The organism is Marinobacterium jannaschii DSM 6295 (assembly GCF_000620085.1).
Lineage (GTDB): Bacteria > Pseudomonadota > Gammaproteobacteria > Pseudomonadales > Balneatricaceae > Pontibacterium > Pontibacterium jannaschii.
This window is the reverse complement of the sequence record NZ_JHVJ01000033.1, coordinates 1-57671: the sequence shown is the minus strand read 5'-3', so window position 1 is coordinate 57671 and position 57671 is coordinate 1. Positions and strand designations below refer to the sequence as shown.

At 55.7% G+C, this 57671-nt stretch carries 56 protein-coding genes and 1 pseudogene (1 of these 57 running past the window's edge); 16 read left to right on the top strand and 41 right to left on the bottom strand.

Features of this window, described 5'->3' with window-relative positions; genetic code table 11:
• The 16 genes from bamB to Q354_RS0114760 all read right to left on the bottom strand — a co-directional run.
• Positions 1-530, bottom strand: the 5' end (the start) of a protein-coding gene (bamB, locus tag Q354_RS0114835) for an outer membrane protein assembly factor BamB (RefSeq protein WP_051560172.1). Its footprint begins 619 nt before the window's first position; the window shows 530 of its 1149 coding nt (coding positions 1-530); its start codon is at positions 528-530; its stop codon lies off the left edge, out of view.
• Between the two features lie 2 nt (positions 531-532).
• Positions 533-1189, bottom strand: coding sequence for a YfgM family protein (locus Q354_RS0114830; RefSeq protein ID WP_027858294.1), 657 nt, complete (start codon positions 1187-1189; stop codon positions 533-535).
• Positions 1190-1219: 30 nt separating this feature from the next.
• The gene (gene hisS / locus Q354_RS0114825) at positions 1220-2461 is read right to left on the bottom strand and encodes a histidine--tRNA ligase (protein WP_036230044.1); all 1242 of its coding nucleotides are present in this window, start codon (positions 2459-2461) and stop codon (positions 1220-1222) included.
• 64 nt (positions 2462-2525) lie between these two features.
• Positions 2526-3476 (bottom strand): RodZ domain-containing protein, encoded by a 951-nt coding sequence (locus Q354_RS0114820; RefSeq protein WP_027858292.1) that lies wholly within the window; start codon positions 3474-3476, stop codon positions 2526-2528.
• Positions 3473-4237, bottom strand: a complete 765-nt coding sequence (pilW, locus tag Q354_RS0114815) for a type IV pilus biogenesis/stability protein PilW (RefSeq protein WP_245601056.1) — start codon at positions 4235-4237, stop codon at positions 3473-3475. The genes Q354_RS0114820 and pilW overlap by 4 nt, the downstream gene beginning before the upstream one ends.
• A gap of 11 nt (positions 4238-4248) precedes the next feature.
• A complete protein-coding gene (gene rlmN / locus Q354_RS0114810; RefSeq protein WP_036230039.1) occupies positions 4249-5388 on the bottom strand; it encodes a 23S rRNA (adenine(2503)-C(2))-methyltransferase RlmN in 1140 nt (379 codons plus the stop codon).
• Positions 5389-5450: 62 nt separating this feature from the next.
• Positions 5451-5858, bottom strand: a complete 408-nt coding sequence (gene ndk / locus Q354_RS0114805) for a nucleoside-diphosphate kinase (protein WP_027858289.1) — start codon at positions 5856-5858, stop codon at positions 5451-5453.
• 167 nt (positions 5859-6025) lie between these two features.
• A complete protein-coding gene (gene iscX, locus Q354_RS0114800; RefSeq protein WP_027858288.1) occupies positions 6026-6226 on the bottom strand; it encodes a Fe-S cluster assembly protein IscX in 201 nt (66 codons plus the stop codon).
• 15 nt (positions 6227-6241) lie between these two features.
• Positions 6242-6580 (bottom strand): ISC system 2Fe-2S type ferredoxin, encoded by a 339-nt coding sequence (fdx, locus tag Q354_RS0114795; protein ID WP_027858287.1) that lies wholly within the window; start codon positions 6578-6580, stop codon positions 6242-6244.
• Positions 6580-8460, bottom strand: a complete 1881-nt coding sequence (gene hscA, locus Q354_RS0114790) for a Fe-S protein assembly chaperone HscA (RefSeq protein WP_027858286.1) — start codon at positions 8458-8460, stop codon at positions 6580-6582. The genes fdx and hscA overlap by 1 nt, the downstream gene beginning before the upstream one ends.
• 11 nt (positions 8461-8471) lie before the next feature.
• Positions 8472-8999: a Fe-S protein assembly co-chaperone HscB gene (gene hscB / locus Q354_RS0114785; protein WP_027858285.1), complete on the bottom strand. Its 528-nt coding sequence runs from the start codon at positions 8997-8999 to the stop codon at positions 8472-8474.
• Between the two features lie 18 nt (positions 9000-9017).
• Positions 9018-9344, bottom strand: coding sequence for an iron-sulfur cluster assembly protein IscA (gene iscA, locus Q354_RS0114780; RefSeq protein ID WP_027858284.1), 327 nt, complete (start codon positions 9342-9344; stop codon positions 9018-9020).
• 56 nt (positions 9345-9400) lie between these two features.
• Complete coding sequence (iscU, locus tag Q354_RS0114775) at positions 9401-9781, bottom strand: Fe-S cluster assembly scaffold IscU (protein ID WP_027858283.1); 381 nt, start codon at positions 9779-9781, stop codon at positions 9401-9403.
• 27 nt (positions 9782-9808) lie between these two features.
• Positions 9809-11023 (bottom strand): IscS subfamily cysteine desulfurase, encoded by a 1215-nt coding sequence (locus Q354_RS0114770; RefSeq protein WP_027858282.1) that lies wholly within the window; start codon positions 11021-11023, stop codon positions 9809-9811.
• 22 nt (positions 11024-11045) lie between these two features.
• Entirely contained in the window at positions 11046-11543 is a 498-nt protein-coding gene (gene iscR / locus Q354_RS0114765; RefSeq protein WP_027858281.1) for a Fe-S cluster assembly transcriptional regulator IscR, read from the bottom strand.
• 162 nt (positions 11544-11705) lie between these two features.
• Positions 11706-12443, bottom strand: coding sequence for an RNA methyltransferase (locus tag Q354_RS0114760; protein WP_036230035.1), 738 nt, complete (start codon positions 12441-12443; stop codon positions 11706-11708).
• Positions 12444-12575: 132 nt separating this feature from the next.
• On the opposite strand from Q354_RS0114760, the gene Q354_RS0114755 reads away from it, so the two are divergent.
• Entirely contained in the window at positions 12576-13388 is an 813-nt protein-coding gene (locus Q354_RS0114755; RefSeq protein WP_027858279.1) for an inositol monophosphatase family protein, read from the top strand.
• 162 nt (positions 13389-13550) lie between these two features.
• Here the strand turns inward: Q354_RS0114755 and Q354_RS0114750 are convergent, their stop codons facing one another.
• The 12 genes and pseudogenes from Q354_RS0114750 to Q354_RS0114695 form a co-directional block, all read right to left on the bottom strand.
• Complete coding sequence (locus Q354_RS0114750) at positions 13551-14846, bottom strand: adenylosuccinate synthase (protein WP_027858278.1); 1296 nt, start codon at positions 14844-14846, stop codon at positions 13551-13553.
• 39 nt (positions 14847-14885) lie between these two features.
• Entirely contained in the window at positions 14886-16061 is a 1176-nt protein-coding gene (locus tag Q354_RS0114745) for an ATP phosphoribosyltransferase regulatory subunit (RefSeq protein ID WP_027858277.1), read from the bottom strand.
• Positions 16062-16090: 29 nt separating this feature from the next.
• Positions 16091-16288 carry a DUF2065 domain-containing protein gene (locus Q354_RS0114740; RefSeq protein ID WP_027858276.1) on the bottom strand — a complete coding sequence of 66 codons (198 nt, stop codon included), beginning with the start codon at positions 16286-16288 and terminating at the stop codon, positions 16091-16093.
• A 137-nt stretch (positions 16289-16425) separates the two neighbouring features.
• Entirely contained in the window at positions 16426-17298 is an 873-nt protein-coding gene (gene hflC, locus Q354_RS0114735) for a protease modulator HflC (RefSeq protein WP_027858275.1), read from the bottom strand.
• Positions 17298-18503: an FtsH protease activity modulator HflK gene (gene hflK, locus Q354_RS0114730; protein ID WP_027858274.1), complete on the bottom strand. Its 1206-nt coding sequence runs from the start codon at positions 18501-18503 to the stop codon at positions 17298-17300. The genes hflC and hflK overlap by 1 nt, the downstream gene beginning before the upstream one ends.
• A 134-nt stretch (positions 18504-18637) precedes the next feature.
• On the bottom strand, positions 18638-19939 hold the full coding sequence (hflX, locus tag Q354_RS0114725) for a ribosome rescue GTPase HflX (RefSeq protein ID WP_027858273.1): 1302 nt from the start codon (positions 19937-19939) through the stop codon (positions 18638-18640).
• Between the two features lie 8 nt (positions 19940-19947).
• On the bottom strand, positions 19948-20190 hold the full coding sequence (gene hfq, locus Q354_RS0114720) for an RNA chaperone Hfq (RefSeq protein WP_027858272.1): 243 nt from the start codon (positions 20188-20190) through the stop codon (positions 19948-19950).
• A gap of 118 nt (positions 20191-20308) precedes the next feature.
• Positions 20309-21214: a tRNA (adenosine(37)-N6)-dimethylallyltransferase MiaA gene (gene miaA, locus Q354_RS0114715; RefSeq protein WP_051560169.1), complete on the bottom strand. Its 906-nt coding sequence runs from the start codon at positions 21212-21214 to the stop codon at positions 20309-20311.
• A 37-nt stretch (positions 21215-21251) separates the two neighbouring features.
• A pseudogene (mutL, locus tag Q354_RS25950) lies at positions 21252-23146 on the bottom strand (DNA mismatch repair endonuclease MutL).
• Between the two features lie 14 nt (positions 23147-23160).
• Positions 23161-24867 (bottom strand): N-acetylmuramoyl-L-alanine amidase, encoded by a 1707-nt coding sequence (locus Q354_RS25945; protein WP_084332620.1) that lies wholly within the window; start codon positions 24865-24867, stop codon positions 23161-23163.
• Between the two features lie 23 nt (positions 24868-24890).
• On the bottom strand, positions 24891-25352 hold the full coding sequence (gene tsaE / locus Q354_RS0114700) for a tRNA (adenosine(37)-N6)-threonylcarbamoyltransferase complex ATPase subunit type 1 TsaE (protein WP_027858270.1): 462 nt from the start codon (positions 25350-25352) through the stop codon (positions 24891-24893).
• Between the two features lies 1 nt (position 25353).
• Positions 25354-26871, bottom strand: coding sequence for a bifunctional ADP-dependent NAD(P)H-hydrate dehydratase/NAD(P)H-hydrate epimerase (locus tag Q354_RS0114695; protein ID WP_036230023.1), 1518 nt, complete (start codon positions 26869-26871; stop codon positions 25354-25356).
• A 66-nt stretch (positions 26872-26937) separates the two neighbouring features.
• Between Q354_RS0114695 and queG the strand changes: the two genes are divergently transcribed.
• Together queG and Q354_RS25935 are read left to right on the top strand one after the other, a co-directional pair.
• Positions 26938-28068, top strand: coding sequence for a tRNA epoxyqueuosine(34) reductase QueG (queG, locus tag Q354_RS25940; RefSeq protein ID WP_084332619.1), 1131 nt, complete (start codon positions 26938-26940; stop codon positions 28066-28068).
• 180 nt (positions 28069-28248) lie between these two features.
• On the top strand, positions 28249-29841 hold the full coding sequence (locus Q354_RS25935) for a diguanylate cyclase domain-containing protein (RefSeq protein WP_169828894.1): 1593 nt from the start codon (positions 28249-28251) through the stop codon (positions 29839-29841).
• A 34-nt stretch (positions 29842-29875) separates the two neighbouring features.
• Here the strand turns inward: Q354_RS25935 and orn are convergent, their stop codons facing one another.
• Entirely contained in the window at positions 29876-30421 is a 546-nt protein-coding gene (gene orn, locus Q354_RS0114680; RefSeq protein WP_027858268.1) for an oligoribonuclease, read from the bottom strand.
• Positions 30422-30530: 109 nt separating this feature from the next.
• On the opposite strand from orn, the gene rsgA reads away from it, so the two are divergent.
• From rsgA to ygfZ, 5 genes are all read left to right on the top strand, one after another.
• Positions 30531-31553: a small ribosomal subunit biogenesis GTPase RsgA gene (rsgA, locus tag Q354_RS0114675; RefSeq protein ID WP_027858267.1), complete on the top strand. Its 1023-nt coding sequence runs from the start codon at positions 30531-30533 to the stop codon at positions 31551-31553.
• 59 nt (positions 31554-31612) lie between these two features.
• Positions 31613-33241 carry an HDOD domain-containing protein gene (locus Q354_RS0114670; protein ID WP_027858266.1) on the top strand — a complete coding sequence of 543 codons (1629 nt, stop codon included), beginning with the start codon at positions 31613-31615 and terminating at the stop codon, positions 33239-33241.
• Between the two features lie 76 nt (positions 33242-33317).
• On the top strand, positions 33318-34130 hold the full coding sequence (locus Q354_RS0114665) for a sulfurtransferase (protein ID WP_027858265.1): 813 nt from the start codon (positions 33318-33320) through the stop codon (positions 34128-34130).
• A gap of 33 nt (positions 34131-34163) precedes the next feature.
• Entirely contained in the window at positions 34164-35021 is an 858-nt protein-coding gene (gene asd / locus Q354_RS0114660) for an archaetidylserine decarboxylase (RefSeq protein WP_027858264.1), read from the top strand.
• A gap of 105 nt (positions 35022-35126) precedes the next feature.
• A complete protein-coding gene (ygfZ, locus tag Q354_RS0114655) occupies positions 35127-36149 on the top strand; it encodes a CAF17-like 4Fe-4S cluster assembly/insertion protein YgfZ (protein ID WP_051560167.1) in 1023 nt (340 codons plus the stop codon).
• A gap of 58 nt (positions 36150-36207) precedes the next feature.
• Here the strand turns inward: ygfZ and ung are convergent, their stop codons facing one another.
• From ung to Q354_RS0114620, 6 genes are all read right to left on the bottom strand, one after another.
• On the bottom strand, positions 36208-36900 hold the full coding sequence (gene ung, locus Q354_RS0114650; protein ID WP_027858262.1) for a uracil-DNA glycosylase: 693 nt from the start codon (positions 36898-36900) through the stop codon (positions 36208-36210).
• On the bottom strand, positions 36887-37345 hold the full coding sequence (locus Q354_RS0114645) for a hypothetical protein (RefSeq protein ID WP_027858261.1): 459 nt from the start codon (positions 37343-37345) through the stop codon (positions 36887-36889). Before Q354_RS0114645 ends, ung begins: the two co-directional genes overlap by 14 nt.
• Before the next feature lie 77 nt (positions 37346-37422).
• Positions 37423-38895 (bottom strand): lysine--tRNA ligase, encoded by a 1473-nt coding sequence (lysS, locus tag Q354_RS0114640; RefSeq protein WP_027858260.1) that lies wholly within the window; start codon positions 38893-38895, stop codon positions 37423-37425.
• 63 nt (positions 38896-38958) lie between these two features.
• Positions 38959-40053 (bottom strand): peptide chain release factor 2, encoded by a 1095-nt coding sequence (gene prfB, locus Q354_RS0114635; protein WP_036230019.1) that lies wholly within the window; start codon positions 40051-40053, stop codon positions 38959-38961.
• Between the two features lie 110 nt (positions 40054-40163).
• The gene (fldB, locus tag Q354_RS25930; protein ID WP_036230016.1) at positions 40164-40670 is read right to left on the bottom strand and encodes a flavodoxin FldB; all 507 of its coding nucleotides are present in this window, start codon (positions 40668-40670) and stop codon (positions 40164-40166) included.
• Between the two features lie 104 nt (positions 40671-40774).
• On the bottom strand, positions 40775-41107 hold the full coding sequence (locus Q354_RS0114620; RefSeq protein ID WP_027858258.1) for a phasin family protein: 333 nt from the start codon (positions 41105-41107) through the stop codon (positions 40775-40777).
• 271 nt (positions 41108-41378) lie between these two features.
• Here Q354_RS0114620 and gloA point away from each other — a divergent pair, with 271 nt between their 5' ends.
• The 4 genes from gloA to Q354_RS0114600 all read left to right on the top strand — a co-directional run bounded on the left by gloA (position 41379) and on the right by Q354_RS0114600 (position 44821).
• Entirely contained in the window at positions 41379-41774 is a 396-nt protein-coding gene (gene gloA, locus Q354_RS0114615) for a lactoylglutathione lyase (protein WP_027858257.1), read from the top strand.
• Between the two features lie 297 nt (positions 41775-42071).
• Entirely contained in the window at positions 42072-42878 is an 807-nt protein-coding gene (locus Q354_RS0114610) for a tetratricopeptide repeat protein (protein ID WP_027858256.1), read from the top strand.
• Positions 42879-43084: 206 nt separating this feature from the next.
• On the top strand, positions 43085-44293 hold the full coding sequence (locus Q354_RS0114605; RefSeq protein WP_027858255.1) for a YeeE/YedE family protein: 1209 nt from the start codon (positions 43085-43087) through the stop codon (positions 44291-44293).
• A gap of 60 nt (positions 44294-44353) precedes the next feature.
• A complete protein-coding gene (locus Q354_RS0114600; protein ID WP_051560166.1) occupies positions 44354-44821 on the top strand; it encodes an RDD family protein in 468 nt (155 codons plus the stop codon).
• A gap of 45 nt (positions 44822-44866) precedes the next feature.
• Here Q354_RS0114600 and lptG read toward each other — a convergent pair whose 3' ends face one another.
• Together lptG and lptF are read right to left on the bottom strand one after the other, a co-directional pair.
• Positions 44867-45934, bottom strand: coding sequence for an LPS export ABC transporter permease LptG (lptG, locus tag Q354_RS0114595; protein WP_245601055.1), 1068 nt, complete (start codon positions 45932-45934; stop codon positions 44867-44869).
• Positions 45931-47043 carry an LPS export ABC transporter permease LptF gene (gene lptF, locus Q354_RS0114590; RefSeq protein ID WP_027858252.1) on the bottom strand — a complete coding sequence of 371 codons (1113 nt, stop codon included), beginning with the start codon at positions 47041-47043 and terminating at the stop codon, positions 45931-45933. Before lptF ends, lptG begins: the two co-directional genes overlap by 4 nt.
• Before the next feature lie 163 nt (positions 47044-47206).
• On the opposite strand from lptF, the gene Q354_RS0114585 reads away from it, so the two are divergent.
• From Q354_RS0114585 to Q354_RS0114575, 3 genes are all read left to right on the top strand, one after another.
• A complete protein-coding gene (locus tag Q354_RS0114585; protein ID WP_027858251.1) occupies positions 47207-48724 on the top strand; it encodes a leucyl aminopeptidase in 1518 nt (505 codons plus the stop codon).
• Between the two features lie 6 nt (positions 48725-48730).
• Positions 48731-49165 (top strand): DNA polymerase III subunit chi, encoded by a 435-nt coding sequence (locus Q354_RS0114580; RefSeq protein ID WP_027858250.1) that lies wholly within the window; start codon positions 48731-48733, stop codon positions 49163-49165.
• Between the two features lie 186 nt (positions 49166-49351).
• On the top strand, positions 49352-52207 hold the full coding sequence (locus tag Q354_RS0114575) for a valine--tRNA ligase (protein ID WP_027858249.1): 2856 nt from the start codon (positions 49352-49354) through the stop codon (positions 52205-52207).
• A 283-nt stretch (positions 52208-52490) separates the two neighbouring features.
• On the opposite strand, the gene Q354_RS0114570 is transcribed toward Q354_RS0114575, so the two are convergent.
• The 3 genes from Q354_RS0114570 to Q354_RS0114560 form a co-directional block, all read right to left on the bottom strand.
• Positions 52491-53447, bottom strand: coding sequence for a sce7725 family protein (locus Q354_RS0114570; protein WP_027858248.1), 957 nt, complete (start codon positions 53445-53447; stop codon positions 52491-52493).
• Positions 53448-53474: 27 nt separating this feature from the next.
• The gene (locus tag Q354_RS25925) at positions 53475-54344 is read right to left on the bottom strand and encodes a sce7726 family protein (RefSeq protein ID WP_051560165.1); all 870 of its coding nucleotides are present in this window, start codon (positions 54342-54344) and stop codon (positions 53475-53477) included.
• Between the two features lie 136 nt (positions 54345-54480).
• Positions 54481-55017 (bottom strand): DUF2726 domain-containing protein, encoded by a 537-nt coding sequence (locus Q354_RS0114560; RefSeq protein WP_027858247.1) that lies wholly within the window; start codon positions 55015-55017, stop codon positions 54481-54483.
• Positions 55018-56207: 1190 nt separating this feature from the next.
• Here Q354_RS0114560 and Q354_RS0114555 point away from each other — a divergent pair.
• The gene (locus Q354_RS0114555; protein WP_156948366.1) at positions 56208-57044 is read left to right on the top strand and encodes a hypothetical protein; all 837 of its coding nucleotides are present in this window, start codon (positions 56208-56210) and stop codon (positions 57042-57044) included.
• 347 nt (positions 57045-57391) lie between these two features.
• Here Q354_RS0114555 and Q354_RS27940 read toward each other — a convergent pair.
• Positions 57392-57671 (bottom strand): integrase core domain-containing protein (locus Q354_RS27940; RefSeq protein ID WP_156948364.1); only part of this gene is annotated, 280 nt, incomplete at its 5' end.

Genomic DNA, 57671 nt, shown 5'->3' with positions numbered 1-57671 from the left:
GGACTCGTGTAGCTCCACCTGCGCGCTCCACTTTCCAGATCAAAAGCGACAACCTTACCATCGATCTGTTGCACCAGAACCAGCTCGGAATTCGCCTGCGCCGGAGCTACCGCTTCGGAGCTCAGTACCGCACGCCAGAGGTCTTCACCCGTATCTGCGTCCAGCACGATCAGCTCTCCGCGCTCGGCGGTTACAAAAAGCTTACCGTAACCAGCACCGACACCCCCAACCATAGAAGTCTCAAGGTCGCGCTCCCACAACTGATCACCGTTGCTACGATCGATCGCATGCAAGGCCCCGGCCTTATCGGTTGTGAAGATAGCATCACCCGATATAGCCGGCTGAAACTGGTTATAGAACTCTCCCAGTTGATCCCCGACCGACACAGACCAGAGCACCTCGGCTTCCTTTTCCGCCTCAAACTCGACCAGCGGATTCGGACCAACTTCCTCCTCACCACTGAACAGACTACAACCGGAGACCGCAACCGTCAGGATAGCAACGGTAAAACCGCGCAGCAGAGCATTCATGCTTAACCTTCTCCAGCAGCAAGGTTATCCAGCTTCATATCAAGTATCGGCCGTCCCTGCCCCGCCTCCACTGCAGCCCTGGCTTTAGCGTATGCCTCCCGCGCAGCGGCCTTATCGCCCTTCAGCAATAGCAGGTCGCCACGGATTTCAGCAACACTGGCACTAAAGCCGGCAGAAGCGGAAGGCAGTACGGCAAGCGCCTTATCAACCTCTCCCTGAGCCGCGAGGATACGCGCCTTGCGCATCAGAGCGATCTCTTTCTGCGCCGCCTCTGGCTCATGGGCAATCACCCAGTCCAGTTCACTCAGGGCCGTCGCATAGTCACCGGACTCTGCCGCTACGCGCGCCATCATCAGCGCCGCAAAGCGGGCATAAGCAGATGACTCATGATCAGACTTCAACTGACCGGCCAGGTGAACGGCTGTACTGCGCTGATTTTCATCCTGTTCAGGACCAATAGCACCGGCAGCTGCGTCCATCATATTCTGGTAAAGCACCGAAGCTGACTCCGCCTCAGCTGCTTGCTTATCCTGCCAGGCATTCCAGCCAAAACCGGCCGCGGCTGCCAGAGCAACACCAAGCATCAGCGATTTTCCGTTTTCCGACCACCACTCTTTGAGCGCTTTAACCTGTTCTTCTTCGGTACGCAGTTCAGCCACCGTAAACTCCTTAACCTATTGCTCGCCCTGTCAGGGCTTCCAGATCTCACTAATGGCCGTTGCCAGCGCAGATTCTTCGATATCAAATACCGGCTCATCATTATGCCAGATGGTGCCGGAAAGTTGCTGATCCTCATTCGCTTTAATCAGCAATACGATCGGTGCTCCCGTCTGACGCGCCTTGGCACTGATATTTTTAAGGCCTGCGCAATGCACCCGTACGCGAAGCCCAGGCAAGCTGTCTCTTAACCGATCAGCCAGCAGAATGATTCGAGGCTGAATCGCCTTGGTTTCGGCAGCTAGATAGACATCGAATGTCTGGGTAACGGCCTGCGGAATAACAGCCAGCGTTTCCAGCATCAGAATCAGACGCTCAACGCCCATCGCGAAGCCAACTGCCGGAGTAGGTCTGCCGCCCAGCTGCTTAACCAGTCCATCGTAACGACCGCCCGCACAGACTGTACCCTGAGCCCCTAACTTATCGGTAACCCATTCAAATACAGTTTTGCAGTAGTAATCCAGACCTCGCACCAGGCGCGGATTCACCTCATAGCTGATACCGGCCGCATCCAGAGTCTCGCACAGCTGAGTAAAGTGCAGGCGGGATTCCTCATCCAGATAGTCTGTCAGCACCGGCGCTGAATCCAGCAATGCCTGAGTCGCAGCGTCCTTACTATCCAGAATACGCAGCGGATTACTTGTCAGGCGACGTTGGCTGTCTTCATCCAGTTCTGACTTACGCTCTGTCAGGTATGCGACCAGCGCATCCTTGTATTCAGCCCGGGCTTCATTGCTGCCCAGAGAGTTAAGCTGCAGCGTCACCGCATCCAGAATACCCAGTTCTTTCCACAACCGGGCACTCAGCAGAATAACTTCGGCATCGATGTCCGCATTGGCCATGCCAAAGGTTTCCACACCGATCTGATGGAACTGGCGATAACGCCCCTTCTGTGGCTTCTCATAGCGAAACATAGGACCGGTATACCAGAGGCGCTGAGCCTGATTAAACAGCAGACCATGCTCTTCACCCGCCCGCACACAGCTGGCGGTGCCTTCAGGACGCAGCGTCAGGCTTTCGCCGTTGCGATCCTCAAAGGTATACATCTCTTTTTCGACAATATCGGTCACTTCACCAATAGAGCGCTTGAACAGATCAGTCTGTTCAACGATCGGCATACGGATCTCGCTGTAGCCATAGGCCGACAGCACAGATTTCACTTTTGATTCGAGATACTGCCAAACCGGCGTCTGATCAGGCAGGATGTCGTTCATCCCGCGAATGGCTTTGATGTTTGCCAATGTTCCAATCCTAAAACTGTAACTATAAATCGTTTGCTTACGGCAGGGTCAGGCGGGCCATATTCTTGCGTCCGCCATCCAGCTTATCCAGCACCTTGCCGTTCACCTCAACACGTTCGACTGCTGAAACAGCGCCAAACAGAACCTTTAACGGAGCAGCTGCGGTAAGATCGATATCGTTACCGGTACTGCGAATACCGGAAATCAGCACCTTACCTGTCGCGTCGCGGACCTCAACCCAGCAGTCAGCGGTAAAACTGACTTTGAGCCGCGCCTGGCCAGCCGGTACCGGCTCAGTGACCTCAGCAGGGGCTGCCGAAACAGCAGCTTCATTCGCTGCGTCAGACGACTGTGAAAGCTCGGCAGCAAGAGCATCAACCTCAGCCTGGCTCAAACCTTGCGGCTCGGCTTCAGACTCTGTGACCTGTATCGGCAGCTCAGGTTCATCCACCGCAATCTCTGCGGCTGGCTCTGCCTGAGGCGCTGCTTGCTCACCGTCGTTCAGTGCAGGCAGTTTCAGCGTGCCATCTGCGGCCAGCTCAGCGGTTTCCGCAACCACTTCAGCAGCAGGGGCCTCCCCGTTGCCATACTGAGTCTGCCACCACCAGATCGTGATCCCCAGAATACCTACCAGAAAAAGCCAGCCAGACCAGCGCACCCGCGGATCACTTAACTTCACATCCTGAGGAACGGTGGTCACCGGCTTCGGCACAGAGGGGGATGTGAATCCGCCAACATGCTGAACCAGCAGAACCTCATCCAATCCCAGCATACGGGCATAGTTACGTACGTAGCCACGCGCAAAGACCAGGCTGGGCAGAGCGTCAAAATCGCCACTCTCTATTGCTTCTATATAGTGCGGCGACAGGTTCATACGGGCAGCAACCTGATTCACACTGAGGCCACCGGCCTCACGCGCGGCGGTCAGCTTATAGCCCGGAAACCCTGTGCCTTCATCCGATGATAAAGTCTGTTCTTCATTACTCAATGGGTCGACTCCTCGTACTCCCGGTACTCCGTTGACTCCGGATAGAGGTTTTTCAGTATCAGGGCATAAGTCGCGGCCTGTACTGCGTCCCCCTGGGATCGGGATAACTGAATACCCAGCCAGAGGCTCTTAGGAAAATGATTAACCCGCTTTTTCTCTACCAGCGTTGAAAATCGCTCGAAGTGGCGTCCTGCCAGCTCGGCCTCTCCACGTGCTAGCAGCAGTTCGCTGAGCTGGATCAGTGCTAACGGACGGTTCGGATTTAGCTGTAGGGATCTTTGTAATGCATGTTCGGCGGCATCTGAACGCTCCAGGTGCAGATAACAGCGCCCAAGGTTTTCGAACGCCTGTCCTCGCTGGCTGTAAAACGGGTCTTCAGTCGCTCTTGCCAGCTGTCGACAGGCATCACTATAACGTTTTTGACTGAACAAAAATGCGCCATAGTTATTATATATCTGGGCTGACTCTGAATCTGCGGCGATCGCTTTCCTGAAATACTGCTCAGAAAGCGCCATCTCCTGCTCCATCTGAAACACCAGGGCCAGACCATTCAGGGCCTGGGCTTCTTCCTGATTCAGGGACAGGGCTTTCTGGAAGGCATTCTTTGCCCCCTGGAGATCCTGGGTCTGCAGATACTTTATACCCAGGCGGGTATACGCAGCGCTGGCATCAGCCCGCTCCTGCGGTGAACGGACATTGTTGCCAGTACAGCCCGAGATCACCATGATCATCAGCAATAACGCAACTTTCCATCCGTTCACTTGTCCATCTCCTACTGTGGTCGCTGCACCTCTGCAGCCGGCTCTTCTTGTACCACAGGAATGTATTTTTGGCTACGTCTGGTACGGTCCTGCACCTGACCTACAAGCTGGCCACAGGCAGCATCCACATCATCACCCCGGGTACGACGTACAGTCGTGATAATCCCCGCCTTCAGCATAATTTCCTTAAAGGCGAGAATAGCGTCGTCACTCGGACGATCATATCCGGAATTCGGGAAGGGATTAAACGGGATCAGATTCAGCTTGGACGGCAGTTTACGCAGCACCTTGACCAACTGGCGCGCATGTTCAGGCTGATCGTTCACGCCTGCCAGCATGGTATATTCAACGGTAATGACGCGCTTATCATTGAGCTTATCGAGGTAACGATTACAGGCCGCAATCAGCTCCTTGATTGGATAGCGCTTGTTAACCGGCACCAGCACATCACGCAGCTCATCATTCGGAGCGTGCAGGGAGATAGCCAGTGATACATCGGTCACTTCACGCAGTTTATCCAGCGCAGGTACTACACCTGCTGTCGACAACGTAACACGGCGCTTGGAGAGACCATAAGCGTTGTCCTCCATCATCAGCTGCACTGCAGCAACCACGTTATCGAAGTTCATCAACGGCTCGCCCATTCCCATCAGTACGACGTTAGTGACACGTCGCTCACCTGAAGGATCGAAAGGCCCGTAAGAACGAATAGCGATACGCACCTGACTGATAATCTCAGCGGCAGTCAGGTTACGGTTAAATCCTTGTTTACCGGTAGAGCAGAAGCTGCAATCCAGAGAGCAACCAATCTGCGATGATACACAGAGGGTCTTGCGGTCTCCGTCCGGTATCAGTACGGCTTCGACACTGGAGCCACCTTCAGTACGGATAACCCACTTACGGGTGCCATCTTTAGAGAATTTCTCAAAGATTACTTCAGGCTCGCGTAGCTCCGCCACCTCACTGAGTTTCTGACGCAGCGCTTTGCTGATATTCGTCATCTCATCAAAGGTGGTAGCACCAAGTTGATGAATCCATTTCATCACCTGAGTGGCGCGGAAGCGTTTCTCGCCAATTGACTCAAAGAAATCTTCAAGCTGGGCAGGTGAATAGCCAACCAGATTAACTTTAGGGGTGGAGGATTCAGTCATTAGATTCAACTCGATGTCTTTTAAAAGCAGGGATACTCCGGCGGAGCATCCCGGATCAGCAATTACTTGCCGAAGAAGTAAGCGATTTCGCGCTCTGCAGATGCAGCAGAGTCGGAACCGTGTACAGCGTTCGCGTCGATGGACTCTGCGAAGTCACGACGGATAGTGCCTTCAGCCGCTTCCTTAGGGTTAGTAGCACCCATCAGGTCACGGTTTGCAGCGATCGCGTTTTCACCTTCCAGAACCTGAACAACAACAGGACCGGAAGTCATGAAAGCAACCAGATCAGCGAAGAAAGGACGCTCTTTGTGCTCAGCGTAGAAACCTTCAGCGTCTGCTTTAGACAGCTGTTTCATCTGCATTTCAACAAGTTTCAGGCCAGCTTTCTCGAAACGGGTTTCGATTTCGCCGATTACGTTTTTCGCAACAGCATCAGGCTTGATGATAGACAGAGTACGTTCGATTGCCATTTTTTTGGAATCCCAGTTATTTTAAAGGACAGTGCTAAAATTAAACGCGCGATTATACGCGAGAGATGATGGAGTGAACAGCGTTGCAACAAAGGAGCTGTTGCCCTCGGCCACACACCGGATGCCGTTCAGCAGACAAAAAGAAGCCCGGCAAACCGGGCTCCCTGTCAGTCCTGTTCTTCGATCCAGGCCATCTGAATCGCTTCAAGGATCTTTTCTCCACACCGATCCGGATCATCATCAAAGCCGGGCAGATCCATGACCTTCTGATAGAGATCCGGGAAACTGATCGTCATTGGATCAGCATCCGGATAGGTCTCAGTCAGTTCAATGGCAATATCCAGCACATCAACCCACTTCAGACTCATAACAGAGCTCCTCAATCAGTGACGTTCTGACACCTGATTAATCGTATATTTCGGAATCTCGACCACCAGATCAGCCTCCGCCACGACGGCCTGACAGCTCAGACGCGATTCCGGCTCCAGCCCCCAGGCCTTATCCAGCATATCGTCTTCCAGCTCATCGGACTCCTCAAGTGTGTCAAAACCCTCGCGCACCACCACATGACAGGTTGTACAGGCGCAGGATTTTTCACAAGCGTGTTCAATCTCAATACCATGCTTAAGTGCGGCATCACAAATGGTAACGCCGGGCTCGGCATCGATTACCTTGCCTTCCGGACACAACTCATCATGAGGCAAAAAGATAATCTGCGGCATCAGTTTTTCTCCTCGATCTGCTCAATAGTCTGCCCCTGCAGGGCACGCTGAATATTCTGATCCATGCGGCGCGCGGCGAACTCATCACTGGCCTTAGCCAGCTTCGCCACACCCTGCTCTATAGCCCGGGTATCTGATCCCGCCGCGGTCTGTCGCAACAAAGCGATTTCAGACTCAAGCGCAGCGCGCTCATCAGCGCTCAACAGGGCGTCACCATCGGCGGCCAGTGCCTGCGTCAGGGCCAATACCAAGCGCTCAGCCTCGACCTGCTGTTCACGCAACGCCCGGGCATCCAGGTCTTCCTGAGCATGGCTGTATGAAGCCTTCAGCATTTCAGCAATCTGGTCATCAGCCAGGCCGTATGAAGGCTTCACCTGAATACTGCTTTCGACGCCGGTAGACATCTCTTTCGCCGCAACACTCAGCAGGCCATCAGCATCGACCTGGTAGGTAACACGAATCTTGGCTGCGCCTGCCGCCATTGGCGGGATACCCCGCAGCACAAAACGCGCCAGCGAACGGCAATCTTCGACCAACTCCCTTTCGCCCTGCACTACATGGATCGCCATAGCTGTCTGGCCATCCTGATAGGTGGTAAATTCCTGGGCACGGCCTACCGGGATTGAAGTGTTTCTGTGGATAACTTTTTCCGTCAGGCCACCCATGGTTTCCAAGCCCAGTGATAATGGAATCACATCCAGCAACAGCATCTCACTGTCGGGCTTATTTCCTGCCAGCACATCCGCCTGAATCGCTGCGCCAATGGCCACTACACGATCGGGATCAATATCAATATGCGGCTCACGAGCAAACAGGTGCCCCACTTTTTCCCGTACCAGAGGTACCCGGGTAGAGCCACCGACCATGACCACATCCTGCACTTCATCCACCGTGACGCCGGCGTCTTTCAACGTACGCTTACAGGCGCGCAGGGTACGGGACACAAGTCCGCTGATCAGGTCATCAAACTGTTCACGGGTTACGGACAGATCGTGCTGCTGACCATCGACATTAACAGACAGCTGCGCTGCAGCGTCAGAAGACAACTGTTCTTTCACCTTTTTTGCCAGCTCGGTCAGGTATCGCGCACTGCCAGCATCCAGGGCATCACCAAGGCCGCATTCAGCAGCCAGGTGACGCGCCAGCGCCAGATCAAAGTCATCGCCCCCCAGCGCACTGTCGCCACCGGTAGCCAGCACCTCAAACACACCCTTGTTCAGGCGCAGCACTGAGATATCAAAAGTGCCGCCCCCCAGATCGTAGACCGCAATAACGCCATCATTTTTTTGGTCGAGCCCGTAGGCGACGGCCGCGGCTGTAGGTTCATTCAGCAGCCGCAGGACTTTGACATCTGCCAGCTTTGCCGCATCCTTCGTCGCCTGGCGCTGAGCATCATCAAAGTAGGCTGGAACTGTTATCACTGCGCCTTCCAGATCACCACCCAGCGAGACCGCGGCCCGGTCCAGCAAACTCCGCAGAATATCCGCAGAGACCTCGACCGGACTTTTGTTACCGGCGGCCGTGTCGATGAATGGCATACCACCGTCACCCGGCACAAATTTGTACGGAGCTTCACTCCCCAGCGCCTTCACATCATCGACACCGCGCCCCATGAGACGCTTAACCGATACGATGGTGTTATATGGATCTTCTGCGGCCGCATCCCGTGCCACCTGACCAACCTGCTTTTCCAGCGGGCACAGGTAACGCACGACCGAAGGCAGCAGATGCTGACCTTCGCCATCAGGCAGGGTTACAGCTTCACCGCTCTTAACGGAAGCAACCAGAGAGTTTGTTGTACCAAGATCAATACCCACTGCCAGCTTGTGCTGGTGAGGAGCGGCGCTCTGACCTGGTTCTGCGATCTGTAACAGGGCCATAATTTCTAAACTCAGTCTTCAAGCTGATCTTCGAGATTTTCAATCTCGAGGAGCAACTTTTCCAAAAATTGCATTTTACGCACTACCGCTGCCGCTTCTTCCAGAGCTTTCGACAGATAGCACTGATCAAACTGACGACGCAATCCTGCGAGTTCTGACTGCACCTCTTCCCCCAGCGACTCAAGTTCAGCAAAAGGGTCTGCCGCATCGCGAGCATCTTCCAGCCGTTCTCTGAGCTCCATCTGCTGCATCAGGAACATCGGATCGATTTTCACCGAAGATTCACCGGTGGTATCGATACCCTCTATCAGAAGCAGATACTGGGCACGACGCAACGGCGATTTCAGTGTCGCCATTCCTTCATTGAGATGAGCGGTGTACTGAACAGAAAGACGCTGTTCACGATCAGAAAGGTGAGCATGACGATCGGGATGAAGCTGCTTCTGCAGCTCCCGATAACGCTCAGACAGGAGGGTTTGATCTATCTGGAAGGAAACGGGCAGCCCAAAAAACTCAAAAAAGTTCTTACTAATATCCATGGCACTGCCTGTCGGTTATCAGACGTTGAAGCTTTCGCCGCAACCACATTCGCTACTGACATTAGGGTTATTGAAGCGAAACCCTTCATTCAGGCCTTCTTTGACAAAGTCCAGTTCGGTACCGTCCAGATAAAGCATGCTTTTCGGGTCGACAACGATAGTGATGCCCTGCACAGGCTCGAACACCTGGTCATCATCCTGAACCTCGTCGACAAACTCCAGTACGTATGCCATACCGGAACAACCTGAAGTACGAACCCCTAAGCGGATTCCCATGCCTTTACCGCGGTTTTCCATGTAACGGGTTACATGAGCTGCCGCAGCCTCTGTCATTGTGATTGCCATAAACTAACTACCCACCGACTGCCACCAGAGTCTGGTGGCAGCTTATTGTCTGATGATTAATCCTGCTTGCTCTTGTAATCGTCGATGGCCGCTTTAATCGCGTCCTCGGCCAGCACTGAACAATGGATTTTAACCGGCGGCAACGCCAGCTCTTCTGCAATTGCGGTGTTCTTCAGTTCTGCCGCTTCATCCAGGCTCATACCCTTCACCCACTCGGTGATCAGAGAGCTGGACGCAATTGCAGAGCCACAACCGTAAGTTTTGAACTTAGCATCTTCAATGATGCCTTCATCACTTACCTTAATCTGCAAGCGCATTACATCACCACATGCAGGCGCACCGACCATACCGGTACCTACATTTCCATCTTTATCGTCCATCCGCCCAACATTGCGCGGATTTTCGTAATGGTCAATTACCTGATCACTATAAGCCATGACGACCTCCTCAATTCTGAATCTGTATTAGTGATGAACCCATTCGACCTTGCTCAGGTCGACACCATCCCTATACATATCCCACAGCGGGGACAGCTCACGAAGTTTATCTACAGCCTGACGAATCTGTTCTGCGGCGAAGTCCACCTCTTCCTCGGTCGTGAAACGACCAAAGGAGAAACGAATTGAGCTGTGAGCCAGTTCATCATTCAGTCCCAGTGCTCGCAGCACATAGGACGGCTCCAGGCTTGCCGAAGTACAGGCAGAACCGGAGGATACAGCCAGATCTTTAATGGACATCAGCAGTGATTCACCTTCGACAAAGGCAAAGCTGACATTCAGGTTATGGGGTACTCGCTGCTCGAAAGAGCCATTGACATGCACTTCTTCCATGTCATTGACAGCAGCCCAGAAACGGTCACGCAGCGCGATCGCCTGCTGTTTGGCCATTTCCATCTCTTCTTTGGCGATCCGGAAGGCCTCACCCATACCAACAATCTGATGAGTTGGCAGTGTGCCGGAACGCATACCACGCTCGTGACCACCACCATGCATCTGAGCCTCGATACGGATACGCGGCTTACGACGCACATACATCGCACCGATACCTTTCGGGCCATATACCTTATGGGCGGAGAAGGACATCAGGTCGACCTTGGTAGCAGCCAGGTCAATATCAATTTTTCCGGCGCTCTGAGCGGCGTCGACGTGGAAAATAATCCCTTTGGCGCGGGTGATTTCACCAATCGCAGCGATATCGGTAATGGTGCCGATTTCGTTATTCACGTGCATCAGAGAGACAACGATTGTGTCTTCACGGATTGCGTCTGCAACCGACTCCGGCGTGATAATGCCGTCGCTGTTCGGGTCCAGATAAGTAACTTCAAAGCCCTCACGCTCCAGCTGACGCGTGGTATCCAGCACAGCTTTGTGCTCGATTCTGGAGGTAATAATGTGCTTACCCTTCTTCTGATAGAAGTGTGCAGCACCTTTAATCGCAAGGTTGTCAGACTCAGTCGCACCCGAGGTCCAGACAATTTCACGAGGATCGGCATTCACCAGATCAGCCACCTGACGACGAGCGTTCTCCACCGCCTCTTCTGCTTTCCAGCCGAAAAGATGCGAGCGTGACGCCGGGTTACCAAAGTTACCCTCCAGAGTCAGGCATTCCATCATTTTCTCCGCTACACGCGGATCAACCGGGGTAGTGGCGGAATAGTCCAGATAAATCGGTTTCTTCATTCTAGGTCTCCGAACCTCGTACTTATGCAGTCGCTTTTTCCGCAGCAGACTGCACGGATGCGCTCATGATAATGTTATCCAACTGTCGACGATCCTGACGATCGGCCACCTGACGCACATCTTTGCGCGCCACCAGATCTGCCAGGGAGATACCACTCAGGAAGTTATGGATCTGAGCACTCAGATCACACCAGAGGTGATGGGTCAGACAGGTTTCACCGCCCTGACAATCGCCTACGCCACTGCAGCCTGTCGCATCGACCGATTCATTCACTGCATCGATCACCTCAGCCACATTGATCGCTTCCTGGGTGCGATTGAGCTGATAGCCCCCGCCCGGCCCACGGACACTTCTCACCAGCTCATTCCGTCTCAGCTTTGCAAACAGCTGTTCGAGATAGGACAGTGAGATGCCCTGCCGTTCAGAAATATCAGCCAGGCTTATCGGCCCCTTGCCTTCATGCAGTGCCAGATCCAGCATTGCAGTGACGGCATAGCGCCCTTTTGTTGTCAGTCGCATAATCCGAATTCCTCGTCGTTTGGCGAGTGTGGTTGGGATTATGCTTTACCCGACCAAAACAGTCAAGTATATAACCAACCTATTTTGTCGGGATTATTTCACTGATTTGGCGCGCATTCTAGCACGAAAGATAAAGCAGGCGGCACCCGCCCTGCTTACGCGTTAACGACCCGTCTTTTTCTGAACCGCCCGCAATACGCCCCTCAGAACGTTTACTTCCACCTTATCCGGCACTGCACGCATAAGAAGGCGACGCAAACGGGGCATTAACTGTCGGGGATTATCCGGATCAAGGAACTCTATATCAACCAACGTCTCTTCTAAATGAACAAATAGTCGTTCAATTTCATCATGATCGGCCAGATCTATATCCCAGTCGGTACCCCACTGCGGGCGCTGATTCTTCACCTCGTCCCCCGCCAGAGCAGCCATTCGCAATTCGTAACTGATAACCTGCACTGCGGCCGCAATATTCAGCGAACTAAAACTCTCTATAGCCGGAATATGCACGTGTTTATGGCACAACTGCAATTCCTCATTGGTCAAACCGCGATCTTCCCGGCCAAACAGCACAGCCACCGTCACATCATCCGGTAACGGCGCCACCACAGCTGCCATCTCCCGGGGATCAACCAGCGGCCACGGAATATGCCGCTCCCTGGCACTGGTTCCTACGACCAGCTGACAGTCAGCAATAGCCTCAACAACCGAGCCCACCACACTCGCCTGATCAAGGATATCCGCGGCACCGGACGCACGCGATACCGCCTCTTCACTCGGGAACAACTTAGGGGCAACCAGGCAAAGGTCACTTAGCCCCATGTTTTTCATCGCCCGCGCCACACCACCGATATTGCCCGGATGGGTTGTATTTACCAGCACTATCCGTACGTTAGCCAATCTTCGCCACCTGATTACTGTCGCTAAAAGCGCGATATTTTAGCAGATCCTCCGGAAAGTGTTCAGACAATGACAATACTCAGGTATAATCTCCGCCTTTGCTCTGAACAGCTTTTTAGGTCTCCAAACAGCATGCAACCGATGGTGAATATTGCCCTGCGCGCCGCCCGCGCAGCAGGCGAACAAATCGTCCGCGCCGTAGAGCGCCTGGACCTGATCAAATCTGAACAGTCCGATGTCGCACAGTTCCTGCACAAAACCTGCAAACAGGTCGAGCAGACTGTGGTTGTCACCATCCAGAAGGCCTACCCAAGCCACACGGTAATCGGTGAATACACAGGTCGTCACGAAGCCCTGGAAGAGGGTCCGGAATTTATCTGGCACCTGACTCCGGCTGACAGCGTTTCCAACCTGGCAAATGCCCTGCCTCAGTTCGCACTCTGCCTGGCCGGCGAGCAGAATGGTCGCATCGAACATGCAATCATCCTGAATCCGATGTCCAGCGAAGAGTTTACTGCCAGCCGCGGCAAGGGCGCCCAGCTTAACGGCCGCCGGATTCGCGTCAGCAATAACCGCGCACTGAACAAAACCCTGATCGGCACCGGCTTTATTAACCGCCCAAGCGATAAGCCGTTCCTGAACAACCACCTGGAAATGTTCAAGAACATCGCCCTCAGCGACGCTCAGGTTATCAACAGCAGCTCCCCCGCCCTGAACCTGGCGTATACCGCTGCCGGACGCCTGGACGGCTACTTCCAGATCGGCCTGAACCGCTCTGAGATCGAAGCTGGCCTGATGATCCTGCAAGAGGCCGGCGGCCTGGCTGGCGATTTTACCGGCGGCAACAACTACCGCACGTCCGGCAACCTTGTGGCTGGCAACCCGAAAATGTTCAAGGCACTGCTGCAGGCTATCCGCCCGGCAGTCACACCTGACATGCACTGATTAAGCAGCCCGGCACTCACTGAGTTGCCAGACTGATTCAGAAAACCCGGCCTGCGCCGGGTTTTTTATTGCCCGAAAACAGCCAGGCCCACATCCTGATGCCAAATTACGGATACAAAAAAGCCCGGCGAGCCGGGCTTTTCAGATCAGTACTGCAGAAACTTAAGCGTCGTAAGGGTTACGCACTACAATAGTTTCAACACGATCAGGACCAGTGGAGATGATGTCCACAGGTGCCTCAACCAGTTCTTCCAGGCGCTTAATGTAGTTCAGAGCCGCCTGCGGCAGCTCCTCGACAGTCTTAGCGCCAACAGTCGACTCAGCCCAGCCCGGTACAGTCTCGTAGACAGGCTCAACCGCCTCGTAGTCTTCGCTGCCACTCAGGGAAGAGATCACATTGCCTTCTGCATCTTTGTAACCAACACAGATATTAATCTCTTCCAGACCGTCCAGCACATCCAGTTTAGTCAGACAGATACCGGAGATGGAGTTCACCAGGATAGCGTGTTTCAGTGCCACTGCATCGAACCAGCCACAACGGCGAGCACGCCCTGTCGTTGAACCAAACTCATGGCCTCGCTCAGCCAGACGCTGACCTACTTCGCAACCCAGCTCTGTCGGGAATGGACCACCACCTACACGCGTTGTGTAAGCCTTGGTAATCCCCAGGATGTAATCCAGATACAGAGGACCAAAACCACTACCGGTAGAAGCACCACCCGCAGTCGTATTGGAAGAAGTCACGTACGGATAGGTACCGTGATCGATATCCAGCAGGGAACCCTGGGCACCCTCGAACATGATGCTCTGACCCTGCTTACGCAGGTCGTGCAGCATACCGGTTACATCGGCAACCAGAGGACGCAGCTGCTCAGCCATCTCCAGAGAGTCGGCCAGCACCTTATCAAAATCAACAGCTTCCGCTTTATAGTAGTGCTGCAGCGCGAAGTTATGATATTCCATAACCTCTTTCAGCTTGGTTGCAAAGCGCTCTTTGTCCATCATATCTGCCAGGCGCAGACCACGACGGGCAACCTTATCTTCGTAAGCAGGACCGATACCGCGACCGGTAGTGCCAATTTTAGCCTCACCACGCGCAGACTCGCGCGCCTGATCCAGTGCTACGTGATAAGGAAGGATCAACGGACAGGCCGGGCTCAGACGCAGACGCTCACGAACAGGAACACCCGCTTCTTCCAGACCCTTCATCTCTTTCAGCAATGCTTCGGGAGATAGCACAACTCCGTTACCAATCAGGCACATCACGCTTTCGCGCAAGATACCGGATGGAATCAGGTGCAAGACGGTTTTCTTACCGTCGATTACCAGTGTGTGACCCGCATTGTGACCGCCCTGGAAGCGCGCTACCGCGGCTGCCTGATCAGTCAGCAGATCAACAATCTTACCTTTACCTTCGTCACCCCACTGGGTTCCCAAAACGACTACGTTTCTACCCATTGCTGCCTTCTTGAGCTAGTTCGTTAAATCACTTCAGACTTAAAGGTCGACTACGACCCAAGCCCCATCACGTTGCACCAGTTCTGCGGTGCACCCCGCTGCCGCCTGACTTCCTGGCAGCTTCTGGACCACCCGCAGACCTTGTGCGCGCAGCTCCTCAATCTGTTGCAGCAAAGACTGATCATCCCCCGCAGGGGCCTCAATCAGCTTACCGCTTTCCAATTCTTCATCAGACAAGTCAATCAGTGTTTTCAGATCCGCACTGAAGCCTGTCGCCGGACGTGCCCGGCCAAAATCTTCACCAATTGCATCGTAGCGACCGCCTTTGGCGATCGCCTGGCCACGACCCGGGGTAAACGCCGCAAATACCACGCCGGTATGATAGGCATAACCACGCAGCTCACTCAGGTCGAAGTACAGATCCACTTCCGGGAAACGACGCGCTACGCTATCCGCCAGTAGTGCCAGGTAGTCAATCGCCTCAAGCACCTCTGCCGACGCATCTGAGAAAAGCTCACGCGCCTTATCCAATACAGTACGATCGCCATTCAGGCGCGGCAGGCGGGACAGAATCTCCAGCTGACGCGCATCAGCGTTCAGGGCTACGAGAAACTTATCCAGCTCCGGCAATGCTTTACGTGCCAGAATATCCATGTATTCGGCCTCAGCTTCGGCACCGATTCCGGCCTGCTGCATCAGGCCGCGAAAGATATCCACATGCCCCAGATCCAGTGTCAGCTCACGGGCAACACCGGCACTGCGCAGCGTAGTCAGCATCAGCACGATAACTTCAAGATCGCTTTCCAAGCCTGCATGACCATAAAGCTCTGCACCCAGCTGCAGCGGATTGCGGGAAGCCAGCGGCTCAGCCGTACGCGCATGCAGGACAGAGGCACAGTAACAAAGGCGACTAGGCCCTTCGCTGCGCAAAACATGAGCGTCGATGCGGGCAACCTGCGGTGTAATATCTGCCCGCACACCCAGCATATGACCACTCAGCTGATCGGTGACCTTGAAGGTATTCATCTCCAGATCCCGCCCGACACCTGTCAGCAGGGAGTCCAGATGCTCCATCAGAGGCGGCATGACCTGCTCATAGCCCCAGCTTTCATACAGGTCAATAATGCGGCGACGCAGCGATTCTACCCGACGCGCCTGCGGTGGAAGTAACTCTTTAACCCCTTCCGGCAACAGCCAGCGATCTGCCAATGCCATGCAGTACTCCGTACGATTTTGATGCAATCTCAATTAATCCAGTAGAGCAACGCCGTACCACTCAGCATGCTGATCAGGCCGAACAGCCGTAGCGTACGGTCATCGACCTGCGCCAGTTGCTGCACCAGACTGCGCCAGCGCTGAGGATAAAGAAATGGGATCACCCCTTCCAGCACCAGCATCAGACAGAATCCGATCAATAGCTCATGCAAAAAAGTGGAAGACATGTATCCAGCACAACCTCAAGAGTAGCGTTGCCACACAAAAAAACCGGGTCTTGGCCCGGTTTTGACAATCCTAACAGAAACCAGGGCGCGATGCGCGCCCTGATTGGAGGTTTTTTATACCAATACAGTCAATTGGCTTAGCGAACCTCAGGCTTGGACAGGTACTTGAAGAAGTCACTGTCAGGCTTCAGCACCAGCACATCGTTGCTGCTACCGAAGGACTCACGATAAGCCTTCAGACTGCGGTGGAACGAGTAGAACTCCGCATTACGCGAGAACGCCTCAGAGTAGATCGCAGACGCCTGGGCATCACCATCACCTCGCAACAACTCGGACTCACGATAGGCTTCGGCTACGATAACTGTCTTCTGACGATCTGCATCGGCACGGATACCTTCCGCCAGCTCCTGACCACGGGAACGCAACTCACGCGCTTCTCGCTCACGCTCAGAACGCATACGCTGATAAACCGACTCGGAGACCTGTGGTGGCAGATCAATTTTCTTGATCCGGATATCCACAACCTCGATCCCCCACTCATCCTTCGCAATAGTGCTCAGACTTGTGGTCAGCTCTTTCATCAGCTCTTCACGTTCACCGGACACCACTTCGGTCACGGTACGCTCACCAAACTGGTTACGCAGTCCGGTATCCACACGGTCAGCCAGAATCTGAGCTGCCTTGAACTCATCACCTGACGTTGCGGTGTAGTACTTTTCAACGTTCTCAACACGCCACTTCACGAACGAATCCACCACCAGACGCTTCTTCTCCAGCGTCAGGTAAGACTGTGGACGCGCATCCAGCGTCAGTACACGGGCATCAAACCGGCGCACGGCATTGACGAACGGAACCTTAAAGTGAAAACCAGGCTTAACATCCGCATTTACCACCTCACCAAACTTAAGCAATACCGCACGCTCGGTTTCGTTGATGATATAGACGGATTTGGAACCTACCAGTAGCACCAGCAGGGCTACAATAATTCCAACCAGAGATGAGGATTTCATTAACGCCCCTCCCGACGGCTGCTCGCCTGACGCTGACGCAGCTGATCAATGACCTGATCGGTTACCTGACGCAGGCTCTGATTATCCAGTGAAACCGAAGTATCAGCTGACTGACGAGTCGATACCCCCTGACTCAGCTTATCCAGCGGCAGATACATCATGTTATTACCACCTTCAACATCAACAAGCACTTTAGGGCTGTCAGTCATCACCTGTTCCATCGTATCCAGATAGAGACGTTCGCGAGTGACTTCCGGCGCTTTTTCATACTCTGTCAGCAGAGCCGTGAAACGCTGAGATTCACCCTGAGCCTTAGCGATAACCTCTTCGCGATAAGCGCTGGCTTCTTCCAGCATACGCTGGGCCTGACCACGCGCCTCCGGAACAACACCATTGGAGTATGCTTCAGCTTCGTTCTTCACGCGCTGCTCATCCTCACGGGCCTTGATCACATCATCGAAAGCATCCTGAACCTGTGAAGGTGCTTTGGCTTCCTTGATGTTGACCTGAGAGATCTGCAATCCGGTACGGTAATCGCGCATGTAGCCCTGCAACCGCTCCATCACCTGCACACCGAGGGTTTCACGCCCCTGCGTCAGAATAGAATGCATTTCGGTTGCGCCTACCACATGACGCAAGGCCGATTCGGCCGCATGGGAAAGCGACTCTTCCGGATTACGCACGTTGAGCAGGAAATCCTTGGGATCGGTAATCACGTACTGAACGGTCATTTCGACTTCGACGATATTTTCGTCTTTGGTCAGCATCAGTGAGCGGTGATCACGGGTACGTACCCGGGTTACCACAACTTTAGATACCTGATCGATCAGCGGCGGATTCCAGCGCAGACCCGGGCCTTTGGTTTCAATGAACTCACCGAGGCGCAGCACCACTGCACGCTCCTGCTGGTCGACGGTGTATGCACCCATCCCAGCCCAGAGCAGAACTGCCAGCACAATGATTACAATAAAGAAACCGGAGCCCGACGAGGAACCAGAGCCCCCACCGTCTCCGCCAAAGCCGCTATTGGGCTTTTTGCCGGAGCCTCCGAATATATTGTTGAGTTTATCCTGCAATTTACGCAGAGCTTCATCCAGATCTGGCGGTCCCTGATCTCCACCGCGGTTATTCCCACCGCGATTGTCGCCACCACCACCCCAGGGATCCTGGTTCTTGCCGTTACCACCGGGCTCATTCCAAGCCATAAGTGTCTCCGTTCCAAAAGCTTGATTCGCTGAGGAAAATTGTAGGTAGCCCCCCGGCACTGTGCAACCCCTATCGACAACCCTGTTAAAAGCGATCACTCAGGAACTACATAGCAATACAGAGGACAACCCCGTTAATAGTGGACTTCAGCCGGACAGTATCGTTCCGCCGGGATTCCTGCACGACTAAGAATCTGTAGCAGATCCTTCTTCTGCAAGCGAACCTCAAGCAGCATACAACCCTGTTCGTCTACATCCTCTTTAATCACCGCTCCCTGGGCATAAAGCTGCGCCCGGAAGCCGCCTTCCTGTGGTTTCAGGCTAAGCGTTTCATGAAACACATCTTCAGCCAGTAACTCACTGGCTGCCTGAAACAGCAGATCGATCCCTTCACCGGATACCGCTGAGAGCCAGACCCTGACAGGCTTACCCTCTTCATCCCGGTCGATCCTGGCTTCCTGACCAGGTAACAGATCGATCTTGTTGTAGACCTGCAGCTCAGGCACATCGGCAGCACCGATCTCCTTCAGTACAGACTCTACTTCCCGAATATGTCCGTGGCGCTCGTCATCATGACAGTCGATCACATGCAACAACAGAGTCGCTTCGGTGGTTTCCTGCAGCGTAGCACGGAATGCCTCAACCAGCTTATGTGGCAGATGGCGAATAAAGCCTACCGTATCGGCCAGGATAGCCGGGCCGACATCCGCGATCTCCACTTTACGCAGGGTTGGATCCAGGGTTGCAAACAGCTGATCGGCTGCATACACCTCGGACGCGGTAATACGGTTAAACAGCGTCGACTTACCGGCGTTGGTATATCCCACCAACGACAGCGTTGGCACCTCGGCCCGCTTACGCGAACGCCGCCCCTGGTCCCGTTGTTTTCGTACGCGCTCCAGACGCTTATGGATCGATTTGATGCGCGCACGCAACAGGCGACGGTCAGTCTCTAGCTGGGTTTCCCCCGGACCACGCAGACCGATACCACCTTTCTGACGCTCAAGGTGAGTCCAGCCCCGTATCAGACGGGTAGACATATGCTCAAGCTGAGCCAGCTCAACCTGAAGTTTACCTTCGTGGGTTCGGGCACGCTGCGCAAAGATATCAAGGATCAGACCGGTACGGTCCAGCACACGGCATTTGATCTCTCGCTCTATATTGCGTTCCTGACCGGGAGAGAGGGAATGATTGAAGATGACCAGCTCCACCTGATGCAGTTGCACCAGCTGTTGCAGTTCATCGAGTTTACCGGATCCGATAAAGAATTTCGGGCTGGGCTGGGCGCGAGACCCCATCAGCCAATCGACAGGATCCGCACCCGCGGAGATGGCAAGTTCTTCGAGTTCTTGCGGACTTTCCTGGTCCACCTCATCTGCCATCTCTATATGGACGAGTATGGCGCGTTCGCCAGACTCCGGACGTTCAAAGAACAATGATTACCTCAGCTGCTGGCTTTAGGTTCGTCTGCTGGTGGCAGTTTAACCGGACGCGCAGGTACAACGGTTGAGATCGCGTGCTTGTAAACCATCTGACTGACAGTGTTTTTCAGCAGAATTACGAACTGGTCGAAAGACTCAATCTGTCCCTGCAGCTTGATACCGTTTACCAAAAAGATGGAAACCGGCACCCGTTCCTTGCGCAGCGCGTTGAGATAAGGGTCTTGTAGAGACTGCCCTTTTGACATTTGCAAACTCCTTCCTGAATAAGAGTAATTATTTAATTATTTATAGTTTTCAGCCTGCCCGATTTTCTGCCTACAGCTTAAACATAGCAGCAGGTGCACAAAACAGGCCAGCAGGACATTATATAATGACTGGCTCTATCAATTTCAAGGCTTTAGCAACAATATTCGGGTCATGTGTATCCAACCAGTTCAGATCCTGCCAGCTGCGCAGCCAGGTTAGCTGTCGCTTGGCCAGCTGACGGGTAGCTACCACGCCCTTAAAGCGCATAGTGCCATAGTCCCAGTCACCCTGAAAATACTCCCACATCTGACGATAACCGACGCAGCGCACGGACGGCATCTGCAGATTCAGGTCTCCCCGCTGCCACAGCGCCCGAACCTCTTCCTCAAAGCCCTGCCCCAGCATGATATCGAAGCGCTGCTCAATTCGCTGGTGCAGCTCGCTGCGCTCGGCAGGCATCACCGCCATCGGCACCACCGGATAGGGTAGTTTCTGCTTTTCCTGCTCGGCCCAGAGCTCACTCATCGGCCGGCCGGTGACCTCGTAAACCTCGAGCGCACGCTGCAGGCGCTGCGAATCATTAGGATTCAGGCGCTGCGCTGATGCCGGGTCCACCTCGGCAAGGCGGGCGTGAAGCGCCGCCCAGCCCTCAGCTGAGGCCTGATCCAGCAGGCGCTGCCGAATCAGAGGATTAGCTTCCGGCAACCGGGCCAGGCCATTCTGCAGCGCATGAAAATACATCATGGTGCCGCCGGTCAGGATCGGAATCCGCCCCCCGGCATGGATCTCTGCGATCTCCCGCAAGGCATCCTGACGAAAGTCAGCGGCTGAGTAAGCCTCTGCCGGGTCACGCAGGTCAATCAGACGGTGCGGGTACTGCGCCAGCATCTCGGCATCGGGTTTGGCGGTACCGATATTCATATCACGGTAGATCATCGCCGAATCCACACTGACGATCTCACAGGGCAGCCGATCATAGAGTTTCATCGCCAGGTCAGTCTTGCCTGAGGCGGTTGGCCCCATCAGGAATACCACCGGTAACTGCGTATTAGTCACTTATTTACTGCCCCCGCATAAACAGCTTATCGAGATCATTCATTGTCATCTGGGTCCAGGTGGGACGCCCATGGTTACATTGGCCGCTGCGCTCGGTTTGCTCCATATCCCGCAACAGTGCATTCATCTCCTGCAGACTCAGCTGGCGATTGGCTCGTACAGCACCGTGACAGGCCATGGTGCCCAACAGTTCATTAATATGCTGCCTCACCCGCGAGCTGCTGCCATAGGCCATCATATCGGTCAGCATGCCACGGATCAGCTTTTCCGCATCCGCCTTCGCCAGCGCCACCGGCACCTGGCGGATCACCAGCGTCTCTTCACCCAGGCGGTTAATCTCTATCCCCAGCTGGCTGAAGGTGTCGCGCTGCTCCTCCGCACAGTCCGCCTCACCGCTGCTCACCGCCATACTGACCGGCACCAGTAAGGGCTGACTGCGAATCGCATCATTTTCCCAGGCCGCCTTCATCCGCTCATACACGATACGTTCATGGGCGGCATGCATATCCACCACCACCAGCCCCTTATCATTCTGTGACAGGATGTAGACGCCGTGCAGCTGCGCCACAGCAAAGCCCAGCGGCGGGCACTCCTCAGCGCTGATCTCAGGCATCGGCGGCGCAGCCAGCTGAGGGCGAAAGCCACTCAGACCGCCAGCACCACCTGCAGCCATGCCAGTGGCAGCCTCGGCAGTATGTAAGTTGCCATAGGCACTGATCTGTTCGCGCACTTCACCGGCAGAGTGCTGACTGGTCGCAGGACGCTGCGGATGCAGTGCCATGCGCCCCTGCTCAAAACTATTCTCGCTGGCCAGCTGACCGGGGGCTGAGTTCAGTTGCATCTCGGAATGCCCGGGAGAGACGGTTTCCGGAGTTTCCAGCTGATCTTGTGGTCGCGCATCGGCAATCACCCGATGCAGGGTACGGAACAGGAAATCATGCACCAGCCGGCTCTCGCGAAAACGCACTTCATGCTTGGTCGGGTGTACATTGACATCCACCAGCGCCGGATCCAGCTCCAGATAGAGCACATAGGCCGGGTGACGGCCGTGATAGAGCACGTCCTCATAGGCCTGGCGGATAGCGTGATTAACCACCTTATCGCGGATAATGCGGTTATTGACGAAGAAGTACTGCATATCGGCCTGGCCACGGGAGAAGGTCGGCATCCCCATCCAGCCAGACAGACGCAGGCCCGACGCCTCCGCCGCGACATTCACCCGCAGGGCATTATCAATAAAGGCGGAACCACAGAGCGCTGCGATACGGCGTTCCATCTCCAGCTCACTGCTGGCAACCCTCAGCTGATGGATCATCTTGGCGTTGTGACGCAGACTGAAGGCGACATCAAAGCGGCTCAGCGCCAGTCGCTTAACCACCTCTTCCAGATGCTTGAACTCGGTGCGCTCAGTCTTCATGAACTTGCGTCGTGCCGGGGTGTTGAAGAACAGATCCCGCACTTCGACACTGGTCCCCTGCGGCTGCGACGACGGCGACACTGAAGCCTCCATATCTCGCCCTTCGGTGACCACCTGCCAGCCACTTTCAGCGCCGACCGACCTGGAACTCAGCGTCAGTCGGGAGACAGAACTGATCGACGCCAGCGCCTCCCCCCTGAATCCCAGGCTGCCCACCGCCTCCAGGTCTTCCAGTTCACGGATTTTGAGGTGGCGTGACGGCTCAGGGCCAGTGGCAGGTCATCCTTATCGATACCCGAACCATCATCGCGGATCCGCATCAGCTTCATGCCACCCTGCTCGACTTCGACATCAACCCGTCGCGCGCCGGCATCGATACTGTTTTCCAGCATCTCCTTGATAACGGAGGCGGGCCGCTCTACAACCTCGCCTGCCGCGATCTGGTTAGCCAGTCGCGGCGATAGTAATTGGATTCGGGACATTTAAGATTCCAGATTCAGCTGGCAGGTATACGCAATACCTGCCCGACTCGGATGACATCGTTTCGCAAACGATTCTCTTTGCGTATCGCTTTAACACTAACACCGTTTCGCGCGGCAATCACACCCAGGGTATCGCCGCGGGAGACTTTGTAGCGCACCGGTTTTTTGCGCACCTCAGCCGGGCTCACCTTTGCCAGCTGCACAGGCCCCGGCCGCACTTTAAGCGTCTGGCCGACGCGGATAACATCGCTGCGCAGACCGTTAAGCTTGCGCAGGGACGCAACACTGATGCCGTGCCGGGCAGCAATCCCGCCCAGTGAGTCACCGGACACAACCTTGTAATGCGACAGCTGAACAACCGGAGACGCAACCGGCTTAACTGCGGCGGTTTCAGCTACGTTCAGCACCTGGCCGATGCGGATAACATCCGTCTTCAGGTTATTCAGCTTTCGTAAGGCGGCAATACTCATACCATGCCGGGCCGCAATCCCTCCCAGCGAGTCCCCCCGCACCACTTTGTAACGCGATTTGGTTTCGCCCGCAGACGGGCCGGTATTCGCAATAACAGTCGCCTGTGGCGGTCGGGTTTTAAAATGCGCCTTGATACCGGCGAAGATCGCCTTAGCCATCTTGCGCTGATAACTGCGGCTCTTCAGCTTCCGCGCTTCATCCGGGTTGGAGATAAAGCCGGTTTCAACCAGAATCGAGGGGATATCCGGAGATTTCAGCACTACGAATCCGGCCTGTTCCACAAAGGGCTTATGCATTTTGGCAAAGCGGCTGATATTTTTGTGGATATGCTTGGCAACCACGCGACTGTCTGCACGGCTTGCCGTCATCGACATATCCAGCAGAACACCGGCCAGCACATCATCCTTATCCTCAAGGCTCACGCTACCGACCCCACCAATCAGATCGGTACTGTTTTCCTTGCGCGCCAGCCAGCGACCGACTTCACTGGTCGCACCCCGGGGTGACAACACCCAGACCGAGGCTCCCTTGGCCCGCTTATCCTTGAAGGCATCCGCGTGAATGGACACGAACAGATCGGCATTCGACTGACGGGCCGCCTTAGTGCGCCCCCGCAAGCTGATATAGTAATCGCCGCTGCGGGTCAGCCGGCCTTTATAGCCGGGCTCGGCATCCAGTAGCCGTTTCAGCTCTTTGGCGATAGCCAGTACCACAACTTTTTCCTTGACCCGCCCCGGCCCTAAGGCTCCCGGGTCTTCGCCACCGTGCCCTGCATCGATGGCGATGACAATATCGCGTCGGCCGTTGGCGGCTTTAGGCGTGATCGCTTTTTTCACCGCAGCGCTGCCGGAGCCGCCATTAAACAGATCCAGCACCAGGCGGTGGCCATACTGATCGTTCGGTTTCAGATCGAAGCTCTTGGGCCTTACCCGGCGCTTCATATCCAGCACGATACGCAGGTCTTTACCCTTGGCAGCACTGCGCAAACCACGGATGGCACTTTTCCCGAGGTTTACCTTAGACAGTGAAGTATTGAGACGGCTGGACTTCAGGTCCAGCACGATCCGGTCAGGATTGGAAAGAGTAAAGATCTTGTGTTTCACCGGTCCGCTGAGATCAAACACCAGGCGGGTGTTGTCCGGCGCCAGCCACATGCGGACATTGCGAACCTCCGCGGCCTGCACCAACGCACTCATCAGCCAGAAGGCCAGTGCAATCCATAGGGAACTTCGTCTTAAAGAACCTGACATCCGGAAAGTTTTTCTCTGTCTCTTCAGCGATTAAGTTCTTCAGCCAGCTGCACACCGTATTCGGTATGCGCCAGCCAGCGAATACTGCGGCCCTGCCCTTCTATATCCAAATAGATTTCCAGATCGGGCTGGGGCAGTACTCCCGCCCCCCGGTCAGGCCATTCAATCAGGCATAATGCCCGTTCATCAAAGTAATCGCGAATACCAAGATATTCCAGCTCTTCCGGATCGGAGAGACGGTAAAGGTCAAAGTGATAGACCTGATGCTCAGCCAGCTCATAGGGTTCCACCAGCGTATAGGTCGGGCTCTTAACCGCACCTTTATGGCCAAAGCCCTGCAGCACGCCACGACAAAGGGTGGTCTTGCCCATCCCCAGATCACCTTGCAGAAACACCACACCACGCCCCAGAGTCACTGCGGCAAGGCGCTTACCAAACGCGATCATTGCAGCCTCATCCGCTGCACTGTACTGAAATTCCGTCACTTCAAACCTTTCTGTTACTTACCCTGGATACCCGATTTATCAGGTCAGTTGCCGTTATGCCCCGTTCGCCCAGCTCATGGGCTGCCAGATCGGCGGCAGAGGCATGAAGATAGCAACCAATACGCGCCGCATCCAGAGCACTCAGTCCCTGGGCAGCCAAAGCACCGATAATACCAGAGAGCACGTCCCCCATGCCGCCGCTCGCCATCCCCGGGTTTCCCCGATCACAGAGGTAGGTCGCATCGCCATCAGAAATCAGCGTGCCGGCCCCCTTGAGCAATACCACTGCGCCCAGTCGCTGCTGCAATGCCAGCACACTGTTGAAGCGATCGCGCTGAATCTGCGTCACGGATTGCTCTGCCAGCCGGGCGGCCTCACCCGGATGAGGCGTCACCACCGAGTACGCTGCAGCCGCGCCCAGATCCCATTCATGTAAGGCGATCAGGTTTAGCGCATCGGCATCCAGCACCATCGACTTGCCGGATGCCAGCACCGCTTTCAGCAGCTGTTCGCCCCAGGCATCAGTCCCCAGCCCGGGTCCGATAACCACCATGCTGGCTTTCTGCAGTAAGGGTTCCAGATCCTGAGCGCCCCGCACTGCCTTGACCATCACCTCCGGACAGCGGATCAGCGAGGCTGCCACATGAGACTCCCGGGTAGCCAGCGACACTAAACCGGCGCCGCTACGTAACGCCGCCTCCGCCGCCATCACCGCCGCGCCTCCCATACCGATATCGCCGCCAACCACCAGCAGGTGGCCAAAATCACCTTTATGCGCCGTGCGGCGGCGCGGCGGCAGGATCTCAGCCAGGTCTTCAGCAGAAAGACGAAAAGCACTGACGGCCACCTGCTCAAAAACCTCATCCGGCACCAGCAGGCCATCGAAAAACAGCTGGCCGGTATAATCCACCGCCTGATAGGTCATCAGCCCCTGCTTAAGCCCGATAAAACTGAGCGTAGCATCCGCCTCAACCGCCTCACCCAGCACGGCACCGCTATCACTGCAGATTCCAGAGGGCGTATCCAGTGCCAGCACCGGTTTTGCCGTGCGGTTAATCTGCCGGATCGCAGCCCTGGCCACACCTCTGACCTCGCCCCCCAGGCCGGTTCCCAGAATCGCATCAACGATAAGTTCGCCCCCGATCTCCGTCTCATCCGAGAACAGCTCTCCGTCGACACCCTGTTCCAGCATCCGTTGCCAGGCCTGCAGCGCCTCGCCCCTGAGCCGGTCGGAAAAATCCTCGCCACCCACCAGTATCAGCTGCACCTCGTAGCCATGCTGGCGCGCCAGCGCCGCAACCACAAAGCCATCGCCACCGTTATTACCGGTGCCACAGAGAATACTGAGACTGCGACATTGCGGGTAATACTGCTGTATTAACTGAAAGGCGGCGCGCCCCGCCCGCTGCATCAGGCGAAAGCCCGGAATACCGGCCAGTTCAATGGCAGTGCGATCCAGCGCACGGGTCTGTTCAGCGGTGTATAATGCCGCGGGAAGTAGAGTTCTATCGACAGACATCAGCTTATCTCCTGAGAATAGCCCCATTATAGAGGAAGCCTGCCGCCATCAGGCAAGCGGAGCCGTATGCCCGAATTGACACCATCTCAACTGCAGCAACTTGCCTGCGATATCAAACAGTGGGCCCGGGAAGCCGGCTTTCAGCAATGCGGCATTACCGAACCGGACCTTTCGGACCAGGAGGCACGACTGCGTGACTGGCTGGCGCGGGGTTATCAGGGAGAGATGGCTTATCTCGGCAACCACTTTGAGAAGCGCATCCACCCGGATCAGTTGCAGCCCGGTACCCAGCGCATTATCTGTGTCCGCATGGATTACATGCCACCGGATATCAGCACCCTCAAAGTACTCAGCTCACCGGACAAGGCCTATATCGCCCGCTATACCCTCGGCCGCGACTACCACAAACTGGTACGCAAGCGTCTGACTCAGCTCGGCAAACGGATACAGCAGCACCTGGACCAGGCGCTGGAGTTTCGCGCCTTTGTCGACAGCGCCCCGATACTGGAAAGGCCGCTGGCGCAAAAGGCAGGCCTGGGCTGGACTGGCAAACACAGCCTGATCCTTAACCGCCAGGCAGGATCCTGGTTCTTTCTCGCCGAACTCTTTATCGACCTGCCACTACCGGTCGATCCACCCGAACAGGAAAACCACTGCGGCCGCTGCAGTGCCTGTATCGATGTCTGTCCGACCAATGCCTTTCCACAACCCGGCGTGCTGGATGCCCGCCGCTGCATCTCCTACCTGACTATCGAGCTGAAAGGCAGCATCCCGGAAGAGCTGCGCCCCCTGATGGGCAACCGGATCTTTGGCTGCGACGACTGCCAGCTGATCTGTCCCTGGAATCGCTTCTCCAACGACACCGCTGAAGCGGACTTCCATCCCCGCCACCGGCTGGACAACCGCCAGCTCACTGAGCTTTTCGCCTGGGATGAGGAAACCTTCCTGAAAAACACCGAAGGTTCGGCGATCCGCCGTACCGGCCACGAAGGCTGGCTGCGCAATATCGCCGTAGCCCTTGGCAACAGTGACGGCGGCGAGGCGGTAACAGAGGCCTTACGCTCCCGCCTGGAGCACCCTTCAGAGATCGTACGCGAACACATTCTCTGGGCACTTGAGCGCCTGGACGCCTCTACTGGCAATACCCCGCCACCGATCCTGAGCCATCAGCGATCTAAAAAAATCAAACAGAAATAGACCCGAAAAACATAGAACCCACTCAAGAGCAAACAACAAATAAATTTAAAATCAACAAGTTAAAACACACATTAAAAACCACAGGAGCAGACACACACAAAAATAAAACAAATCCTGCTTTAACGCGGACTGATTTTGGGTATGCTGGAAGCTGACATCTCACCAGCACCTATGCCGCCTATGAATCTATCTCTACGCCAACTGCTGTTCGCAACTATGACTCTGCTGGTTCTGATTCCAATCGCCATATTTGCCGTATGGACAACGGACACCGCGCTGGATAAAGAGTTTGCCGCAGTCGAAGAGAAGCATCTGCTCATCGCTAAAAACCTTACGGGCGCACTCAACCGCTATGCCATCGATGTGACAGCCGTCTTTGCAGCCGTAACCGACCGGGACAGCGGCACAGCGGAGACCGCTCTCCAGCAGCTACTGCTGCAGTTCAACGTCCACGCCATGAGCGAATACGACCCTCAGGGGCGCCACCTGCGCACACACTTCGGCGATTCCGGGTATTTTCCCGACGACCTGCGCCACTCCCAGATATTCGACTCCGCCTCGGCACAAACCCGCATCAGCAACGTCAGAAGTGAGTCACTGCCGGAACCCACCCTCTATCTGGTACGCCAGAGCCGGAACCGGCATTACTGGATAGCCGCCATGAACACCGGCTATCTGCAGCTGATCCAGCAGGCGGTCACCTTTGGCAAGCTGGGCCATGCCGCCATTGTCGATCGTGCCGGCAATATACTGGCCCACCCGGACAAACGCTGGCAGGAAAGCGCCCGCAATATCGCAGCCATTCCGGCCGTGCAGAGGATGATGCAGGGAGAGACCGGTGTAGCGCGCTTCTATTCACCGGCTGTGGATGCCCATATGATCGCTGGCTTTTCCAGCGTCGAACGCACCGGCTGGGGCGTGATGGTGCCCCAGCCGGTCAGCGAGCTGTACAGCCACGCCCTTAAGGTACGCTACGTCACCCTTATCGTTGCCCTGATCGCGCTGGCTGTATCGCTTGCCACCAGCTGGTGGCTGGCAGGCAGAATTTCACGCCCGGTCAGTCAGCTGGTGACAAAGGCCGCAGCCATTGCCCAGCAGCAGCGGCATCAAGCGATCGCACCCCAGCCCGGGTTCCAGGCATCCGAGATCAACCAGTTACTGACAGCGTTCAACCAGATGTCTCAGCAGGTAGAGCTGGGACGCGATCAGCTGGAACAACGGGTTGAGGCGCGGACCGCCGAGCTGCGAAAGGCCGAACAGCTCAGCCGTCACCTTGCCCGCCATGACGTGGTCACGGGACTGCCAAACCGTCTCGCCATCCGCCAGACCCTCAGCAACCTGCTGCAGCGCCAGAGAGCATTCTCAGTCCTGTTTATCGACCTGGACGGCTTTAAGTCAGTCAACGACCAGTATGGTCATGCGGTCGGTGACCAGCTGCTGCAGGCTGTCGCCCAGCGGATTGCGTCAGGCCTGAAAAGCACCGACGAAGTGGCGCGCTATGGCGGGGATGAGTTTGTAGTGGTGATGCATGATACTACCGAGAGCAACGTCACCGAGCGCGCAGCAGAGGAGACCCTGCAACGGATCTGCTCCCCTTTTATGCTGCAAGAGCATGAGATCCATATTGGCGCCTGTATCGGTATCGCCTGCTCCGAACAACCGGTGACCGATATCGATCAGCTGATCCACCTGGCAGACACCGCAATGTACAGGGTCAAGCACAACGGCAAGAATGGCATCAGCCTGGCGCAGCAACCAGCCGGAACAAGCTGAAGGCAACCACGGCGGATTCAGCCCTGCGCCGGGATTAGTCCAGCTTCAGGAAAGTTTTGCGGTAGTGCTTGAGCTCTTCAACGGATTCGCGGATATCGTCCAGCGCCAGATGCGCCCCTTTCTTGGAAAAGCCATCCATTGCCGAAGGCTTCCAGCGGCTCGCCAGCTCTTTCAGGGTGCTGACATCGATAGTGCGATAGTGGAAAAACGCTTCCAGCTCCGGCATATGACGGTAGAGAAAACGCCGATCCTGACCGACGCTGTTACCGCAGATCGGTGATGCGCCCTTGGCGACATGCTGGGCCAGGAACTCAATAGTACGCTGTTCAGCCTCACGCTCGGTCAGGCTTGACTCCTTCACGCGCTGAGTCAGCCCGGAGTTACCGTGGGTGTTGGTGCACCATTCATCCATCCCCTCCATCACATCATCCGGCTGATGGATCGCCATAACCGGACCTTCGGCAATGACATTGAGATCTTTATCGGTAACAATGGTCGCGATTTCGATAATAAAGTCATTATCCGGATCCAGTCCGGTCATCTCCAGATCGATCCAGATCAGGTTATTCTTAGGGTCCACTGAATTCCTCCCGCGGCAACTGGCACAGAGTGTTGCGATTACAATAGAATAGACCGCCGAGTGTACCTGCTGTCAGATACATTTCCCAAATATATACTCAGAGTTGTGAATGGCGAAACGAAAACTGAACCGCCGCCAGACCTGGCGCGTGCAGAAAATACAGGAAGAGCGCGCAGCGCGGGCCGCGAAGAAAGATGCAGCCATTGATGTCCAGCTTGAAGGAAGTGAACTGGGTCCGGAACAACACGGACTGATTATCTCCCACTTTGGCCGCCAGGTTGACGTGGAGATCAGCGACGGCGAACGTGAAGGCGAGATCATCCGCTGCCATATGCGCACCAACCTGGGACAGCTGGTGACCGGCGACCGGGTTATCTGGCGCGCGGGCGCCGATGCCGGTGTCGTCGTCGCCACCCTGCCGCGTAAGAGTGAGCTGATCCGCCCTAACCCCCACGGCGACCTCAAGCCCGTTGCCGCCAATATCGACTATATTGTGGTAACCGTGGCGGTCGAGCCGACACCTTATGCCAACCTGATCGATCGCTACCTGGTTGCCGCCGAGCTCAGTGAGATTGAGCCGGTGATATTGCTGAATAAGACCGACCTGCTCAATGATGCCAACCGTCAGCCGATAGAAGAGATGATGCAGCGCTATCAGGATATCGGCTACAGGGTTCTGCATGCTTCCAATGCAAGCCAGGAGGGACTGGTGGAGTTGAAGCAGGCACTGGATAACCGAATCAGCGTCTTTGTCGGCCAGTCAGGTGTCGGCAAGTCCTCCCTGATCAACTCCCTGCTGCCGGGAATCGACCTGCGGGTTGGCGAGCTGTCAGAGCAGACGCGCAAAGGACGCCACACCACAACCACGGCACGGTTGTTTCATTTCCCTGATGGGGGTGACCTGATCGACTCCCCCGGCATCCGTGAATTCGGACTCTGGCATATCGATCCGGACCGGCTGATTGATGGCTTTAAGGAGTTCGACGGCGTCAAAGGCTACTGTCGTTTCCGTGACTGCAATCACGAAAAAGAGCCAGGATGCGCGTTTAAAGAAGCACTGGAAAGCGGTCAAATTTCCACCGAACGGTGGTACAGTTATCGACACATACTTACATCTTTGAAAGAACAGTAACAATAACGCTTTCGTTACGAGTCAGTTCAACTATGGAAAAAAGGCAAGGGACAATTGTTGTGTCACCGCAGGGAGCTGAGGCCTGGATCGAATATCTGGTCCGGCGCAAGCTGCCTGTCCGGAACAGCGTACAACAGCGCCTCAAGCGACAGGTTCGTGACAGCAACGTCAACCTCAGGGATCTGGGCAAACTGATTAAGTCAGATCCTGTCCTCTGCCTGTATATGGTCAAAACGGCCTGCCAGCTGCACGCGGCCAAAGGCTCTGAAGTCACCGGCATCGATCACGCAATCAGCTCACTGGGGCTGGATCACATCGAAGATGTGGCGTTCCGGGTGCCCGCGATCAAGCTGAATCCCACCAGCACCGCCCAGAAGATGTTTTTCCGCAGCATCGCCAACAGCCACCATGCCGCTGTCCAGGCGCGCCATTGGACCCAGTCCCGCAACAGCCTGTTTGTCGATGAGAGCTATCTGGCGGCGCTGTTTTACGGTGTCGGCTACTGGATGCTATGGCACTACGCCCCGCTGCATATGAGCGAAGTGCAGCGCAAACAGCGCGAAGAAGGTGTCGACGTAGTACTGGCCGAAAGCGATGTCCTGGGCTGCACCGTGCAGGAGATCTCCAAGGGCCTGATCAGCGACTGGGGACTGTCGGAACTGGCCGTCACCAGCCTGGACCACGACAACTCGCCCAGCCGTCAGATCCTGCAACGCCTGCATATGCGCACCATCAATGATCCGCGCCTCAGCGATCAGGAGTTGCGCGACCTGAATCATCTGGTGCAGGAGAAGTTCTTCCCGGTCAAAATTGCCAACTGGCTCTGCCAGACGACCCAGTATGGCTGGCATACCACCAAGGCGATGAAAATCGTCGATATCATTAACGACTATCTGAAAAGCGCCCTGAGCGAAACCCTGGCCAGCCTGCATCAGAATTGCGCGGCGGCCAGCCGCGAATACCATATTCCCGGCACGATGGCACCGGCCGCGGAGATGCTGTTTATCCGTTCCAATACGCGCCCCAACTACAAGCTCGGGCCGCGCGAGATCAAAGCCCTGCCACGGGATATCCCCCAGCTGGCGGGAAACACCAGCAGCGCACCGGCCGGGCCGGCGCGGGACGAACCGGAAGCGCAGGCAGCAGCGGTGGTTTATGAAAAGCCCAGCCTGCGCGATAAAGTCGTCTTCACCCAGACCGCAGAGCGCCTGCTGAAAGGCTCCGACCTCTATAGCGAACCACGCCATATACTGCAGGGTACCATGCAGGCACTGCATGAAGGCCTGGGCATGGAACGGGCCGCCATGTTCCTGATCCAGCAGAAAGGCAGCAGCATGAAGACCGCCTTTACCAAGGGGGTTGAAAAGCAGGATGCCATCCTGAGTTTCTATCACAGCCTTGAGATCACCAGCCTGTTCAAACGCCTGTCGGAGAAGCCCTCCTGCATCTGGATTACCCCGGACAACCGCGCCAAGATGTTACGGCTGCTGCCGGAGAACTATCACGGCTTCGTACCGGAAAGCGGCGCCCTGATCATGTCGATCTTCATCGATAAAAAACCGATCGCCGTCGTCCATGCCGACCGCGGCAACGCCGGCAAGATCCTCAGCGACTTCCACCACGAGCGCTTCCGTTACGTCTGCTCCGCCGCCTCACTGGCGCTGAAGCGCATGATCACCGGGCAGTAACTTCGCGCCGGTTTGTGACCATCGCAGTAACACTATATGATGCCAGCACATCAATGATGCGATCAGGATACGAACCATGTCACTGCCCCTGGTAATCGAAGCGGCTCAGCTTGCACAGCAGCTGCAGAACCCACAGCTGCTTATCCTCGACCTGTCCAGTCAGGAAAATTACGATAAAGGCCATATCCCCGGTGCCGTCCATGTTGATGCCGCCCGGCTGCTCTGCGGCAGCCAGCCGGTGCCAAACAAGCTGCCATCGCCACTGCAGCTGAATGAACTGTTTTCCGCCATCGGCCTGAGCGACGACACCCAGGTCGTCGTCTATGACGATCAGAAAGGGCCGCTGGCAGGCCGCATGATCTGGACCCTGCATTGTGTCGGCCATCAGAACTGCAGTTTCCTGAACGGTCAGCTTCAGGCCTGGGTCAGCGCCGGACTGGATCTGGAAACCACCGCCAACCAGCCGACCCCGGGATACTTTGAGGCCAGCATCGATACCAGCCTGATCGCCGATGTGGACTACATCCTCAGCCAGCTGGACAACGACCAGTGCGCTATCTGGGATGCCCGCACCGAGGCGGAGTACAAGGGTGAAAAAGTCGTTAACGCCCGAAAAGGCGGCCATATCCCCGGCGCCAGCTGGTATGAGTGGACCGACAGCATGATCTCGGCGGAAGACAGCCGCCTGCGCGATACAGACAGCCTGATCAGCGAACTCGCCGCCCGGGGTATCAGCCGCGATAAAGAGATCATTACCCACTGCCAGACCCACCGCCGCTCCGGCCTGACCTACCTGGTGGCACGCCACCTCGGCTTCGACAAGGTACGCTGCTATGACGGCTCCTGGTTCGAATGGGGCAACCTGCCTGACACGCCGGTAGAGAAATAACCGATTAACCGCCAAGACCGAAGAGCAAGAAGTTTGAAAGATAAACTGTTTATCCTGCTGCAACAGCTGCTGCCACAACACTGCCTGTCCCGACTGGTGGGCCGAATCGCCGAGTGTAAAAACCCTAAGGTTAAAAACACTTTTATCCGCTGGTTTGCCAAACGCTACCAGATCAATATGAGCGAGGCGCTGGTCGAAGAACCCACCGCCTACGAAAACTTCAACGCCTTCTTCACCCGCGCCCTGAAACCGGATGCACGCAGCATCGATATGACAGCGGAAGCGATCGTCAGCCCGGCAGACGGTGCGATCAGTCAGCTGGGCACAATCGCAAATGGCCGTATCTTTCAGGCCAAGGGACGGGGCTATGGCCTCAGCACCCTGCTCGGCGGCGATATGAACCTGGCAAACGAGTTTAAGGATGGTCGCTTCGCCACCATCTACCTGTCACCGCGGGACTATCACCGGGTCCATATGCCGGTCAAAGGCACCCTGCGTCAAACCATCTATGTGCCGGGCGATCTCTACTCCGTCAATCAGACCACGGCCGAAAACGTGGATCAGCTGTTTGCCCGTAACGAGCGCCTGGTCGCGATCTTCGATACCGAATTCGGTCCGATGGCGATGGTGCTGGTCGGCGCCATGATCGTCGCGGGTATCGAAACGGTCTGGTCCGGCCAGGAAGCTCCGGTACTGAAGGCCCCGGTCAGCCGCGACTTCAGCAACCAGCCTCAGCCGGAAATCACGCTGGATAAAGGCGTCGAGATGGGCCGCTTCAAGCTCGGCTCCACCGTGGTCCTGCTGTTCGGAAAGGACGCCATGGAATGGCTGCCAGAGCTACAGGCGGAAAGCCCGCTGTGCCTGGGCCAGCGTATCGGCGTCAGTGAGTAACAACCCGCAGGACGGAATAACCCCATAGTTTACCGGCTGTAGTGAGCACCGCTTTCACCTACACTGTGCACAAAGCCTACAGCCGGATCAGGAGATACACAGACTATGAATAACTGGCTCGAAGGCCTGCGTCAGGCAGGCGCAGAACTTAGCGAAGACAATCAGGCGATCCTGAATCAGAGCAGTGTCAGCACCCTGCTGATTCCGCTGCTGCACCAGGCGGCCATCGATGTCCGCGGTCCGGATGCGGACAAGTTTCTGCAAGGACAGCTCAGTGCCGATATCAGCGAAGCACGCCAGCTGGGCAGCCGCCTGGCCGCGCACTGCAATATCAAGGGCCATATGATTGTGCTCTGGCGCCTGCTGGCGCTGGAAGACGGCTTCCTGCTGCGTACCGATAGCGACAACCTGGACAGCGGCTTCAAGACCCTCAACAAATACATTATGTTCTCCAAGGCTGACGCCAGCGACCGGCGCGACAGCCTGGTGGGCATCGGCCTGCAGGGCGATGACGCAGCTCAGCTGACCGCAGCGCTGCTGGGCGAAGCCCCGGCCGGAGTCGATCAGGTGGTACGCCAGGGCGAGCGCGTGGCGGTTAAGGTACCGGGTGAGCGATTCGAGATCTGGCTGCCCGCCGACGATGCCGCAAGCCTGCTGCCTGAGCTGCTGAGCCAGGCTGAACTGGGCAGCAGCAACGACTGGCGCCTGAGCGAGATCCGCGCCGGCATCCCAACGGTATGCGCCGCCACCAGCGAAGGCTTTATCCCACAGATGACCAACCTCCAGGCCCTCAACGGCGTCAGCTTTACCAAAGGCTGCTACACCGGCCAGGAGATTGTCACCCGCCTGCAGCACCGCGGCATTCTTAAGCGTCCGATGTACCTGGCACGTATCGACAGCGACCAGCTACCACAGCCAGGCGACGCCCTGCTGGGTGAAGCGGGCGTCAAGATCGGTCAGGTGGTACAGGCCGCCAAAGCCGAAAACGGCTGCGAACTGCTGGCGGTGATGATCAAAGAGAAAGCCGACAACGGCAGCGTGACGCTGGAAAGCGATCCGACCCGGACGCTTGAGATCCTGCCCCTGCCATACGAACTGGACCCGCGCCTGTTCGAGTCTAAGCGATAGAACTGCTCAAGCTATAAGCCGCCAACAAGAGCGGCTTATAGCTTGTAACTTATAGCCCTCAGCTTTCAGCTGCTTCCAATGGCAACTGCCAGTTAATCGCCGGTTTCCCCATCTGCTGCAGGTAGTTATTGGCCTGGCTGAAATGGCCGCAGCCGAAGAAGCCGCGATAGGCGGACAGCGGTGACGGATGCGGGGCTTTCAGCACCAGATGGCGCTGCCGGTCGATCCTGGCACCCTTCTTCTGGGCATAGCTGCCCCAGAGCAGGAACACCACGTTCTGGCACTGCTCATTCACCGTGGCGATCACCTTATCGGTAAAGGTTTCCCAGCCCTTACCCTGATGGGCGTTGGCGTTGCTGTTCTCCACCGTCAGTACCGCGTTCAGCAGCAATACCCCCTGCTGCGCCCAGCTTTCCAGATAGCCGTGATCCGGCGTGACACAGCCCTGATCGGTCTCCAGTTCCTTATAGATATTCACCAGCGAAGGCGGCGTGCGGACTCCCGGCATTACCGAGAAACAGAGACCGTGAGCCTGATTAGGCTGGTGGTAGGGGTCCTGTCCCAGAATCACCACCCTGACATCATTCAGCGGCGTCGCTTCCAGGGCATGAAACCAGTTTGAGGAGTGGGGGTAGATCAACTTACCGGCATCTTTCTCCTGACGCAGGAAATCCTTCAGCGCCAGCATATAGGGTTGCTGAAACTCATCCTGCAGAAAGGGTTGCCAGCTGGGGGCGTTATCCAGGGCCATCATGGTTCCTCGGCTCAGTTGAATCAGAACGTATCGTCATCCACAGCTCACGGCTGAGGCGGCAACGATACCAGGGCGAATAATACCGGACATTGCCCGGCGCGTGGGAGATCAGGCCGGAAATCAGGATAATCAGGCCATAGGCCCAGGCCTGCGGCGTACTCCACCAGAGGTGGCTGCAGCCCAGCAACAGCATCTTCAGCAATACCACCTGGCCGCGCAGCTGTAACAGCCAGATACCGTCGACATAGATCTCTTTCAGCAGCATCAGCAGGCCGCTGCCCAGCGCCAGCATCAGCCAGCCATGCCACTGCTGCAGTGGCAGCTGATAGAGATAACCCCCGGCAATACCGGCGATTCCCAACAGGTGCAGGCTGCGCAAGACGATGCTGATCCAGCGCCGCCCCGGCAGTTCTCGTTTATGATCGGCAATCAGCCAGCCCATAACATCCCCCTCAGTCTCTGACAGCGACAAAAAAGCCGCGACAGGCGCGGCTTTTTCAGACTCAGCGAAGGCGGCGTTTAACCGCGCGGACGCATCGCCGGGAACAGGATCACATCACGGATCGAATCGCAGTCGGCGAAGAACATTACCAGACGGTCGATACCGATACCTTCACCCGCTGTCGGCGGCAGGCCGTACTCCAGCGCGTTGATGTAGTCATCGTCGAAGTGCATCGCTTCGTCATCGCCGGCATCTTTCTCAGCCACCTGGGCGCGGAAACGCTCTGCCTGGTCTTCGGAGTCATTCAACTCGGAGAAGCCGTTGGCTACTTCACGGCCACCGATAAAGAACTCGAAACGGTCAGTAATGAACGGATCGTTATCGTTACGGCGCGCCAGCGGCGATACTTCAGCCGGGTACTCAGTGATGAAAGTCGGCTGGGACAGACGGTCTTCTACGGTTTTCTCGAAGATCTCGATCTGCACCTTGCCCAGGCCATAGCTGTCTTTCAGCGGGATGCCCAGCTTATCGGCCACGGCACGCGCTGATTCGATATTATCGATATCGGACGCGGACAGTTCCGGGTTGTAGTGCAGAATAGAGTCGAACACGCTGATGCGGGTAAACGGCGCACCCAGGTCATACTCCTGACCCTGATAGGTCAGCGTAGTGGTACCCAGCACATCTTTTGCCAGGGTACGCAGCATCTCTTCGGTCAGGTCCATCAGATCGTTGAAGTCCGCGTATGCCTGGTAGAACTCCAGCATGGTGAATTCAGGGTTATGACGGGTGGAAAGACCTTCGTTACGGAAGTTACGGTTGATCTCGAACACCCGCTCGACACCGCCGACAACCAGACGCTTGAGGTACAGTTCCGGCGCGATACGCAGGTACATATCGCGGTCCAGCGCATTGTGGTGCGTGATAAACGGACGTGCAGAAGCACCACCTGGAATCACCTGCAGCATCGGTGTTTCGGCTTCAACGAAGCGACGCTCTTCCAGGAACTTACGGATACCGGACACAATCTTAGAACGCACTTCGAAGACGCGACGCGACTCTTCGTTAGTGATCAGATCGACATAACGCTGGCGATAGCGCATTTCGGTATCCTGCAGGCCCTTGTGCTTATCCGGCAGCGGACGCAGGTTCTTGGTCAGCAGCTGGAACTCACCCATATCGACATACAGGTCGCCCTTGCCGGATTTGTGCAGCTCACCGCTGATACCGATGATATCGCCCAGGTCCAGGCTCTTGGCAAACTTGCGCGCTTCCTTGTTAACGTAGAACTGGATACGACCACTCATATCCTGGATAACACCGAAGGCACCGCGGTTCAGCATTACACGACCGGCAATACTTACCTTGATACCTGATTCAGCCAGCTCTTCTTTACTCTTATCGCCGTACTGCTCCTGCAGGTCCTGCGCGTAGCTGTCGCGGCGGAAGCTGTTCGGGAAAGCGTTACCCGCTTCACGCAGGGCCGCCAGTTTTTCACGGCGCTCGGCGATCAGGCGGTTTTCATCTTGTGGCTGAGTGTTGTCAGACATCTTGGTGTTAAACCTTTCTATTCAGTTCTGTTCTATTCGGTATCTTAAGCAGCGGCCTGTGGATTACAGGCCGGCTTTCAGGCTGGCTTCAATAAAGAGATCCAGGTCGCCATCCAGTACTTTGTCACAGTTGCTGGACTGCACATTGGTACGCAGGTCCTTGATGCGCTGGTCATCCAGTACATAGGAGCGGATCTGGCTACCCCAGCCGATATCAGCCTTGGTATCTTCCACTTCCTGCGCAGCTTCACGGCGTTTCAGCATCTCCATCTCGTACAACTTGGCACGCAGCTGCTTCATACAGAAGTCGCGGTTCTGGTGCTGCGAGCGCTGGGACTGACACTGCACGACGATGCCGGATGGCTCGTGGGTAATACGGACCGCGGATTCAGTTCGGTTAACGTGCTGACCACCGGCACCGGAGGCGCGGTAAACGTCGACACGCAGGTCGGCCGGGTTGATATCGATCTCTACGTTATCGTCGATCTCAGGCGAGACGAATACCGAGGAGAAAGAGGTATGACGACGGCCGCCGGAATCGAACGGTGACTTACGTACCAGACGGTGAACGCCGGTCTCAGTGCGCAGCCAGCCAAAGGCGTACTCGCCTTCAAAGCGGATAGTGGCGGACTTGATACCGGCCACATCGCCATCGGAGACTTCGATCAGTTCGGTCTTAAAGCCTTTCGACTCACCCCAGCGCAGGAACATACGCAGCATCATATTGGCCCAGTCCTGGGCCTCAGTACCGCCGGAACCGGCCTGGATATCGAGGAAGGCGTTGTTGATGTCGGCTTCACCGGAGAACATACGACGGAACTCAAGCTTCTCCAGCTTGGCCATCATTTCGGCCACTTCAGCCTCAACCTCGGCCACGGTGTCTGCGTCGTCTTCTTCGACCGCCATATCCAGCAGGTCGCGGGAGTCTTCGACGCCTGAAGTCAGCTCATCGATGGTTTTGACAATCCCCTCCAACGCAGCACGCTCTTTACCCAGCTTCTGGGCATTTTCCGGATCGTTCCACACGGCCGGGTCTTCCAGCTCGCGCTCTACTTCTTCCAGGCGATCTTTGTTGCCATCGTAGTCGAGATAACCACGCAGCTCGGTTGTGCGCTCAACAATATCTTTCAGACTGTTGATGATGGGATTGATTTCCATTGTCCGGCTCAAAACTCGAAGTGTTAAAAAAAGGCAGGCATTTTACCTGAAATCGGGGTCAGTTTGTATCGCTTGCGCCCTGTTGCGCGACAAAATTTCGCCGCCCGGGATCAGGCCGGAAATTCCGCCCGCAGCTGCTCTACCCAACGACTGACCCGTTCGGCGGTCTCGCCATGCTGGCTGTCTTCATCCAGCGCCAGCCCGACAAACTGACTGCCATCGTCCGTCAGCGCCTTAGAGGCTTCAAAATTATAGCCCTGGTTTGGCCAGTAGCCGATCATCTCAGCACCACGTGCCTGCAGCTTGTCATGCAGCAAGCCCATGGCATCAAGGAACCACTCGCCATAACCGATCTGGTCACCCAGGCCAAACAGGGCACAGCGGGTACCACTGAGGTCGAGCTGGTCGATCTCATCCCAGAGGTCACCCCAGTCCTCCTGCAACTCACCGAAATCCCAGGTCGGGATGCCAAAGATCAGCTGCTGGTAGTGAGGTACGGCCGCCAGGCCCTCATCGGCTATATCGTGTTGCGTCAGCTCAGGGCCGAACTGCTCCGCAATCGCCACGGCTACATCTTCGGTGTTACCGGTGGTAGAACCAAAAAACAATCCAATCATCGATAGTGTCGCCCGTTAAAAAATCCAGGGAATTGTCACAGATAACGTTATCCAAACAAAAAAGCAGCTCATCTGAGCTGCTTCGTTCACACCGCGCAGGGCTTTTATTTCTGCGGCGGTGCAAAGGCAGTAAAGGAGTCCTGGGTCAGCTTGCCGATCATCTCCCGCGCCTCATTGAGGGCCGCAATGTTCTGCTCGCCGGCATTACGCAGGGTTTCCTCCAGCTCGGCGGCATAAGCCCGCTGCAGCGCCATCAGGTCTTCCGGTGACTGACACTTGGGCAACTCGCGCGTCTGCTGCATCGTCGCTTCGATACAGGCGCGGGTGCACTCCAGCTGCCGGCGCGAGATATCTTCCAGCATCCGGGTCTGGATATTCACCAGATCTTTAAACGGCTCCATCGATTCAGTCAGTGTCTTACTCATATCCTGAAACATACTCTGTACCTTTCCTTATTATTGTGTCGCGACCTGTCAGCGGCAGTAACAGATGTGCGGTGCCATCGACTAGGGTCGCCCGGTTGTTATGGCAGGCGCCAGGCTCGGCCCTTACTGTAACGGCAATCGCACGGCGGTGCCATATCAGGGCACCTGCGAATAGCATATTCAGCACAGGCTATTCTCGCGGTGCGGCGCACTGAATACCTTGACGACAATCAGCCGGATCACCGTTAAACTTCAGCTACAGATAATAATCAGGGATAACACGATGCGTTTACTTCATACCATGCTGCGGGTGGGCGATCTGGATAAGTCGATCTCCTTCTACACCGATATCCTCGGTATGCGTCTGCTGCGCCGCAAAGATTACCCGGAAGGTAAATTCACCCTGGCCTTTCTCGGCTACGGTGACGAATCCGAAAACACCGTACTGGAGCTGACCCATAACTGGGGTGTCGCCGGCTACGAGCAGGGGAACGCCTTCGGCCATATCGCCATCGAGGTAGAAGATGTCTACAGCGCCTGTGATTCGATTAAGGCCAAGGGAGGTCAGGTGGTGCGCGAAGCCGGCCCGATGAAAGGCAGCAGCACTATCCTCGCCTTCGTTGAAGACCCGGATGGCTATATGATTGAGTTACTGGGCGCCAGATCCGGTAAGGGCTGATGCCTTATTCAGGCCGGGAAACCTCCCGCCCCGGCCCCGCGCATCCCGGCCCGGGGCGCCGATAATCCTTGTCACTGATCAATTATTCAACGCTGGGCACACTTTTTTTCTGGCATCTGCGCCTGCAAACTGTCCGCTGATTGCGCTAGAATGCGCCAACATTAGCGACTTCTAAAGTAAAGTTCTCAGATAACAGCCGCCAGCCGTACCCGATCCTGTACATTTTATCTACAGCTAAGCGTGGTTATAATGGCGGCAATTTTAAGAACCCTAATCAGTTAACAGGCCAGGTTTTCGATGAAAAAACACGCGCTTCTTGCAGCAAGCCTGCTGCTCAGCCTCCAGGCGACATATACCCTTGCCGCCGATCTGGGTAAAGCTACCCGCGCTTTCGATCAGCAGGACTATTCTGTTGCGCTGGATGAACTCAAGCCGCTGGCGAAAGAGGGCAATCACGATGCCTCCAACATGCTGGGACAGATGTATGAAAACGGCTGGGGTGTCGATAAGGACCTGGACCAGGCCAAGCGTCTGTATACCCGTGGCGCCAATATCGGCCACCTGGACAGCGTTAACAGCCTGCGCGGCCTGAAAAACAAGGAATACCAGAAAGAGCTGGTGAAGGTTCGCCAGGATGCCGAGTCCGGCAATGCCGCCGCCCAGAACCGTCTGGGTGTGATGTATGAATTCGGCTACGGCGTGAAACGTTCTCCTGAGATCGCGCTCGACTGGTACCGCAAGGCCGCTGACAAGAACTATGTCGCCGCCCTGCACAATATCGGCCGTTGCTACAACTTCGGAACCGGCGTGGCGCAGAACTTCAGCGAAGCCGAGACCTGGTACCGTAAAGCCGCCGAACAGGGCCATACTGAAGCGATGTTCTTCCTCGGCACCCTGTACTCCAACGATCACGGCCGCGAGCGCGCCTACGACAGCAATATTATCGCCTACGCCTGGATGCATAACGCTTCCGAACTGGGTAATGAAACCGCTGCCGCTATCGAGAAGCGCCTGGTAATGAAGCTCAGCGAAAGCGAACTGAAAACCGCCCAGGCACTGGCGAATGACTACCAGAGCCGTTACGTCGCACCGTACAAGAACTGAAGCCGGGCCTGACGTTCCAGCGACATCGCCGGACTGAACAGCATGCTCAGTCCGGCGACTTCCCTGCCCCAACCGCCCCGCCCTCTGCCTGCCCCGCCCCCGGATTCAGCAAAGCCTCTGTCTTTCTGTCGTACAGCCGATCCCTTTCAGCGCTCTGGAGTGGTATATTTCGCGCCCCGGGATTTTGAATTAATCAGGCAACACTCATGAGCAGCACCTCATCACCTGTCGATACCTTATCTACCGTATCCGCCAGCCAGCGCCTGGCCGCGATCCTGATCAGCATCGCGCTGGCAGCCTCCGCCTGGTGGCTCAGCACGGAGCAACAGGGCCGTGATGGCTGGCTGCTGCTGATTGGCGGCGTGATCGGCCTGGCGCTGTATCAGGCCTCCTTCGGCTTCACTACCGCCTGGCGCAACCTGATCCTGCAACGGCGCGGTAAGGGCCTGAGGGCCCAGATGGTGATGCTGGCGCTGGCCGTGTGCCTGTTTTTTCCGGTACTCAGTGCCGGAGAGCTGTTTGGCGATTCCGTCTTCGCACTGGTGCGACCACTGGGCTGGTCGGTCATCTGCGGCGCCTTTATCTTCGGTGTCGGCATGCAACTGGGCAATGGCTGCGCCTCCGGCAACCTCTACCATGCCGGCGGCGGCCAGATGCGGGCGATTCCCAGCATGATAGGCTTTGCCGCCGGTGGCCTCTGGGCCACCGCAGACTATGAGTGGTGGCAGAACCAGCCACAACTGGAGCCGGTCTCGCTGATCCGGGATTTTGGTGCCGCACCGGCGATCGCCCTGAACCTGATGCTGTTTGCCGCCATCGCCCTGCTGACGATCTGGCTGGAAAAGCGCCGCTACGGCGACTGGGAACGGGATACCGAAGGACAGGGCCTGCCTCTGGCTCGCCGCCTGATGCGTGGCCCCTGGCCGCTGATCTGGGCCGGTATCGTGCTGGCGCTGATGAACTTTGCCACCCTGGCGATGGTGGGACGTCCCTGGACGGTAGCCCTGGCCTACCCTCTTTGGGGTGCCAAGGCCGCCATGCTGCTGGAACTGGATCTGGAGATCGATTTCTGGAGCTACTGGACTCAGCCGGGACGGGAAGATGCCCTCTATGCGCCGCTGCTGGAGGACGCCACCAGCCTGATGAATATCGGCATTATCGCCGGCGCCCTGCTGGCCGCAAACCTGGCGGGCCGTTTCTCGTTTGAATGGCGCCTGCCGCCGCTGCACTGGCTGGCCGCCTCGATTGGCGGTGTTATGCTGGGCTACGGTGCCACTATCGCCTTTGGCTGTAATATCGGTGCCTTCTTCGGCGGTATTGTCTCCGGCAGCCTGCACGGCTGGCTCTGGCTGGTGGCCGCCTTCTTTGGCAGCCTGCTGGGCACCCGCCTGCGGCCACTGTTCAGATTACAGTGACGCTGGCTGCCAGCCGCTGAATTGGTAGAATGCCCCATCACCCAACAGAGCAGAAAGACCATGAGACGCCTTTTTCCCGAGACCTTTGATGAAATCCAGATCGCCAACCCCGTACGCCGCCTCGGCGCCATGGTCTACGATGGCATGGTGATCCTGGCGCTCTGGATGGTGGTCGGCATTATCGCAGTGGTGATCAACGACGGCCAGGCCGTCACCGGCCCCGGCTTCCAGACCTTCCTGTTTGTCCTCACCTACGGCTTCCTCGCCTACTTCTGGACCCGTAACGGCCAGACCCTGGGCATGGCCGCCTGGCGTCTTCGGGTACAGACCACCAACGGCGAATCGATCAGCCTGACCCAGGCCCTGATTCGCTTTATGGTCGGCCTGATTTCGCTGCTACCGGCGTTTGCCGGCTTCCTCTGGGCCTTTATCAACCGCGAAAAGCTCACCTGGCACGATATCGCCAGCGGCACCTGCGTGGTACAGCTGCCCAAGAAGGATAAGAAGAAAGAAAGCGGTAAGCGGTAAACATAAAAAAAGGAGCCACAGGCTCCTTTTTTTATGTTTCGAGCACTATCCCGCCCGCCGCAGCAACAGGATACCTACCAGGTAACAAGCGATAATCGGCACCAGCACCGCCAGCAGCGGCGGGAAGGCAAATACCGCACTGGCTGGCCCCAGTACATCCTGAATCAGCTTAAACACCAGTCCGACGATCACCCCTGCGATCAGGCGCTGCCCCAGCGTCACCGAACGCAGCGGGCCGAAGATAAAGGACACCGCGACCAGTACCAGGCCGAGAATCGCTACCGGCTGCAGCACCTTGGTCCAGAACGCCACATGATACTCCGCCGCCTGCAGCCCCTGGCCGCGCAGGTAGTCGGAGTAGTAGTTGAGACCGCTGATCGACAGGTTGGCCGGCTCCATCACCACCACGTTCAGCAGCGACGGCGTCAGGCCGCTCTGCCAGAGCTCCTCTTTCCGTTTCACCACTTCGGTGCGGTCCGGATAGAAACGGGTATCGCGCAGAAACTTCAGCTTCCAGCCGCCCTCGACATATTCACCCTCGCGGGCAAAGCTGGCCTGTTGCAACTGCCGGTTCTCATCAAACTGGTAACGGGTGACGCCAAACAGGCGGCCATCGGTGGCAACCGCATCGATATGGATAAAGCTCTGCCCCTCCCGGTGCCAGGCCCCCTCGTTCAGCTGCGAACGGCGACCATCCTGTGCCATCATGCGTACCCGGTGAGTCTGGGCGGTCTGCTCGGTTTGCGGCACCACATACTCACCCAGCAACAGCGAGGCAGTAATAATCAGCAACACCGGCTTACAGACGGCGACGATAATGCGCTGGGTGGAGATCCCGGCGGCACGCATCACCGTCAGCTCGGAGCTGGAGGCCAGGGTGCCCAGTCCCACCAGAGCGCCGATCAGGCAGCTCAGCGGCAGATACTCATAGAGGCGGCGTGGGCTGGTCAGGGCGACATACCACATCGCCTGGGTCAGGTCATAATGGCGGCTCAGATCCGGCAGCTGGTCGACCAGCGCGAACATCAGATCCAGCCCGATAATCACCAGTGCCACGATAAAGACTGCGCCGCCCACCTGGCGGGCGATATAGCGATCCAGACGGGTCATCATGCGCGTTTTCTCCTTATCCAGCCAAACGGACTCGGCAGGCGGTCAAACAACCGCTGCCAGTGCCGTCCGAAGAAGATCATATTGGCGGCCAGCAGCAGGAAAGCCGCGTGCAGCAGCCAGAAGGCCTCCACGCCCGTCTCACCATCCTCCACCTTGCTGCGCACCGTGCTCAGCAGGGTCAGGTAGGCCAGGTAGAGCAGGATCGACGGCAGCAGGCGGGCATAGCGGCCCTGACGCGGATTAACCTTACTCAGCGGCACCGCCAGCAGGGAAACGATCAGTACCAGTACCGGGATCGACATCCGCCAGTGCAGCTGGGCCTGTTCGGCCGGTATATCCGACTCCAGCAGGCGCATCGTCGGCAGCGCTTCCAGCTTGGTCACTTCCTGTCGCACCTCCGGGTTATCCATCCGCACCCCGTAGGTCTCGAAGCCGAGGATACGGTAGTCAGCATGGCCCGGCAGGCCCTCATAGCGCTCGCCGTTCTGCAGCACCAGATACTGGTTGCCGCTCTGCGGGTAGAAGGTGCGCTGGCCGGATTCGGCCAGGGTCACCGCCACCCGGTCATCCGGCAGCTGCTGCAGGACGAACACCTGCCCCAGATGGCCCTCTTCATCGATATTGTCGGTATAGGAGACCGAACGGCCTGAGCTGTCGTACTGGAAGCGTCCCACAGTGATCGCCTCCAGCTCGCTGCGGGATTTCTGCTCGTTGAAGACATGAATCATCTTCTCCGCCCCCAGCGGCGACAGGTAGAAACTGAGGAAGCCGACAAACAGCGACACCATCAGGGCCGGCCCCAGCGTCTTGCGCATCAGCTTACGCTCGCTCATGCCGCAGGCGTGCAGCACCGTCATCTCACTTTCGAGATAGAGGCGGCCATAGCCAAGCAGGATGCCGAGAAACAGCCCCAGCGGCAGGATAAGTTCCAGAAAGCCGGGCAGACGGTAGGCCATAATCAGAAACAGCACGCTGGGTGAAAACTCACCGGCCGCGGCATCAGCCAGATATTTGATAAAACGACCGCTCATGATGATCATCAGCAGTACCGTGGTCACAGCCACCATACTCAGCAGGATTTCACGAGCTAAATAACGAAAAACGATCAAAGCGGATACTCTGTCAGGATCGACAAAATGGTTTATAGTGCATGGCAAACGGGAACCGGCCGCAACTTAACGCCTGCGAGCCCTGCCGCTGCCTGAAAAGTATAGGCACCGAAAGGCGGCATTATCCTTCAATCTGTACAGAATGTCTTGTTTTGGAGCCAGCATGGATTTCGAAATCGTCAACGGAAATATCACCTCTCTGGAAACTGAATGTCTGGTCGTCGGCATTCAGGCCGACGCGACCCTGACCCCGTCAGCCCGCGAGATCGATCAGGCTGCATCCGGCTATATCCAGGAGATCCTGAATGCCGGCGATATTCAGGGTAAGAGCGGCGAGACCCTGCTGCTGCAGAAAGTCCCGGGCATCAGCGCCCGTCGCGTACTGCTACTGGGCCTCGGCAAAGCCGACGAGCGCAGCGACCGCGGTTCGCGCAAACAGATCACCGCCGCCATGGCTGTGATCAAATCCACCAGTATCAGTTCCGCCGTATTCGCGCTGGACAAGCAGGTGGGTGCCGATGACGACCTCTACCGTCAGGTGCGTCAGCTGGTCGAGTGGTCCGGCAGCGAGCTGTACAACTACGACGAAACCAAGAGCAAAAAAGCCGATCCGCTGAAGCTGGAACTGCTCGGCATCGTGATCGGGGAAGATGACAACGAGATCGCCGAATTCGCCCTGCTGGATGGCGTAGCCCTGGTTAACGGCATCAGCACCGCGCGTGACCTGGGCAACCTGCCGGGCAACGTCTGCACCCCGACCTACCTGGCGGAACAGGCAGTTGAACTGGCCGAAGAGGTCGATAACCTGACCACCACCATCGTCGACGAAGACGAGATGGCCGAACTGGGCATGCACAGCCTGCTGTCGGTCGGTCACGGCAGCGAACAGCCATCCAAGCTGATCGTGATGGAGTTTAAGGGCGCGCAAGCGGACGAAAAACCCCATGTACTGGTCGGCAAGGGCATCACCTTCGACACCGGCGGCATCAGCCTGAAGCCGGGCGCGGCGATGGACGAAATGAAATTCGATATGTGTGGCGCCGCCAGCGTCTTCGGTGCCGTCACCGCCCTGTGCGAGATGCAGCCGGAGATCAACGTAGTCGCGATTATCGCCGCCGCCGAGAACATGCCAAGCGGTCACGCCACTAAGCCGGGTGATATCGTCACCACTATGTCCGGCCAGACCGTTGAGATCCTCAACACCGACGCCGAAGGCCGTCTGGTACTGTGCGACGCCCTGACCTACGCCGAGCGTTTCGAGCCTCAGACCGTGGTCGATATCGCCACCCTCACCGGTGCCTGCATTATCGCCCTGGGCCACCATGCCACTGGCCTGCTGAGTAACGACGACGACCTGGCTGCCGAGCTGCTGGCTGCCGGTGATCAGGCTGCCGACAAAGCGTGGCGCCTGCCGCTGTGGGATGAGTTCCAGGAACAGCTGGATTCCAACTTCGCCGATATCGCCAACATCGGCGGCCGCGCCGGTGGCACCGTCACGGCGGCTTGCTTCCTGTCCCGCTTTACCAAGAGCTTCCGCTGGGCGCACCTGGATATCGCCGGTACCGCCTGGAACAGCAACGGCAAGGCGAAAGGCGCCACCGGCCGCTGCGTACCACTGCTGACTCAGTACCTGCTGAACCAGTCCGCCGGCGATGCCAGCGACGAAAACGGCGACGACTAAGCATTGATGGCTCAGGCTGACTTCTATGTCCTGCCCGCGGCTGCGCCCGAAGCGCGCAGCCGCTTTCTCTGCCGCCTGGTGGAGAAGATCCAGGGGCTGGGCCATCAGATCTATATCCACTGCCAGGATGAAAGCGATGCCGAAGCGGTGGATCAGCTGCTGTGGGAGTTCCGGCCCGACGCCTTCCTGCCGCACAGCCTGATCGGCCAGCGGCCGGAAGATTCACCGATCCGCCTCGGCTGGGGCAACCACCGTCCCAACCAGCAACAGGTGTTTATTAACCTGGCGCTGGATATCCCCGACGATGCCCTGCAGTTCGAGCGTATCCTCGAAGTGGTGGTGCAGACCCCGGATGTCCTCGACGCCACCCGGCGCAACTACAAGCGCTACCAGGACAACGGCATCGAGATTCGCATGAACGATATGCGCAAGAAACGCTGAAGCCCGGCCCGAGAGCAGCCCGCTGCTCTCTGCTTCCCCTCAGCAAGCCCTCTCGCCCTGCTCCCTATCGGAATTCACCATCAGCCGGTATAATCGGCCGATTACCTGCGCCCGCCGTTTAATCCGTTTTACGGCCGTGCGGGCCGACATGACAAGTAGCCAAGAATTCCTGAGATCAGCATCGCAATGGATACAACCTACCAGCCCCATGAGATAGAGAAATCCTGGTATAAAACCTGGGAAGACAACAACTACTTCGCCCCTTCCGGCGAAGGTGAAGCCTACAGCATCATGATCCCGCCGCCGAACGTCACCGGCAGCCTGCATATGGGTCACGCTTTCCAGCACACCATCATGGACGCGCTTACTCGCTACAAGCGCATGCAGGGTAAAAACACCCTGTGGCAGGTCGGCACCGACCACGCCGGTATCGCCACCCAGATGGTGGTAGAGCGTAAACTGGCCGCTGAAGAGGGTAAGACCCGTCACGACCTGGGCCGTGAAAACTTCATCGACAAAATCTGGGAATGGAAAGAGGAATCCGGCGGCAACATCACCCGCCAGATGCGCCGTCTCGGCGACTCCGTTGACTGGGCAAACGAACGCTTCACCATGGATGAAGGCTTCTACAACTCCGTTCAGGAAGTGTTTATCCGCCTGTATGACGAAGGCCTGATCTACCGTGGCAAGCGCCTGGTTAACTGGGACCCGAAACTGCACACCGCCATATCCGACCTCGAAGTGGAAAACAAAGAGGTTAAGGGCAAGATGTGGTACCTGCGCTACCCGCTGGCCGATGGCGAGAAAACCGCTGCCGGTGAAGACCACATCGTCGTCGGCACCACCCGTCCGGAAACCATGCTGGGCGATACCGGCGTCGCGGTTAACCCGGACGACGAGCGTTACCAGAGCCTGATCGGCAAGTTTGTCGAACTGCCACTGGTCGGCCGCCGTATCCCGATCGTCGCTGACGAACACGCCGATATGGAAAAAGGCACCGGCTGTGTGAAGATCACCCCGGCACACGACTTCAACGATAACGAAGTCGGCAAACGCTGCAACCTGCCGATGATCAACGTCCTCACCTTCAACGCCGATATCCGCGACGAAGGCGAAGGCTTCAACACCGACGGCACTCCGAACAACGACGTCGACGTCACCATCCCGGAAAAATACCGTGGCATGGAGCGCTTCGCCGCCCGTCGCGAAATCGTCGCCGACTTCGAAACCGCCGGCCTGCTGGTAAAAATCGAAGAAAACGATATGACCATCCCGTACGGCGACCGTGGCGGCGTGGTGATCGAGCCGATGCTGACCGACCAGTGGTTTGCCGACGCCAAGACCCTGGCCAAGCCTGCAGTTGAAGCAGTCGAAAACGGCGACATCAAATTCGTACCGAAACAGTACGAAAACATGTTCTTCGCCTGGATGCGCGATATCCAGGACTGGTGTATCTCCCGTCAGCTGTGGTGGGGCCACCGTATCCCGGCCTTCTACGACAATGAAGGCAACGTCTACGTTGCGGGCAGCGCCGATGCCGCGCGCGAGAAGTACAACCTGGCCGCCGACCTCGAACTGAAACAGGACGACGACGTGCTGGACACCTGGTTCAGCTCCGGCCTGTGGACCTTCGGTACCCTGGGCTGGCCGGAACAGACCGAGCGTCTGAACACCTTCCACCCGACCGACGTGCTGGTAACCGGTTTCGACATCATCTTCTTCTGGGTTGCCCGTATGATGATGATGACCATGCATCTGGTGAAGAACGAAGACGGCACGCCACAGGTTCCGTTCAAGACCGTTTACGTTACCGGCCTGATCCGCGACGAAAACGGCGACAAGATGTCCAAGTCCAAGGGTAACGTACTGGACCCGCTGGATATGATCGACGGCATCGAGCTGGACGCCCTGCTGGAAAAACGTACCGGCAACATGATGCAGCCGCAGCTGGCCGAGAAGATCGGCAAGCGTACCCAGAAAGAGTTCCCGGAAGGGATCTCTGCCCACGGCACCGACGCCCTGCGCTTCACCCTGGCAGCACTGGCCTCCACCGGCCGTGATATCAACTGGGATATGAAGCGTCTGGAAGGCTACCGTAACTTCTGTAACAAGATCTGGAACGCCGCCCGCTACGTGCTGATGAACACCGAAGGCGAAGATTGTGGGCAGAACGGTGGCGAGGTAGAACTCTCCCTGGCTGACCGCTGGATCGCCGGTGAGCTGCAGCGCGTTGAAGCCGAAGTCACCAAGCACTTCGACGAATACCGCTTCGACATGGCTTCCTCCACCCTGTACGACTTCATCTGGAACGAGTACTGCGGTTGGTACCTGGAGCTGTCCAAGCCGGTACTCTGGGACGACAACGCTTCTGCCGAAGCCAAGCGCGGCACCCGCCGTACCCTGGTGCGCGTACTGGAAGTACTGCTGCGTCTGGCGCACCCGATCATGCCGTACATCACCGAAGAGATCTGGCAGTCCATCAAGGAACTGGCCGGTGCCGAAGGCGACAGCATCATGCTGCAGCCCTACCCGGTTGCCGACAACAGCAAGATCGACGACAGCGCCGTCGCCGAGATCAACTGGCTGAAAGGCGTGATCACCGGTATCCGTAATATCCGTGGTGAGATGGGCATCTCCCCGGCCAAGGAACTGCACGTGCTGTTCAACAACGGCAGCGAAGCAGACAAGACACGTCTGGCAGCCAACGAAGCCTTCCTGTCCAAGCTGGCCTCCGTTGAGAAGATCACTTGGCTCAACCCGGGCGACGAAGCACCGATGTCCGCCACCCAGCTGGTTGGCAACATGGAAGTGCTGGTACCGATGGCCGGCCTGATCGACAAAGACGCCGAACTGGCCCGCCTGCAGAAGTCCCTGGACAAGCTGCAGAAGGAAGTCAGCCGCTTCGAAGGCAAACTGAGCAACGAACGCTTCGTCTCCAACGCCCCTGCGGACGTAATCGCCAAAGAGCGCGAGAAACTGGAAGAAGCCAAGTCTGCCCATGCCAAGCTGGCTGAGCAGTACGCTAAGATCGAAGCGCTGTAACAACAGAGCTACGCGAAGCGCGCTGCGAGCGGCGCGCTAAAAGCGCAACAGCTTAAAAGCAAAAAGCCCGGTACTGGTATCAGTACCGGGCTTTTTTGTGGGCCTTCGGAGCGGCGCGTGGCGCGCTAAGAACTGCGCGCGGATAGCGTTTACATCGCCCAATCCTTGTATGGTCGTGTCTGTCTGGGTTGATTCATCGTGGCTACTTCGGGCACACAAAAAGGCAGCTGATTAAGCTGCCTAAATTGTTACTGAAGTGGGAGGCGCTGTCAGGTAAATACCATCACTGTTCAGCCTGTCGATCCACAGAGATACGATGCATAAGCTCAAAGTGATGCCTTATTGTAAGCTTCTTCATCGTTGCTAGATTCGTTTGGCAACCACCTTCATAAATAGTCATCAGCTGCTGGCACGCTTCCGACCACTCTAAAATGTCTTGGTTTTCACTCAAGAACTCTTCCAGCTTTCCTAGCGCTTCTTCTAGAAGAATTGGAACCTCTTCCGGCACTTTCCTAGGGTCAGACAGGAAATGTCGAATATTAATTTCGTCCTCTCCTTTATAAGTAATGTGGAGAACAGCAGTGATAGCCTGCCCTCCTCCTTCACTATAGTGGTCACCAATTATTGAAAAGTCACCGAACCCAATATAGCCACTTTCCTTATACGTCAAATAGAGATCTGAGAAAAACTCTTCTAACTTATTAGCATATTCAGCATTAGGGCTCCTTCTATTGAACCCATCTTCAATCAATACGAGCTTACTTCCCTCAAAGCCATCGCGATAAGATGTACTGCAATCATTTTTTATGAAGAAGTGCTTATTTAATCTAGAATTTTCACTGAGAAAATTTTTCAGACCGGCTACATCACCGAATCTTCCATTATGGATAATACTAAAAACTTGATTTGGATATCTCTGCAAAAAGTGCTCCACTTGGCTTAGAGACACATCTTCATTGACAATAAAAGCAAGCTCTGTTTCAGGATAATTTGAGACTACGATATCAATTACAGCCTCAGATTTTGCCTGGCTCTTAGACATATCTCCAACCTGAGGATTAGCTACAACTATATATTGAGCCTTTGCCTTAGAAAGCACATCAATACACTTAATAAGATCTCTAGTTCCTTCCCTTACAGGCTCTATTATCGGAACAGATCCACTTTCATATATTTTAGAAGCTGCCTCCCTTATTGCCAAAAGTTCATACTGCTTTCCTCTCAAATAACAATGATACATTATCGTACTCCTTTACAATTTATAAAGTCATCTCACATGAAGCTTTAAATATAAGCTTTTAAGCAGTCTTTCATTTAGCCTCTCACTCAACAATAAAGATATTATAGAGGCAGGCATTTGACTCAAGATATCTTTCTCAGATTTTGAAATCCCTCTCTTCCTCATTGCATGCACAAATTCACGATGAAGTTGATCCTTACTCATATTCCGAAAAATATTCGCAACTTCCCTCTTTATTTCCGATGGTTTCCCTGATGGGATATAGCCATATTTATTCTTTACAATATTTAGATACTCTCCCCTTCTCAAACACCCCAATATGCTATCACTACAGATATTATCTATGTTTGATTCAGCTTCTCTAACCTGAGATAGTGAGTATCGATCGGTTAGTTCGTAAACGCCTATATGATCCTCAATATGTAGAAATACTTTATCAACCTTTTCTTTAGGAACAACCACGTACACTTTATCAAAAGCACTGGAGTACGATGCAATCTGATCTCTTAATCTTTCAAAAGAGTCAAATGAGCTTTTTATTTCATAGGCCGTTGACGTCCCATTAAAAACCGCTACATCAGCAATAGATCTTCCAACCTTGAATTCTGATATATAGTGGCAGTTCGATAGCTTATGCCGCCCCCTCACTATCTTTGTAGCTATTGCATTCTTAAATACATATTCGTTTCTATAATTAACTTTAAGCTTTTCAAAGCAACCTTCAAAAAAATCTAACAAACTTACACTATCAAGATCAATTTTATCGCGTCCTACTTCGCTCAAAATTCTTTCAAGATCAGCACTACCACCATGCCTAGCTAAGCCTGATATTATACTTCGGCTAAAAACCTTGCTTAGCAGTTGATACTCACGTTGTGTTGATATATTTATGTTCATGAGTAATTCACTCATTAATCAGAGGGATATAGTATTGCAGCAATCTATGAGTATATCAAAGATACATACTCTGATAGACGCTGCGAGCACCTCTGAGCTACATACCACTCTAATGCCTTAGCTGTGTTTACCTGTTTCATTTACACTGACCAATCGGATTCCGATGCACTAAGCTCTCCGCCAATCGAGCCTTTACTTCATTCAACTGGTAGCCTTGCTTGGCTGAGAAACGAATTAAAGGTAATTCCGCATCTTTACAAACGCTCCCCAGGAACTGATCCCGCTGTTGGCGCTTTTTGGCGTTATGACTTTTATCATCCAGCTCAATCACACAGACCGGTGTCAGGTCACCGGCCTTGCAGATCACAAAGTCAAAATGCTTAGAACTGATGGCGTTAAAGGCTCGCTGCCACTGGCTGCGGTTACGGCTGGGTTGGGGTTCGATCAGGTCGGCAACACGCACCTTGCCAAAGACCCGGTAGCGGTTATCCACAACCTGATCTAAAACACCAAGAAAGGAGCGTTCTGCAGGGGTAAAGAGTGCGCCCTTAGGCCGGTAGCCGAGGCTGCTGCTTTGATCGGTGGTGTCGGCGCTGTTTTCGCTGTTAGCCTTTGCTTTCAGCAAAACCATCAGCACGGCGAAAATCACCAGTGGTAGAAGAATCCATTCCATCGCTGTTCCCTGCGTTTAGGCTGGCTTGCTTACTAATGAGTAGCCGCCCGTTAAACAATCCCTGATACGAACTATGCCTGAGTAACCGGCTATTTTACGCCGCTTTCAAACACGTCAGTAGTACACTTTATGGTAGATAGTCGTTTTATTGCTCTGGTGTCGTTGGGTGATTGCAGGTATCTCGTTCCCACAGTCTGAGACTGTGAAAGTATGCGTAGGTTGGTGACGAGGAGTGCAACGACGAATCCCAACATTGCCGTGAAGCAGGTAATTTTGCCGAAACTAGCCCCCTTTTTCTGGGGTTCGCAAGCTCACCGCCAGCCTACACCTATTTCGTTTGGAATAGATTCACAGCCTCGGAGCGCGGGAACCAGGGTCACAAACATATCTGCTATCAGTGCCAACAGCGAGTCCGAACTCCTTTTCATCGCGACCGGAGGTTGCTGCTACAAAAGCCTGCAAGTCCCGGTTAACGGCGAATAAACCAGCACCATCCGTGGATTTCGCTCCTCAACCCACGCTACCCAAATACTTGCCGAAACCTCTACTGGCACGATATCAATCCCATCTGTGCAGCGGAGCACTGCAGTGGCTTTCGGATTCGAAAACGGTTTTGTCTGACGAACGAATGTGAGGAGTTTTAACCGTTTTCCGAAAGGCGCGAAGCGCGTACGGGCTGTCTGCACAGTTGGGCCGCCCGGGAGTCCAGAGGGGGCGGCGGAACGCCCCTTTGGGGCCGAAAGGCCGAAGTAGAAATGAGCGATAGCATGGTTTACCTGAACTGAATTAGCTTATTGGTTCCACTTAGCCTGAGATCAAACAACCGTTATCTGCCCCTCTGCCAATGCTGATTTTGTGGTTGTTCATTTTCTTTACTCGCATAAAGAAAACGAACCAAAAGAAAGTGCGCCCCGCGACTTGTGGGCTACGCCCATACCCTGCGCTTGCCGCCTGCTGCGGGGCGTGCTGTAAACTCCTCGCTACGCTCGTCAGACAATCAGCCCGCTAATCCCGCCTCAGCCGTCAATGCTCGGCTGCGTCGAAGGGGATTGGTCACTTCGTAGAAGGATTATCTGGTACTGATCTAGTTAGGATTAGCCTAACTTATTAGTAACTGCCAAGATTGAACCGGATATCAATTCCAGTGTTACACTCCTGACCAACTTAAACCGCAAAATCATGGATGAATTATGTCGGCTCAGGAAAAGCCACCAGCAAAGCTACGCAGCCTTGTGGAAAACCACAGCTATCTATTAACCACTATCAGTACACTGATCAGTGTTTTAGCTCCAGCCGGGTATATCTCAGGGTATACCTATCACATGACGTATTTACACATGTACGGTGTTAGTAGCGACGTTTTTGAACTAGCCGCAACCGAGGCCTATACGAACTCCTTTTATGTAGTTTTCTTGTATATGGCTGATTGGATGCCTGAAGTTTTCTCCCTAGAAATGGCTAAGCGGTTAAGCATTGGGATCCTGATATTCACGCTTGTAATTTTCATGATATTTAGAGCTGGACGCTGGATAATTGAGAAACAAGATCGCTCCACTACAGATACTAAATACCCTTATCCCTTCAGATACTTACACCCAAAAAACAATGACTTAAGCAAAGTTGCCATCGCCGTGGCACAGCTGATAGTTAGTTTTAAAAGACCAGCCAATGCCGGACTGATTGTTGTCCTGATTTGGATGGCGATTCCCGCCTTTAGCGGCCTGAAAGCTCAAGACTTGGCAAAGGCTAGCATTCAAGGATTCATGGAAAAGGGCTGTGTGCAGGAACAAAAAACACAATTATCCACATGCACTAAGCTCGTCTCGAAAGATAACCGGGTATTGGTAGAGGGGTTGTTGGTCGCCGTATCTGGCAATAAAGCCGCTTTCTTTACCCAGCAAGGCAGCCTGATTCTGACGGTGCCCACTGATGCACATTTGGTTAGAGAACTTATGCCTTCTGCCTTATCAGATAAGACCAACCCTGAAACCACCCTGTCAATCGCGGGCGGAGATTCTGCACAGTAGCGTGATGCTTGCGGCTATCGGAAGAGATAGCCGCCTTGTTCTGACGCGACCGGAGGTTGCTGCTACAAAAACCTGTAATCCTAGGTTAGTTGTGAATAACTCGGCACCATCCGTGGATTTCGTACCTCAACTCACGCTACCCAAAAACTCGCCAAGATATCTACGGGCACGAAATTTATCCCATCGGTGCAGCGGAGCGCTGCAGCGAATAGATAGGCATTCCTACCTTATTATCCATGCATGTAGCCTGGGTTGAGCGAAGCGAAACCCGGGGGAGTTTTAACCGTTTTCCGAAAGGCGCGAAGCGCACACGGGTTGTCTGCACAGTTGGGCCGCCCGTGTAGTGGTCAACTAATTCCGGACAGTAAGATAGGATCTTCCTCTGCCTTTGCAGGAGGTAATCCATTGTTATATTGATGTGGCCGTTGCCAGTTGTATCGCTCCATCAGATAGAAGCTGATGTCTCGTTGGGCTTCTCTTGTTGATTGATAACCCGTAATAGGCATCCACTCGGACTTGTAACTGCGAAAGAGTCTTTCCATTGGCGAGTTGTCCCAACAATTGCCTCTCCGGCTCATGCTCTGCATGATTCGATAACGCCACAGCCGCTGACAGAAGGCACGACTG

Excerpts from the sequence above, each read along its gene's own strand:
- Q354_RS25935 (WP_169828894.1), top strand. The coding sequence starts at position 28,249 with ATGAATCTATCTCTACGCCAACTGCTGTTCGCAACTATGACTCTGCTG.
- Q354_RS0114745 (WP_027858277.1), bottom strand. The coding sequence starts at position 16,061 with ATGGCATTGGCAGATCGCTGGCTGTTGCCGGAAGGGGTTAAAGAGTTA.
- iscA (WP_027858284.1), bottom strand. The coding sequence starts at position 9,344 with ATGGCAATCACAATGACAGAGGCTGCGGCAGCTCATGTAACCCGTTAC.
- fldB (WP_036230016.1), bottom strand. The coding sequence starts at position 40,670 with ATGATTGGATTGTTTTTTGGTTCTACCACCGGTAACACCGAAGATGTA.
- hflC (WP_027858275.1), bottom strand. The coding sequence starts at position 17,298 with ATGAAATCCTCATCTCTGGTTGGAATTATTGTAGCCCTGCTGGTGCTA.
- Q354_RS0114740 (WP_027858276.1), bottom strand. The coding sequence starts at position 16,288 with ATGTCTTCCACTTTTTTGCATGAGCTATTGATCGGATTCTGTCTGATG.
- Q354_RS0114645 (WP_027858261.1), bottom strand. The coding sequence starts at position 37,345 with ATGGGCTGGCTGATTGCCGATCATAAACGAGAACTGCCGGGGCGGCGC.
- miaA (WP_051560169.1), bottom strand. The coding sequence starts at position 21,214 with ATGGGGCCAACCGCCTCAGGCAAGACTGACCTGGCGATGAAACTCTAT.
- hfq (WP_027858272.1), bottom strand. The coding sequence starts at position 20,190 with ATGTCAAAAGGGCAGTCTCTACAAGACCCTTATCTCAACGCGCTGCGC.
- ung (WP_027858262.1), bottom strand. The coding sequence starts at position 36,900 with ATGGCCCTGGATAACGCCCCCAGCTGGCAACCCTTTCTGCAGGATGAG.
- Q354_RS0114585 (WP_027858251.1), top strand. The coding sequence starts at position 47,207 with ATGGATTTCGAAATCGTCAACGGAAATATCACCTCTCTGGAAACTGAA.
- lptG (WP_245601055.1), bottom strand. The coding sequence starts at position 45,934 with ATGATGACCCGTCTGGATCGCTATATCGCCCGCCAGGTGGGCGGCGCA.
- Q354_RS25945 (WP_084332620.1), bottom strand. The coding sequence starts at position 24,867 with ATGTCAGGTTCTTTAAGACGAAGTTCCCTATGGATTGCACTGGCCTTC.
- hscA (WP_027858286.1), bottom strand. The coding sequence starts at position 8,460 with ATGGCCCTGTTACAGATCGCAGAACCAGGTCAGAGCGCCGCTCCTCAC.
- Q354_RS0114665 (WP_027858265.1), top strand. The coding sequence starts at position 33,318 with ATGTCACTGCCCCTGGTAATCGAAGCGGCTCAGCTTGCACAGCAGCTG.
- Q354_RS0114575 (WP_027858249.1), top strand. The coding sequence starts at position 49,352 with ATGGATACAACCTACCAGCCCCATGAGATAGAGAAATCCTGGTATAAA.
- Q354_RS0114610 (WP_027858256.1), top strand. The coding sequence starts at position 42,072 with ATGAAAAAACACGCGCTTCTTGCAGCAAGCCTGCTGCTCAGCCTCCAG.
- rlmN (WP_036230039.1), bottom strand. The coding sequence starts at position 5,388 with ATGACTGAATCCTCCACCCCTAAAGTTAATCTGGTTGGCTATTCACCT.
- Q354_RS0114620 (WP_027858258.1), bottom strand. The coding sequence starts at position 41,107 with ATGTTTCAGGATATGAGTAAGACACTGACTGAATCGATGGAGCCGTTT.
- Q354_RS25925 (WP_051560165.1), bottom strand. The coding sequence starts at position 54,344 with ATGAACATAAATATATCAACACAACGTGAGTATCAACTGCTAAGCAAG.
- fdx (WP_027858287.1), bottom strand. The coding sequence starts at position 6,580 with ATGCCGCAGATTATCTTTTTGCCTCATGATGAGTTGTGTCCGGAAGGC.
- Q354_RS0114750 (WP_027858278.1), bottom strand. The coding sequence starts at position 14,846 with ATGGGTAGAAACGTAGTCGTTTTGGGAACCCAGTGGGGTGACGAAGGT.
- Q354_RS0114605 (WP_027858255.1), top strand. The coding sequence starts at position 43,085 with ATGAGCAGCACCTCATCACCTGTCGATACCTTATCTACCGTATCCGCC.
- rsgA (WP_027858267.1), top strand. The coding sequence starts at position 30,531 with ATGGCGAAACGAAAACTGAACCGCCGCCAGACCTGGCGCGTGCAGAAA.
- lysS (WP_027858260.1), bottom strand. The coding sequence starts at position 38,895 with ATGTCTGACAACACTCAGCCACAAGATGAAAACCGCCTGATCGCCGAG.
- Q354_RS0114570 (WP_027858248.1), bottom strand. The coding sequence starts at position 53,447 with ATGTATCATTGTTATTTGAGAGGAAAGCAGTATGAACTTTTGGCAATA.
- hflK (WP_027858274.1), bottom strand. The coding sequence starts at position 18,503 with ATGGCTTGGAATGAGCCCGGTGGTAACGGCAAGAACCAGGATCCCTGG.
- ndk (WP_027858289.1), bottom strand. The coding sequence starts at position 5,858 with ATGGCAATCGAACGTACTCTGTCTATCATCAAGCCTGATGCTGTTGCG.
- queG (WP_084332619.1), top strand. The coding sequence starts at position 26,938 with ATGCCCGAATTGACACCATCTCAACTGCAGCAACTTGCCTGCGATATC.
- gloA (WP_027858257.1), top strand. The coding sequence starts at position 41,379 with ATGCGTTTACTTCATACCATGCTGCGGGTGGGCGATCTGGATAAGTCG.
- Q354_RS0114695 (WP_036230023.1), bottom strand. The coding sequence starts at position 26,871 with ATGTCTGTCGATAGAACTCTACTTCCCGCGGCATTATACACCGCTGAA.
- Q354_RS0114755 (WP_027858279.1), top strand. The coding sequence starts at position 12,576 with ATGCAACCGATGGTGAATATTGCCCTGCGCGCCGCCCGCGCAGCAGGC.
- Q354_RS0114600 (WP_051560166.1), top strand. The coding sequence starts at position 44,354 with ATGAGACGCCTTTTTCCCGAGACCTTTGATGAAATCCAGATCGCCAAC.
- Q354_RS0114770 (WP_027858282.1), bottom strand. The coding sequence starts at position 11,023 with ATGAAGAAACCGATTTATCTGGACTATTCCGCCACTACCCCGGTTGAT.
- iscX (WP_027858288.1), bottom strand. The coding sequence starts at position 6,226 with ATGAGTCTGAAGTGGGTTGATGTGCTGGATATTGCCATTGAACTGACT.
- Q354_RS0114580 (WP_027858250.1), top strand. The coding sequence starts at position 48,731 with ATGGCTCAGGCTGACTTCTATGTCCTGCCCGCGGCTGCGCCCGAAGCG.
- Q354_RS0114555 (WP_156948366.1), top strand. The coding sequence starts at position 56,208 with ATGTCGGCTCAGGAAAAGCCACCAGCAAAGCTACGCAGCCTTGTGGAA.
- ygfZ (WP_051560167.1), top strand. The coding sequence starts at position 35,127 with ATGAATAACTGGCTCGAAGGCCTGCGTCAGGCAGGCGCAGAACTTAGC.
- iscU (WP_027858283.1), bottom strand. The coding sequence starts at position 9,781 with ATGGCTTATAGTGATCAGGTAATTGACCATTACGAAAATCCGCGCAAT.
- iscR (WP_027858281.1), bottom strand. The coding sequence starts at position 11,543 with ATGCGACTGACAACAAAAGGGCGCTATGCCGTCACTGCAATGCTGGAT.
- hscB (WP_027858285.1), bottom strand. The coding sequence starts at position 8,999 with ATGGATATTAGTAAGAACTTTTTTGAGTTTTTTGGGCTGCCCGTTTCC.
- hisS (WP_036230044.1), bottom strand. The coding sequence starts at position 2,461 with ATGAACGACATCCTGCCTGATCAGACGCCGGTTTGGCAGTATCTCGAA.
- prfB (WP_036230019.1), bottom strand. The coding sequence starts at position 40,053 with ATGGAAATCAATCCCATCATCAACAGTCTGAAAGATATTGTTGAGCGC.
- Q354_RS0114560 (WP_027858247.1), bottom strand. The coding sequence starts at position 55,017 with ATGGAATGGATTCTTCTACCACTGGTGATTTTCGCCGTGCTGATGGTT.